The following is a 49,591-nucleotide window of genomic DNA, read 5'->3' as shown; positions in this document are numbered from 1 at the left end:
GTTTGGCGTTACCGCTGCGCTGATGGCGGTCGAAGTGCTGCTGCTCAGGCGGCGTATGGCGGCATTGGCTCAAACTGACGGAGAACAGGCATGAAACCTCGCCACAAACGTTTTGCAATGATCGCCGCCGGTCTGGCGGCATTGGGGATTGCCGCCGTGCTGGTGCTCAACGCGTTCCGCAGCAATCTGGTGTTTTTTTTCACGCCCACCCAGGTGGCGCAGGGCGAAGCCCCGGTGGCGGTCAGTTTCCGTATCGGCGGGCTGGTCGAGAAGGGTAGCGTCAAGCGCGAAAGCGGCGGCGTGAACGTGCATTTCGTGGTGACCGACACCGCGAAGAATATCAACGTCGTCTATTCCGGCATCCTGCCCGACCTGTTCAAGGAAGGCAAAGGCGTGGTCGCCCAGGGTAAGCTGGGCGCGGATGGCGTGTTTCATGCCGACCAGGTGCTGGCCAAGCACGACGAGAACTACATGCCGCCCGAGGCTGCCGAAGCGCTTAAAAAGGCGGGCAAGCTCAATGAAGAGACAGGCAAGACGCTGGTCGTTCCTCAAGGCAGCAAATCATGAAGAACATCGTCAAATACATGCTGCCGCTGGCCGTCTTTCTGGCCCTGGCGGGTTTTCTCGCGGTCGGGCTGCACCTCAATCCGCGCGATGTGCCGTCTCCGCTGATCGACAAGCCGGCGCCGGCATTCTTGCTGCCCGAGCTGGGCGCCGCCGGCGCGAAATTTGCCGCGGCGGATATGAAGGGCAAGGTATGGCTGCTTAATGTGTGGGCCTCGTGGTGCGTGGCCTGCCGCGAGGAGCATCCGGTACTGATGGAACTGGCACGCGACAGCCATCTGGAGCTGTACGGACTGGACTACAAGGATACCGAAGCCGATGCGCAGAACTGGCTGAAACAGGGCGGCAACCCCTATAAGGCCGTGGCGGTGGATGCGGACGGCAATGTCGGCATCGATTATGGCGTCTACGGCGTGCCGGAGACTTACGTCATCGACCGCGCCGGGGTGATCCGGTTCAAGCAGACCGGACCCATCACCCGGGAAGTGTGGGAGCAGAAGATTGCGCCGCTAATGAAAACGCTGTAATCCCGGCCCTTTAATTTCCCGGGTTGATATAATTACAGGACTTTAATGTCTTAAATGAGAGTGTCGGCCCATGTCACAGCACTACCTTAACGTCCTTTTCGCTCCCAAATCCATCGCAGTATTCGGCGCCAGCGACCGTACCGATTCGGTCGGCGGCGTGGTGTTCGAGAATCTGCGCACGGCAGGCTTTGCCGGACCCGTGTTCGCGATCAACCCCAAGCGCGACACGGTACAGGGCGTACCGGCGTATCCCTCGCTGGAAAAGGTGGGCCAGGCCGTCGATCTGGCCGTGATCTGCACGCCCGCCGCCACGGTGCCCGGCATTATCGAAACCTGTGGCAAGCTGGGCGTGCGCGGCGCGGTGATTCTTACCGCAGGCTTCAGCGAAGGCGGCGCGGAAGGCCAAGCGCTGGAAAAACGCCTGCTGGAGACCGCTACGCGCTATGGGCTGCGCTTTATCGGCCCCAACTGCCTGGGCACCATGCGTCCTTCCATCGGTTTCAACGCCACCTTCAACCGCGGCATGGCGAAATCCGGCAATCTCGCGCTGGTGTCGCAATCCGGTGCCTTGTGTACCGCAATTCTGGACTGGGCGCAGGTCAGCGATGTCGGGTTCTCCAGCGTCATTTCGATGGGCGCTTCGGCCGACGTGGATTTCGGCGAGATTCTCGATTTTCTCGTACACGACCCACAAACCGAAAGCATCCTGCTGTATATCGAAGGCATCCGCCAATCGCGCAGTTTCATGAGCGCGTTGCGCGCCGCGGCCAGGGTCAAGCCGGTGATCGCGGTCAAGGTCGGGCGCCATGCCAGCGGTATGAAGGCGGCGCAGTCGCATACCGGCGCGCTGGTGGGCGGCGACGACGTGTTCGATGCCGCGTTAAAGCGCGCGGGTGTGGTGCGCGTACAATCGGTGACGCAGTTATTCGCGCTGGCCAAGGCGCTGTCGTCGCGCTACCGCCGTTGCGGCAATCGCCTTGCGGTGGTTACCAATGCCGGCGGTCCGGGCGTGATTGCGACCGACCGCGCCGCGGACTTGGGCCTCACGCTGGCCGAACTTTCCGCTGAAACCATGGCCGGCCTCAACAAGGCTTTGCCGGCCACCTGGTCGCATTCCAATCCGGTCGATATCATCGGCGATGCCACCGCGGAGCGCTACGAAACGGCGATCACTGCCTGCATGCAGGATGATGGCGTGGACGGCGTGCTGGTCATCCTGACCCCGCAGGCGATGACCAACCCGACCGGCGTCGCACAGAAAGTGATTGCGCTGGCCAATGACCACGCCAAGCCGCTCTTGACTTGCTGGATGGGCGAAGCCCAGGTGCGCGAGGCACGCCGCATGTTCACCGAAGCCAGGATTCCGCATTACCGCACGCCGGAACTGGCGGTGGAAACATTCTCCTTTATCGCCGATTTCTACCATAACCAGCAGATGCTGCTGCAAGCGCCGGGCCCGCTGTCGCACCATGAGGAGCCCGACGTCGAGGGTGCCCGCATGCTGATCGAAAGCGTGCTGGCAGAGCGCCGCACGGTGCTATCGGAGATGGAATCCAAGGCATTGCTGTCGGCATTCCGCATTCCGGTAGCGCGGACCATGGTGGCGCATTCGCCCAACGAGGCGCTGCTGATCGCCGAGCAGCTGGGCTTCCCGGTGGCGATGAAAATCAATTCGCCGGATATTACCCACAAGACCGATGCCGGCGGCGTCAGGCTCAACCTGGGCAGCGCCCAGGCATTGCGCGCCGCGTATCACGAGATTATCGAGCAGGTGCAGAAAAGCTGTCCCAAGGCCAGGATCGAAGGCATCTCCATCGAGCCGATGGTGGTCAAGCCCAACGGTCGGGAGTTGATGGTCGGCATCGTAGCCGATCCGGTATTCGGCCCGGTCATTACTTTCGGCGCCGGCGGCACCGCGGTGGAAGTGCTGGCCGACCGGGCCGTGGCGCTGCCGCCGCTCAACCAGCACCTGGTTGACAACCTGATTTCCGGCACGCGCGTTTCCAGATTGCTGAAAGCTTTCCGCAACATGCCGCCAGCCAATATGGAGGCGCTGGAAAGCCTGCTGCTGCGTATCTCCGAAATGGTATGCGAACTGCCGTGGATCAGGGAAATGGACATCAACCCCTTGATTGTGGATGAAAACGGCGCATTGGCGGCCGATGCGCGGGTTATTGTCGGGCTATGCCCGGCCTCCGCCGACCGCTACGCCCATATGGCGATCTATCCTTATCCGACGCATCTGGTTGCGCAATGGCAATTGGCGGACGGTACCGGCATTACTATCCGGCCGATTCGTTCGGAAGATGCCGAGATATTGCAAGGTTTCATGCGTGCGATGTCCGATGAAAGCCGTTATTTCCGCTTCATGGATATGGTACGGGAGCTCAACCCGACCATGCTGTCGCGTTTCACGCAGATCGATTATGACCGCGAAATGGCGCTGATTGCCACCACCGAGGAAGAAGGCCGCGAAATCCAGATCGGAGTCGCCCGCTATATCATCAACCCCGACGGCGAGAGCTGCGAATTTGCTACCGCCGTGGCCGATGCCTGGCAGGGCCGCGGTATCGGCCAGAAGCTGATGCGCTCGCTGATAGAAGTCGCGCGCGCCAAAGGGCTGAGAGTCATGGAAAGCGAAGTCCTGTCGCGCAATGCCGGCATGCTGGAACTCGCCGAAGCGCTGGGGTTCGAAATCTCGCAGCTGGAGGGAGACGACGGCGTCAGAAAGGTGAAAAAGCAGCTGTAACCGCGACGGCCGCTAGATTTCCAGGGGCCGCCATTCGGTGCCCATCAAGCCTTGCAGCGGCTTGAAATCGGCCTTGTAGGCCATCTTGCGCGATTCCTCAATCCAGTAGCCGAGATAAAGGTAGGGCAAGCCGCGCTGCCGGCACCAGTCGGCGAGCCACAGCACGTTGAAAATGCCGAAACTGGCGCCTGCCACTGAGCAGTCGTAAAACGCATAAACGGCGGAAAGGCCGTCCGTCAGCCGGTCCACGATGCTGACCATGCGTAGCGCGCCATCTTCGCGGAATTCCACCATCGCCGAATCCACGCCGCTTTGCATCAGAAAACTGCGGTACTGGTCCACGCTGTCGGTATCCATGCCGCCGCCGGCATGGCGGGTCTTCTGGTAGCGGGCATACAGCAGAAAATGTTCTTCGCTGAATACCAGCGGCGTCATTTCGGCTGTCAGGTGCTGATGATGCCTCCAGGCACGGCGCTGGCTGCGGCTGGGGGAGAACTCGGCCACCTGCAGCCGTACCGGCACGCAAGCCTGGCAGCCTTCGCAATGGGGGCGGTAGGTATACAGGCCGCTGCGGCGAAAGCCGTGCTTGATCAGTTCGCTATAGGTGAGAGCGTCGATGAAATGCGCGGGTGCCGCCACCAGTGACCGCGCCTGGCGCTCCGGCAGGTAGCCGCAGGGATAATTGGTGGTGACGTAAAATTTGATCCGGGTGAACGGCAAGTCACTCAATAGCGTCATTGAATTCCCATTTCCTCGTCGCATGCGGATAGTTGATCAATTGCTTGAGCAGCGTCGCGAATTCATGACGGGGGATATCGCGCCCGCCCAGGCTGGCCAGGTGCGGTGTATGCATCTGGCAGTCGATCATGCCGTAGCCGCGCATTTGCAGCCAGCGCGACAGATGTACGAAAGTGATCTTGGAGGCATCGGTTACGCGGTGAAACATGGATTCGCCGTAGAATATTTTGCCTATCGCCACGCCGTACAACCCGCCCACCAGTTCGCCGTTCATCCAGGTTTCCACTGAGTGCGCATAGCCCAAATCGTGCAGGGCGCAATAAGCCTCGATGATTTCCGGCGTAATCCAGGTTCCGCGCTGTTGCTCCCGCGGGACGCTGCCGCAAGCCTGCATTACTTCGCGGAACGCGGTATCGGTGCGTACTTCGTAATCCCGACGTCGAAGCCGCTTGGCCAGCGAGCGCGAAACCTTCAACTCGTCCGGAAACAGCACCATGCGGGGATCCGGGCTCCACCACAGAATGGGCTGGTCATAGCTGAACCACGGAAAAATCCCGTGACGGTAAGCATCCAGCAACCTCTGTACCGATAAATCCCCGCCGACGGCAATCAGCCCGTTGGGTTCCCGCATCGCCACTTCCAGCGGCGGAAAGGCGGATTCGGATTCAAGCCATGGAATCATCAAGCTGCGGCCTTGCCATTGAGACAACGATTAATCATAAATATTCCTGTCACTCACTTCCAGACTGCCGGCTTCCAGTTCTTCTTCGTAGTGAACGAACGACAGGCGCAAGCGCTCCGTCCAGCCGTCCCCCAATTTAACGCCGATTTCGGCCATTTTCTGTTCGATCTGCTCGGTGGTGACCTGCAGCAAATCGTAGGTGATCTCCAGCGTGTCTGGCCCGGTTTTGAGTGCCTTGATTCCCCGCAGCGCGCACAGCGATTCCGCAAGCATCGCGGTCTGGTCGGTATCCAGCGCCGTTGCCAGGCGCAGGCTGCGGCGCTTGAGTATCTGCCTGCCTTCCTGTCGTGGCGCCTTGTGGCCGGGCTGGCCTACGTACAGGTGAGGGTGAGCCAGAAAGCGCTCCAGGCATTGCCGGGAGCAGAAAGCATAAGGTATTTTCAGGTAATCGATCGCATGCTGATGCGGCGGCACCTCTACTCCGCACACCGGATCCTTCACCAGATTTCGGGATTTCTCCATGATTCCTCCATGCGGAAATCTCCTGATGCGTTACGGGCTGGCGATCAGCCTGCCGCGGTACATACCCATCTGGCAGGTGAATTCATGGGTACCTGCCGGCAGCGGGCCGAGGCTGACGGTTTGCGGCTTGCCCAGCGGCAGGTCGGCGCTGACGCCGAGGTCGCCAAACAGTACTTTTTCCGCACATGGCGTCGCATCCCGCCGCGTGAAACGCAGAGTCACGGCCTGCCCGGCCGGTACCTCGATGGCGGCGGGCAGGTAAGCGCCGTCCTGCACCAGGATGTCGATGGGCTGGCGGCTTTCCGCCCGCGTGGCTTGCGGCGCGGAAAACCAGAACCACCGCGCAATCAGCATGATCGCGAGAATGCCGGCGATGGTAACGATAAGTTCGCTCATGGCCTGAACCAGCGCAAGCGTCCGGCGTTGCTGACCACCGTCACCGAGGACATTGCCATCGCCGCGCCCGCGATCATCGGGTTGAGCAGCATGCCGAACAACGGATAGAGCAGGCCCGCGGCGATTGGGATGCCGAGGCTGTTATAAATGAAGGCGCCGAACAGATTCTGCTTGATGTTGCGCACCGTGGCGCGCGAGATGGCGATCGCATTCGCCACACCGTGCAGCGAGCCGGACATCAGCGTGATGTCTGCCGATTCGATCGCGACATCGGTGCCGGTGCCGATTGCGAACCCGACATCGGCGCGCGCCAGCGCCGGGGCATCGTTGATGCCGTCGCCGACCATGCCGACGATCTCGCCGCGCGCCATCAGTTCGGCGACTTTTCTGTCCTTGTCCTGCGGCAGCACTTCGGCGAACACTTCGGCAATGCCGACGCCGGCCGCAACGGCGTTGGCCGTGGCGGTGTTGTCGCCGGTGAGCATCACCACCTTGAGCCCCAGGCTTTTCAGTTTATCGATGGCAGCCTGCGAATCCGGCTTGACCGGATCGGCCACGGCGACAATGCCGGCGAATTTTCCGTCCACGGCGAGAAACATCGGCGTCTCGGCCTGCTGCGCCAGCTGCTCGGCCCGTGCCTGCAGCGCCTCGCAATCGATGCCGTGATCCTGCATGAATTTGTAATTGCCGAGGCGCACATGCCGCCCCTCGACGCTGCCGTGTACGCCGTGCCCGGCGACAGCCTGAAAGCCTTCGGCCGGGGCGAGTTCAAGGGCGCGGCTTCTGGCCGCATCGATCACCGCTTCTGCCAGCGGATGCTCGGAGCCCGTTTCCAGGCTGGCCGCCAGTTTCAGCACGGCATTTTCTTCCCAGCCCGGCACGGTGACGACGGCGGTGACCGCCGGTCTGCCCTGTGTCACGGTGCCGGTCTTGTCCAGTACCACGGCGGTGAGCTTGCCTGCCTGTTGCAGCGCATCGCCGTTGCGTATCAGGATGCCGTGCTCGGCGGCCTTGCCCACGCCCACCATTACCGACATCGGCGTCGCCAGGCCCAGTGCGCAAGGGCAGGCGATCACCAGCACGGCGACCGCGGCGACCATCGCGAAGTTGAGGCGGGGAGCGGGCCCGAAGTCGAACCAGACCACAAAGGCAACGACGGCGATGATCAGCACCGTCGGCACGAAATAAGCCGCGATCACGTCGGCCAGCCGGCCGATCGCAGGTTTGGCGCCCTGCGCCTGTTTCACCATGTCGACGATGCGCGACAGCGCGGTGTCGCGGCCGACCCTTGTTGCGCGGAACAGGAAGCTGCCTGATTTATTGATGGTGCCGCCGGCAACTTCGTCGCCGACGGTTTTTTCCAGCGGCATCGGCTCGCCGGTCAGCATCGATTCGTCGATGCTGGAATGGCCGTCGATGATGACGCCGTCCACCGCTATCTTCTCGCCCGGACGCACGCGCAGGATGTCGTCGACATGCACCTCGGCCAGCGCTACGTCGATTTCCTGTCCGTCGCGTACCACCCGCGCGGTTTTCGGCTTGAGGCCGATCAGCCGTTTCACCGCTTCCGACGTCCTGCCGCGGGCGCGCATTTCCAGCGCCTGCCCCAGCACCACCAATCCGGTCACCACGGCGATCACATCCCAGAACGGCTCAGCAGTGCCGGCCGGAAACCATTGCGGCGCAGAAGTCACCGCCACCGAATAGCCCCAGGCCGCGCCCAAGCCAACTGCGATCAGCGTATCCATCGTGGCGTTGTGGTTGCGCAGCGATTTCCAGGCGCCCACGAAAAACTGCGGGCCGGAGTAGAGCATCACGGCGAGCGTCAGCAGCGCCAGCGCCGGCGATCCCCATTGCATCAGCCAATGCGGCATGGTGCCGCCCAGCATCGCCGGAAAACCGACGGCCAGCGCCAGTGCCGCCACGCCCAGCGCGAACCAGGATTTGTGCAGCAGTGTGCGGTAATGCGCCTGTTCGGCGGCGGCCTGCTGCCCGCCGTCATCGGTTTCGTCGATAGCCTCCCGGGCCTGGTAGCCGGCCTTGGCCACAGCGGCAATCAGCGCCGCGGGTTCGACCGTGCCGGATACCATTGCGCTGCGATCGGCAAAATTGACGCTGGCTGCCGTCACGCCGGGCAGGGCGCGCAGCGCGGTTTCGACCGTATTGACGCAGCCTGCGCAGCGCAGGCCGTCGACGGCGAGGTGTATGGGGCGGGATTGGTTCATGAATTAGGGGGTGTTAACAAGCCCTATTCAGCATAGTCCTGTCTCAGCGGGGAATCAATATGCCGACGTCGGAAGCGATCCAGCTGGGGTCGGGGCGGTAGCTTGCAATCCACTGCGGCACCGCCTCGGCCGGCATCGGCTTGGCGATGCCGTAACCCTGCGCCAGTTCGCAGTTCATTGCCAGCAGTTTGATGCCATGCTCTATGGTTTCCACGCCTTCGGCGATCACCTTGCGGCGGAACTCCCGGCTCAGGCTGATAACGCCGGCGACGATGGTCATGTCGTCCGGGTCGCGTAGCATGTCGCGCACGAAAGACTGGTCGATTTTCAGAATGTCCGCCGGCAGGCGGCGCAGATAGGTCAACGACGAATAGCCGGCGCCGAAATCGTCCAGCGCAAAGGTGACGCCCAGCACATGGCACTCGTCGATCAGCGCGCTGATGCTGGCGAAATCCTCCAGCGCGGCGGATTCGGTAATTTCCAGTTCCAGCAGCGCGGGAGGTACCTCGGGGTATGCCTCGAACATTTCCGCAAGGCGTGGCGTGAAATCCGGCTGCATCAGGTGGCGGGCGGTGATGTTGACGCTGACCGCGATGGAGAGCCCGGCCAGCTGCCATTCGCGTATTTGCCGCAGTGTCTCGAGGATCACCCATTCACCCACCTCGATCGACAAGTCGCTGCCCTCCAGCGCCGGCAGGAACTCGTTGGGATAGCGCAGCCCCAGTTCCGGGTGCTGCCAGCGGATCAGCGCCTCCAGGCCTATCACTTCTCCCTGGCGCATGTTCACCTTGGGCTGGTAATGCAGCCGGAACTCGCCGTTATCCAGCGCCTGCTTCATTGCGGCCAGCGCTTCATGCTGGGCGCGGGTCTGGCGGTCGTGTTCCGGGTTGAACAGGTGGTAGCGGTTCTTGCCGCCCAGCTTGGCCAGATACATGGCCTGGTCGGCGTGGCGCAGCAGGATGTCGGGGTTGGCTTCGTCCGGCGGCGAAAGCGTGAAGCCGGCACTGGCGGAAATGCTGATGGCGTTGTCGTCGATGAGGTAGGGCGCGGAGATGATGTCGAGCAGACGCGTCAGCGTCTGGCAGCATTCTTCGACCGATTGCAGGCCGCACAGCAGCAGCGCGAATTCGTCGCCGCCCAGGCGGGCTATTGTGTCGCCGGCGCGCAGGCTGTTGCGCACACGCAGCGCCAGTTGCACCAATAACTTGTCGCCGGCTTCGTGTCCCAGGCTGTCGTTGATCGGCTTGAAGCCGTCCAGATCGATGTAGCACACCGCCAGCACGCCGTTGATGCGCTCGTTTTGCGCCAGCGACTGCTGCAGGCGGTCGGAAAACAGCACGCGGTTGGGAAGCTGGGTTAAGGCGTCATGATAAGCCATGCGCTCGAGTTTCTGCTGCTGTTCCATCGCGTGCGTGATATCGGAGAACACGCCGACGAAACGAGCGATCCGCTGCTGATCGTCGCGCACCGCGAACAGGTCCAGCCAAGCGGCAAACACGGTTTCGTGCTTGCTTGACAGCCAGGTCTCGTCGTGCCACGCGGCTGTTGTTTCCAGTGTGTTCCAGGCCTTGTTGAACGGCTCGGCATCGTACTTCGGCGCCAGCAGCCGGTGGGCGGTTTTGCCAATGATATCTGCGCGCGTATATCCGGTGATATCGATAAACGCCGGGTTGACTTCGATGACGTTGGCTTCGAGATCGGTGATGAAAATGGCGTCGTGCGCGTGCTCGAACACGCTGGCCAACAGGCTCAGGCGTTCGGTGTTGAGATGCAGCGTCTCGACCATATCGCGCAGGTTGCGGCGCATTTTGAGCATGTTCGCCATCAGCGAGCCATCTTTTGCCTGCAAGCCGTCCTCGCTCAGTTCGCCGGCGGAAATGCGGCGTACCAGTTCGCTGGCCGCGGCCGGATCGCCGCCCAGGGGGTGCAACACGAAACGCCGCAGCAGATAGATCACCATCGCGATCAGCAGCACGCCCAGCCCGACGAAGATGAACAATATGCCGGCGGACCGAGCTAGGCTGACGGTTCTGGCTTCGCTTAACGGATAGGCCATGACCACTTCGAAGCCCCATTCCGGAATTTGCTGCCTGACGCTGGCCCAACCGTTTGCGTTTTGCAGCACCGCGTGTGCTATTGCGAGTGGCACGTGCGCCGACAGGAAACGTATGTGCTGGTTGGCATCCAGCACCGCGGCGAAGCCGGATTGCAGCAAGCGGGTTTTTTCCACCGCTTCGCGCAATATCTGGGTATCCACCTGCCGACCTACATACCAGATGCCGATGATATCGCCCGCGGCGTTGCGCATCGGCTCGTAACCGGTAATGTACGGCGTGCCCAGGATATCCACCACGCCATAAAACGGCTGGCCGGCGCGGATCGCCGCGATGGCTTTGCCGCCCGGGTCGAGCACGGTGCCAACTGCGCGCGAGCCGTCCCGCTTATGGACATTCGTCGCAACGCGGACGAAATCGCTGCCGGATTTTACGAATAGCGTGGCGGTGCCGCCTATCACGGAAGCCACATGGTCGACCAGTTCGAAGCGGTTCGCCTGCGGCTGCCCGCCGAGCAACAGGTTGGGGAGCGTTCTCCCGCCAACGACGGCAACGCCGCCCAGTGCCGGAGAGCCCAGTTGCTTGCCGTTGACATCCTTGAGCAGACGCATCGCCGCAACCACCTGTTCCATCATCAGGTTCTCGCTGACGGTGAGCAAACGGGTCAGGGATTCGGCCTGGGTATGCGCATTTTCATCCAGGCTGCGCATTTCCTGGGTGAACTGGCGTTGTGCGAGAAATAGTGGCCCGAAGAGGGCCAGAAGTACGATAGGGATCAGAAACCGCTGCAGTGTGGAGAGGAGTTTCAAGCCTGTTTTCTTAATTGGTAGGGCTGATCGAAATGTCCCGGAAGGAATAGTCTAGGGATTTCTGTTGATGTAGTCTACAGAGCTTCTCGGGTATTGTTCGTCAAGATGATGGTTTTGCTTAGATAGTTTGCCGCGGCAAGAGTACAATGCGCGCCATGCAAGCTGTCCAATCCATTTTCTCCTATCGCCCCTACTGGGCCAAACGTTTCGGCACTGCGCCGTTCCTGCCGATGAGCCGCGCCGAAATGGACGCGCTCGGCTGGGATTCGTGCGACATCATTCTGGTTACCGGCGACGCTTACATCGACCATCCCAGCTTCGGCATGGCGCTGGTGGGACGCCTGCTGGAATCGCAGGGCTTCCGCGTCGGCATCATCAGCCAGCCGGATTGGCAGTCGGCGAACCCGTTCAAGGTGCTGGGCCGGCCCAACCTGTATTTCGGCGTGACCGCCGGCAATATGGATTCGATGGTCAACCGCTATACCGCCGACCGCAAAATCCGCTCCGATGATGCCTATACGCCGGACGCCGCCGCCGGCAAGCGCCCGGACCGTGCGGTGCTAGTGTATTCGCAGCGCTGCCGCGAAGCCTACCCCGACGTGCCGCTGGTGATCGGCAGCATCGAGGCGTCCTTGCGCCGAATCGCGCATTACGACTACTGGTCGGACAAGGTGCGGCGCTCCATCCTGATCGATTCCAAGGCCGACATCCTGCTTTACGGCAACGCCGAGCGCGCGCTGCTGGAACTGACCCATCGCCTGGCCAAGGGCGAAAACATAGCTGACATCACCGATCTGCGCGGCACGGCCTTCCTGCGCAAAGCCTTGCCGGAGGGCTGGGTGGAGGTCGACTCGACCGAGATGGACAGGCCAGGCCGTGTCGATGCGCATCCCGATCCCTATGCGATGGAGCCGGCACTGGAGACAACCGGGAAATCCTGCGCGGCGGCTGCCGGCGAGGCCGCTGCCAATGACGCCAAAACCAACGTCATCCAGTTCCAGCGCAAGCCCAAAGCCGACCGTGCCCATACCGTGGTGCGCCTGCCGTCGTATGAGGAAGTTTCCAGCAACCCGGTGCTGTATGCCCATGCCTCGCGCGTGCTGCATCTGGAATCCAACCCCGGCAACGCGCGGGCATTGGTGCAACGGCACGGCGACCGCGACGTCTGGCTCAACCCGCCGCCGATTCCGCTCTCCACCAGGGAAATGGATCATGTCTACGACCTGCCGTATGCGCGCGGGCCGCATCCCGGCTACGGCCGCGCCAAATTGCCGGCGTGGGAAATGATCCGGTTCTCGGTCAACATCATGCGCGGCTGCTTCGGCGGCTGCACCTTCTGCTCGATTACCGAGCACGAAGGCCGCATCATCCAGAGCCGTTCGGAAGAGTCCATCCTGCACGAGATCGAGGAAATCCGCGACAAGGTGGACGGCTTCACCGGCATCGTGTCCGACCTGGGCGGGCCCACCGCCAACATGTACCGCATGGCCTGCAAGAGCGGGAAGATCGAGCAGTCCTGCCGCAAACTGTCGTGCGTCTATCCGGATATCTGCGATAACCTCAATACCGACCATTCGGCGCTGATCCAGCTCTACCGCAAGGCGCGCGCCATTCCCGGGGTCAAGAAAATTCTGGTCGGTTCCGGGCTGCGCTACGATCTCGCGGTGCGTTCGCCGGAATATGTGAAGGAACTGGTGCAGCACCACGTCGGCGGCTATCTCAAGATCGCCCCCGAGCACAGCGAAGAAAACGTGCTGTCGAAGATGATGAAGCCCGGCATGGGCGCCTACGACAAGTTCAAGGCGATGTTCGAGAAGTTCTCGAAAGAAGCCGGCAAGGAGCAGTACCTGATCCCGTACTTCATCGCCGCGCATCCCGGCACCACCGACGAGGACATGCTCAATCTCGCGCTGTGGCTAAGGCGGAACAATTTCCGTCTGGACCAGGTGCAGACCTTCACACCCACGCCGATGGCGATGGCGACCGCGATGTACCATTCGGGCAAGAACCCGCTGCGCAAGGTCACCCAGAGCAGCGAGCAGGTCGCGATCCCCAAGGCCGGCGGCAAGCGCAGGCTGCACAAGGCATTCCTGCGCTACCACGATCCCAACAACTGGCCGCTGCTGCGCGAAGCCTTGAAGGAAATGGGGCGGGCGGATCTGATCGGCAACGGCAAAAAGCACCTGGTGCCGAGTTTCCAACCCGCCGGAACTGCTATGCCATCGAATAAAAGGCATGCGGGAGAGGTCAGGGCACGTGTCGGTGGTTTTAAGAAACCCGCCCCAAGGCATTATTGAACGGGTAACAGCGTGGGATGCCTGCCCTGCCTGGCGATCGATTTCAGCCGCTGCTACCCAGTACCGCCTGCGCTGCGATCCAGTAGCGTTTTCTCTCCGCGAGTCCCGTGCGCCCGCCGTTGATGCGGATCGAAATATTCTCGAAGTCTTTTTCGTCATCGTCGCCGGGCTGGTGATCGGCGATGGTGTTGAGGCCCAGGCGCTGCCAGTAATGGGCCGCGGTCAAGGCCGCTACTTGCGGTGTGGCAACGAGGTCCGGCTGCTCCAGCAGCGGCAGTCCGAGGGCTGCGGCGGCAATGCGGTAGTTCTCCTTGCAGGTGAGCTGGAACAGGCCGCGGCCGCGGTATCGCCAGCCATCGTCACTTGCTGCGTCGCCGTTGCCGCCGCGTCCCGCGTAAACCCGGTTGGCGAGTTTCTGCGGATTGCGCGCATAGGGCTGGGCGGCATCCGGCGTGGGGAAGCGCTTGGGCCAGACCGCCATAAGCCGCTGGGCGCTGTAGTTGAGGTTTTCTTCCAGACGGGTCGTCTCCGCCGATTCATGGGCGACCTGGGCAAGGAATGCCGCCATGCGCTGCGGGGTGTCGATGGCAAAGCGGGCCATGGCAGCGGTCAGGGGCTCGACCCAGGTTCCGGCATCGCAACCTGGCATGATGGTCTTGAGCTGTTGGGTGTTAAGGGTCATAGCGCCTGGTTCCAGCGGGAAACGACGAAGCGGAGATAGCCGTCGATGCCGGGGGTGGTTTTGCCATAGATAGGTAGCCGGATTTCTGCGCGGCCATCGGTCAGCGGCCGGATTTCCACGGGAGTAGCGGCTTTGCCGGGGTTCTGGCTTTGCCAGTCGTAGAACACCTGCCATTTGTCGCCCGCGGTCTGGGGCGGTATCAGTTCCACCGCAGCGGTGTCGTGGAACAGATAGCCGCCTTCATAGTGCTCGTCAGGCAGAAAACGCCGTTCCACTTCGTAGTCGGGCGTACGTACGCCCAGGGTCAGGCTGTAGGCGAGGGAAGGGCGATCCATGTCCACGCGCCAGCGGGTGTCGAGGAATATGCTGGATAGATAGAGGCTGCGATGGCGCGCGTTGGCGGGTAAGTGGAGCCAGTCCTTGAGGCTGAGGCAGGCGGCGGAATCTTCTTCTGCGGTGCGCCGCGTCAGGTACCAGCGTTTGCCGCGGGGCGCGGCCAGTATCTCGAAGATATACAGGGCGTCAGCTTCGCGCCCGGCGTCAACCGCCTGTTGTACGGCTTGCGGCAGGCTGAGTTGGACAACCTCGACCCAGCAATCCACCCGCAGGTCGCCGAAGAGGAAGCGCACCAGATTCTGGTAAGACTCCTCGTTGTTAACGATGCCGAAATAGCCCGAGTGGGAGCGGTAGGCGTAGGCGGTGGCGCTGGGGGCGGAAACATTACCCTGGGCATCTAAGCCCCAAACCGAGGCATTGGCGATCTTGACCAGGCCATCGCTGCCGTGACCGGCGAAAGTGCGCGAAGCGCCGGCGGCAACCTCGTAGTCGGAGCGGTTGCTGCCGATCATGCAAAAGAAACGGGAGGATGGGAAGGCTGCTTCCGGTAGCCAGTCTACCCGCTGCGTCTGCCCGAAACGCTCTTTGAGATCGAGGTAATCGGCCATGCGCTCCCGATTGAAGTTGTTCATGTCGTCCAGGCTGATCCAGCCGGGCACGTTTATTCCCGCCATTTCGATGCCATTGTGAGGGGTGGCGTAGGTGAACACCTTGTCTACCAGTTTGCGGGCGCCGGTGGTATCCAGCGCCGGATTTTGCAGGAAGGCGCGGCAGACCAGTCCGCCCATGGAGTGGGCGACGAGGTAGCAGCGGAAGTCGTCGGGCTGGAGTGCATTGCGAGGGTCGGTGCAGACCAGGTCGCGCACCCGCTGAACGAGGCGGCCGAGACCCTGTGCGAAGGTCTCAATGCTGGGTGTCTTGCCGTTTCCCAACAGTTGCGACGCCTGTTCGTAATAGCGATAGATGATGACGGAACGGGTGGGAATGGTGCCGCCCCAGTCCGGGTCCATGATGTCCAGCCCGTTCTCGAAGACATCGCGATAGCCGAAATCGGAATTGAGCCGGATCACCGGAGATTCAAAAATGAACTTGCGGGCAGGCTTGTGCCTATCGGGCGTGGCGCGAAAGACCGTGGAGCCGAGGTTGAAGCCGCAAAACGGGTCGGCGGTGGTTTCGTCGATCTCGCTCTGGCTCATGGCATAACCGCGAACGTAGATGATGGGATAGTAAGGCGCGACGGTGTTTGGCATCGGTATCTCCTTCAAGGACGATTCAGGGGCCGCATGGCACGCCGGCCATCTGTTCTTCCGTAAGCCGGTTCTCCATGGCCGGTGAATTTTCAATGGTCTTGCCGGATGATGGCCTGATATATCATGCTATGGAAGTTGTGGTGTTGCAACTATCTGATCGGATAGGTTTTTGTCGATGCGGGCTACAGCTTGAGGCGACAGGTATGCCGCCGCCCCCTATTCCCCGATATGCTTGGCCAGCAGCTTCAGCAAGCCCTGGATATCCCACAGCACCCACAGGTCGGCGATCTTGCCGTCCCTGAACGTGAACACCGCCGCGCCGGCCCATTCCAGTTTGGCGTAGGTGGGCTCGTAGCCCAGGAATTCGCCGTGATGGATGCCTGAGTAGTGGATGCTGGCGAAGGTTTTGTCGCCTTCCTGGATCATGTCGACGATATCGCAGCGGTAGTTGCCGATCGCTTCCCGTACGAAATCCAGGTAAGTCGCGAAATCGGCATGGCCGTATTGCATCTTGCCCAGCGAGCCGCGAAAGGCGAAATCGTCGCACAGCAGATCCGGAATAATGGTCTGGTCGTCGTTGTTCCAGATCGCTTCGTAAAACCGCCGTACGGTTTCCTTATGGTCGCTCATACTGCATCTCTCCGTGCCGCAAAATTTTTTTTCTTGTCGAGTGTAATTTTCAACATAATAAACCGACAAAGACAATAGGAATATAAAAAGGAGCGCATCATTATTATTTCTCGTCCATCTGATATTGCCCCGTCTGAAATCACGCCCAGGGAAGCCTACGCCGAGCGCCGCCGGTTTTTGCAAACGGCCGGCCTGGGATTGATTGCAAGCGCGGGCCTGGCCTCCGGCCTGGTTCAGGCAGCCAACGTCCAGCCGCAGGCGCGGCGCAAGCTCGCACCCATCGTCAAAGGCCCTTATGCCACCGACGAGAAGCCGACCCCCTATGCGGATGTCACCACCTATAACAATTTCTACGAATTCGGCACCGACAAAAGCGATCCCTCGCGCAATGCCGGCACTATTCGTACCAGGCCGTGGACGGTAAGCGTAGAGGGCGACGTGAAGCGGGCTAAACGTATTTCTTTAGACGACCTGCTCAAGCTGGCACCGCTGGAAGAGCGCATCTACCGCATGCGCTGCGTCGAGGGCTGGTCCATGGTGATCCCGTGGGTGGGCTTCCCGCTGGCGCGGCTGATCGAATGGGCGGAGCCCACCGGCAACGCCAGGTATGTCGAATTCATTTCCCTTGCCGACCCCGACCAGATGCCCGGCGTGCGCGTGCCGGTGCTTGACTGGCCCTACACCGAAGGCTTGCGCCTGGATGAGGCGCGCCATCCGCTGGCGATACTCGCCGTCGGCCTCTACGGCGAGACGCTGCCGGACCAGAACGGCGCGCCGCTGCGTTTGGTCGTGCCGTGGAAATACGGCTTCAAGGGCATCAAATCCATCGTCTCGCTGCGCTTCACCGAAAAAATGCCGGTCAGCAGCTGGATGCGCGCAAACTCGCGTGAATACGGCTTCTATTCCAACGTCAACCCCGAGGTTGACCACCCGCGCTGGAGCCAGGCCACCGAGCGCCGCATAGGCGAGGGCGGCCTGTTCAACCGCCGCCGCAAGACGCTGATGTTCAACGGCTATGCCGATCAGGTTGGGCAGCTTTATGCCGGCATGGATTTGAGGAAATATTTCTGATGGAACTGCCGACCCGATTGCCGCCCGATAGGTTAATCACGGTCAAGCGCACGATCTTCGTGCTGGCGCTGCTGCCCTTGCTGCGGTTGGTGGTCCTAGGCTTTAACGAGGATCTCGGCGCCAACCCGGTGGAGTTCGTCATCCGTTCCAACGGCACCTGGACGCTGACCTTTTTGCTGATCACGCTGGGCATCACGCCGCTGCGCAAGATCACCGGCATGAACTGGCTGCTCAGCCTGCGCCGGATGCTCGGCCTGTACGCGTTTTTCTATGCCGTGCTGCATTTTCTGTCCTACGTCTGGCTGGACCAGTGGTTCGACTGGGGAGCAATCGTCAAGGATGTCGCCAAGCACCGCTACGTGCTGGTCGGCTTCGCCGCCTTCCTGTGCCTGATCCCGCTTGCCGCGACTTCCACTAATGCAATGATGCGCCGCCTGGGCAGAAACTGGCAAACGCTGCACCGCTTGGTATATCTGATCGGTGTGCTCGGCGCGACGCACTACTGGTGGCTGGTGAAAAAAGATCTCACCCAGCCGCTGATCTATGGCGCCGTGCTGATTTTGCTGCTGGGCTACCGCCTGCTGACAAAAGTGCAACGCACGAGCATCGCCTGATTTTCGCCGAAGCCCGTATCAACCGGTTGACAAGGGCGGGGCGCATCAGGATAATGGCGCGCCTCGGGGGATTAGCTCAGCTGGTAGAGCAGCGGACTCTTAATCCGTTTGTCGACAGTTCGATCCTGTCATCCCCCACCAGTATTTAAGCGGCCCACAGCGATGTGGGCCGTTTTCATTTCTATGTTAGTAGCCGCATAGTAGCCTAGAGCTCTCTGTCGCAATGCTGAAACCATATCTATTAAGGGAATAGTCCGTAATATCAGTGACCTCTGCATCGGAATGCCTGTTAAACTCCCCTTCACCACGGAGTTCTGTAAATAACTGGCTCCGATACCCCACCATCGGAATGCCTGATAGACTCATGGGCTTGCCCGGTGTGTGCTGCCAAGATGTTCCGATAGCCTCGGGATCGAAGCCAGACCAGCGGTGGCCGATTTCCCAAATGTTTAGATAGTCTTTTCCTTCGAGAAACATTGGATCAGGACGCTGCTAAAGCTGCATTAATACGCTCCAGGAGTTTCGGAGTCACTTTGTCCTGGCGTTCGACCTTGCTGATGTAGGCTTGCGTGACGCCCATGCGTTCGGCCAATTCGTTTTGGGTGATATGGGCTTTCATGCGGGCGAGGGCGATGGGGTTGTCTACGTAGTCTTCAAGTACGAAGGGAATATATTCGTTGTCGTCATCCGTGGCGGCCTCAATACCTGCCAGTTCGTCCTCGATTTCTTCTCTCAAGGCGGTATAGACGGACATGGGTAACAAGACGTACTCGTCTTTGCCATCAATGGATTTGATTATTTGTAGAGTCATTTGTACGCATCTCCACGCGGTTTAATCTTTTCAATTGCAATCACCTTAACCGCATCTTGCCGGTCATAGATAATGCGCCAATTGCCAACACGCAGCCGGTAGTAGGGTTCGCCTTCCAGCTTTTTGGTGTCCAGTTCAGGATGGTCTGGATCGTGGCCGAGTAGTTCTATTTTCTCGGTGATCCTGAACCGCTCCGGCCTCGACAAGCTTTGCAGTTTCTTTGCCGCTTGCCGTTTGATGGTGAGCGTGTAGGGCATGGTTATATTATGAGGTTATATTTGGTTATATTCAAGGTTATTTTGTGTGTCGAGCGGGATCGTCTCTGTTGATGGCTCTTGTTCTGCACACTCTAGCAGAAAGTCAGTAACGCGCTGCATGGTCTCTCTGAGGCGCTCGACGTCGCTGATGATGTAGCCCGCAGTGACATCGTTTGTCATTTTGTGATTCACCAGCCGTTTGAGGGCATAGGCTGAAATGTCCAGGCTCTCGGCAATGGTGATAAAAGTACGGCGTAAGTCGTGCAGGGTAAGAGTAACCCCGGATTCATTGATGACTCGCTGTTCTGCTTTTCAGGGGCGTTGAGATAACCTTTTACCCTATCACCGGGAAATACGAACCGGCTTGCATTGCTGATTTCCTGATGGCGTCTGGTGAGCAGTTCAAATAGAAAGTCGGATAGGGGGAGTACGTGCGGCTGGCGATTTTTGGGGTCGGGGATGGTGAGCGTCTTGGCTTTGAGGTCGACGTTTTCCCATGACAGACTGGCGGCTTCTTCGCGGCGTAATCCGGTGAACAGTGCAAGAAGCAGAAAGTCCCGGATCATTTCCCGATTGCGGCCAACGGGATCATTGACCAGATTGTTGACGGCCGCGAACCATGCGCCTAGCTCATGTGCCTTGATGACGCTATGCCGACGATCCACTCGATACCAGGAGCGAGTTTGCGATAGTAGCCAAGAGTTCTCTACCACAACGCTAAAACTGTTTACTGCCCGTTTTTTCTGCTGGTCTAGGATTCGCCCCTGGCCACCTCACTAAATCAAAAGGCCATTACTAACGTGTAACGGCCCTTTCATTTTGGTGCATCTTTCAGCTTGTTAGCGTCCAGAGCGCAAATCCCAATCTATTGATGACTTGAATCCTAATGTTCAGCGAGTCATCCAGCCGTATATCTGGGCCGATCTTAAGTCGTTCTTAAGGTTGGATGATTAAGCTGCGCCTTGAGATGTGGTGCGCGGTGAGCATGGCTTCAATATTTATGGAGCGGCAAAGCCCAGTTGTATCCCCCGCAAGATGCAGTGTTGCAGTGCAACTTCAATTATCGGAGAACTGCAGGGCGGGGTGCATGTGTATCCGAAACCGAAGCTTTCGAATTCGTAACAGAAGGGTGAGACATGAGGTGTCATTGGTTGGCTTTATCACTGCTGATATTGCCGGTGATCGCAGCGGGAGAAGAGCTGGAGCGTCTTGAGATCGATTCTCAGCTGACGCTTGCCCATGCGGTAAAGCAGGCGTTCGCCCGCAGCCCGCAGCAGCAGGTGCTCAAGGCCGGAAAAATTTCCATCGAGGCAAAATCGGTGCAGGCGGATAGTCTATTGCCCGGCGCGCCCGCAGTATCGATGCGGCATCAGAACGATGCGATCGGCAGCGGCCGCAATCTGCGCGAATGGGAAGCCACGCTGGAACTGCCGGTATGGATGCCGGGTCAGCGCGCAGCGCGCCGGATGGTCGCGCGCGAGGCGATGGACGGATTGGGAGCCAGCCAGGGCGGCCTGATGTTCGGCCTGGCCGGACAGGTACGTGATGCGATATGGGACGTGGCCATGAATACCAATGCCGTCGGGCTGGCCGAACAGCGTGTGAAAAATGCCGAGGCCTTGCAGCGCGATGTGTCGCGGCGCTGGCTGGCAGGCGAATTGGCCAGGACCGATGCCATGCTGGCGCAAAACGAGACCTTGCAGGCGCAAACCGCGCAGTTGCAAGCCCAGGCCGAACTGAAACATGCCGAACACCGCTACTGGATGCTGACCGGGCTCAAGGCGTTGCCCGCCAAGGCGGAAGAGCCGCTCTCAACGCAGGCCGGCATCGATGACAGCCATCCGCTGCTATCGGAGGTGGCCGCCAAAGTCGCGCTGGCGCAAGGCGAGCGCGAACTGGTGCGGGTGGAGAAACGCGAGAACCCGCAAGTTCTGATCAACGCTCGCCATGAGCGCGGCGCCTTCGATGCCGACTACAACAGCAGCGTCGGCCTGGCGGTCCGTATTCCGCTGGATGCGCAGGTGCGTTCGGCACCGCTGTTGGCCGGGGCGGAAATGGGGCTGGCGCAGGCGATGAGCGAGCGCGATCAACGCATGCTGACGCTACAGGCCGCACTGCATGAGGCCGAGCATAATCTGGAGGTAACCCGGGCTAGTGTACAGCTTGTCGAGGAACAAAACCGTCTGGCGCAAGAAAACTTGCGTCTGGCGAAAAAAGCCTTCGATCTTGGTGAATCCGATCTGGTCAGTCTGCTGCGCGTGCAGGCTACGGCGCAAGACGCCGAACGCGCATTGCGCAGCAGCCGCATACAGGTGCAATGGAATATCGCTCGTTTCAACCAGGCCATGGGAGTTTTGCCTTGAAAAAAAATTGGATATGGATATGGTTGGTCTTGCCGCTTGCAGCCAACGCGGCCAACGACATTGTTGTTACATCGCGGCAGATGCAGACGCTGGGCGTCAGCGTTTCGCCGCTGACGATAGCCGGCCCGGTGATGAGCAACCGCCTGCCGGGCGAGGTGGTCGTGCCGGTGGGACAGGAGCGCATAGTCAGCGCACCGCAGAGCGGCCTGATCGACTCGTTGCGGGTGGTTGCCGGGCAAACGGTAAAGCGCGGACAGGCGCTTGCTCACCTTACCAGCCCGGAACTGGTAGCCATGCAGCGAGACTATCTGCAATCGCGCACCCGGCAGCGGCTGGCAACCAACATGATGGAGCGCGACCGCGAGCTATTCAAGGACGGCATCATCGCCGAACGCCGCCTGCTGACGACGCAGAGCGCCCATGAAGAGCAGACCGTACTGCTGGCGCAGCGGCGCCAGGCATTAAAAATGGCAGGGCTGGGCGAGGAGTCCCTTAATCGCCTGGAAAACACAGGCAAGATGGCCGGCGGCTTGACGATTGCCGCGCCTATCGATGGCGTGGTGCTGGAGCAGATGGCGACTGTCGGCCAGCGCGTTGACGCCAGCGCGCCGATCTACCGTATCGGGCGGCTCAAGCCGCTGTGGCTGGAAATCCATGCGCCGATAGACATCCTGCATTTCGCCAAGAACGGTATGCGCATAGTCATTCCGCAATACCAGGCTGAAGGCAGCATCATCACCATTCTGCGCAGCATCAATAAAAACGACCAGACAGTGCATCTGCGCGCCGAAATAACCAGCGGCGCCGAAAAGTTATCGCCAGGCCAATACGTCGAGGCGGAACTGGCGGCGGAAGCAGGTAGCCGACAGTTCTCGGTATCCAAGGCTGCGGTGGTGCGCAGCGGGCAGAAGAGCTATCTGTTCGTGCGCACCGCGCAAGGATTCAGGGCATTGCCGGTAACCGTGATCAGCGAACAGACCGAGCATGCGGTGGTGAGCGGCGAACTCGACGGCAGCGAGAAAGTGGCGGTGACCGGCACGGCGGCGATCAAGGCCGCCTGGGCCGGGATCGGCGGTGAATGACCATGCTCTCGAGACTGATCCAGTTCGCCCTGACCCAGCGCATGTTGATGCTGGTGCTGACCTTGCTGCTGCTGGGCGCTGGCGGTTATGCTTTCCGCGAACTGCCCATTGACGCCTTTCCGGACGTTTCTTCCACCCAGGTCAAGATCATCATTAAAGCCCCCGGCATGACGCCGGAGGAGGTGGAAGCCAGGATTACCGCCCCCGTGGAGGTGGAGATGCTCGGCATTCCTAACCAGACCATGCTGCGCGCGGTGGCCAAATATGCGCTTACCGATATTACCGTGGACTTTGCCGACGGCACTGACATTTACTGGGCTCGTCAGCAAGTTGCAGAGCGGTTGAATGCAATCTGGTCCAATTTGCCGGCGGATGCTTCCGGCGGCATCGCACCGATGACAACGCCGTTGGGCGAGATGTTCATGTTTACCGTGGAAAGTGAAATGCTCAGCCTGGAACAACGCCGCAGTCTGCTGGACTGGGTGATTCGCCCAGCGTTGCGGACCGTGCCGGGAGTTGCCGACGTCAATTCGCTGGGAGGCATGGTGCGCAGCTTCGAGGTGGTGCCTGACAACGCCCGTATGTATGCGCGCGGCGTGTCGCTTTCGGAATTGCAGCAGGCTTTGGAGCTCAATAATCGCAATGACGGGGCCGGCCGTCTGGGAGATGGCGAGGAAGCGTTGCTGGTGCGTTCGGAGGGCCGCTTCAAATCGCTGGATGATGTGCGCGATTCCGTCGTCAAGAGCGAGCAGGGCATGCCGATACACATCGGCGACGTGGCGCAGGTAAGAATAGGCGCGATGACCCGCTATGGCGCTGTTACTCGCAACGGCACTGGCGAAGCGGTCGAGGGCCTGGTACTGGGGCTACGCGGCGCGAATGCCAGGCAAGTGGTCAATGGAGTGCGCGCCAGGCTGAAGGAAATACAGCCCGGGCTGCCGAAGGGAACCGCGATTGAAGTGTTCTACGACAGGGGAAGCCTGGTGGAACGTGCGGTCAGCACTGTTTCGCATGCGCTGTTTGAGGCCATCGTGCTGGTCGTCGTTTTGCTGGTGCTGTTTCTCGGCAACCTGCGCGCGGCGCTCACGGTAGCGCTGTCGCTACCGCTGGCGGCGCTGGCGACGTTTATCCTCATGCGCCAGTTCGGCATGTCGGCTAACCTGATGAGCCTGGGTGGGCTTTCTATCGCCATTGGCATGCTGGTGGATGCGGCTGTGGTGGTGGTGGAGAATATCGTTTCCCATCTGGCTCACGGCGAACACTCCAGACTGCCGCGCCTGCATCTTATTTATCGCGCAGTGCGCGAAGTGAGCATATCGGTAACCGCCGGCATCCTCGTCATCATCACCGTATTCCTGCCGCTGCTGACTTTGCAGGGCCTGGAGGGAAAACTGTTCAGCCCGGTCGCACTGACTATCGTGTTCGCGTTGTCCGGCTCGCTGATTCTTTCGCTGACCGTAATCCCGGTACTGGCGTCTTTCCTGTTGGGTCAAGTGAGCCATGAAGAGCCTTGGGTGGTGCGCAAGGCGTTGCAGCTCTATCAATCGGCATTGCTGTGGGCGCTTGACCATGTGCGCGCCATCGTAGTGGGGGCGCTGCTCGCCTTGGCCGCCACGGTGGTGGTCTATCTGCAAATCGGCAAAACTTTCATGCCCACCATGGACGAGGGCGACATGATCGTCGGCGTTGAAAAGCTTCCTTCCATTAACCTCGACCAGACGGCATTGCTGGATATGAGCATACAGCGCGCCATCATGGAACATGTGCCAGAGGTGCGCGGCGTCTATTCGCGCGTGGGGTCCGACGAGCTGGGGCTGGACCCGATGGGGCTCAACCAGACCGACAATTTTTTGTTGCTTAAACCACGCGATCAATGGAAAGTACGGGATAAAGCGGCGCTTACCGATAAACTGCGCGATACGCTGAGCCAGATCCCAGGCATCGCCTACAGTTTTACCCAACCCATTGAAATGCGCGTCAATGAGATGATTCTCGGCGTACGGGGCGACCTCGCGGTGAAGATATTCGGCAGCGACATGGAAGCGCTGGACCGCAAGGCCCAGCAGGTGGTGAAAATCCTGGAAGGTATTCCCGGTAGCCAGGATGTCTACACCCCGCAAAACGGGGGCGTGCAGTATCTGCGCGTGAATATCGACCGGCTGGCGGCTGGCCGGCTCGGCTTCAACATCAGCGAGGTGGAAAGCATTCTGCGCGCGCAGCTGGAAGGCAAGGTGCTGGGCATGGTGCAGGAAGGCCAGCGCCGCACGCCGGTATTGCTGCGCGGAGGAGAAGCGCTGCGCGCGTCACCGGCTGATTTTTCCAAGCTGATGCTCACTTTGCCCAACGGCACCAATATTCCGTTGTCCGCCATTGCCAGGCTGGAGCGCATTGAAGGCCCGGTCAAGATTGACCGCGAGCGCGGCGCGCGCATGGTGGTGGTGGTCGCCAATGTGAAAGGGCGCGACCTGGTCAGCTTTGTGGAAGAAGCCAAGCGCAAGGTGATGGCCGCGGTAGAAATGCCGGAAGGTTATTCAATGAAGTGGGGCGGCCAGTTTGAAAACCAGCAGCGCGCTGCAGCACGATTATCCGTGGTTGTGCCCATCGCCATCGGCATGATTTTCTTATTGCTGTTCGCTACTTTCCGTTCGGTGCGCCAATCGGTGCTCATCCTCTCCAACATTCCGCTGGCGATGATAGGCGGCGTGCTCGCGCTGTGGATTTCCGGCGAATATCTATCGGTGCCGGCGTCGGTGGGATTCATCGCGCTGCTCGGCATCGCCGTGCTGAACGGGGTCGTCATGGTGACCTATTTCAATCAATTGCTGGCGCACGGCATGGCGATCGGCGAAGTCGTGGTGGAAGGCGCCAAGCGGCGCCTGCGGCCGGTGCTGATGACTGCGAGCATCGCTGCTTTCGGTTTGCTGCCGCTACTGTTCGCCACAGGTCCGGGCTCTGAGATCCAGCGTCCATTGGCTATTGTGGTGATCGGCGGCCTGGTCAGTTCGACGCTGCTGACACTTATCCTGCTCCCTATTCTGTATCGTCGCTTCGGCGCGGAGAATGTGCAATGAACCAATGTCTATTGATCATTTTCGCTGTCCCGGCCATTGAGGAATCACTGGTGGACTGGCTGCTGGAAAACATTGTCATCAGCGGTTTCAGCACCATGCATGGGTTCGGCCATGGTACCCGCCACTCCGGCCTGACGTTGCTTGAGCAGGTGACCGGGCGCCAGCATCGAACCCAGTTCATCATCGAGATCAGCCACGCTGCTTCAGCGGTGCTGATCTCGGATTTGCGCAATAAATTTTCGGGAGCCGGCCTGCACTATATGCTGATGCCGCTGATGGAAGCCGGGAAGCTTTGACGACGATCGTTTAAGGTCACTCTACCACTTGCAGCATTGGATTGAACGCCTTGGACAGCAGCATCACGCGGCTACCGACCCTGAGCTTGGCCGCTTCGTCGGCGGTGGCGATGATGCGCACGATCTGGTTGCCGACCAGCACCGATACCGCAAATACCACGTCTGCGGGTTCGATCGCCAGCACTTCACCGGCGAAGTGAAATTTGCCGCTGGACTGGCTGCTGCCGAATACAGTGGCGGGTTCGCCTTCGCGCACCGTACGGCCGTTTTCGATCACTACCACGCGCCGCGACAGTTTGTAGACCTCGCTCACGTCGTGGCTCACCAGCAGCGTGGTGAGGCCGAAATGGCGCTGCAGGCGCAGGATTTCGTCCTGCAGGCGCTGGCGGATTTCATGGTCCAGCGCGGACAGCGGTTCGTCCAGCAGCAGCAGGCGCGGCTCGGAGGCCAGTGCACGGGCGAGCGCCACGCGCTGTTTCTGCCCGCCGGACAAGGCATCCGGTTTGCGGTGTTGCAGTTCGCCCAGTTCCATCAGGTCCAGCAATGCATCCACGCGTTTTTTGTCCGCTCCTTTCCGCAAGGCGAATTCCAGATTGCCGCGCACCGTCATGTTGGGAAACAGCGCGTAATCCTGGAACACATAGCCTACGCGCCGCTGTTGCGGCGCAAGATTGATGCGGGCGGCGGTATCCAACCAGGTTTCGCCGTTGACGACCAGGCTCCCCTGTTCCGGCAGATCCAGCCCGGCGAGACAGCGCAGCAGCGTGGTCTTGCCCACGCCCGACGGGCCGAACAAGGCGACGAACTCGCCTTCGCCGACCTCAAGGCTGACATCCAGCACAAACTCGCCTTGCGCGCCATGCAGACGTTTTTTGATACGGGCGCGGATCATATCGGCGCCTTGCGGTTGAACACGTACACCACCAGCAGGATGAGGAAGGAAAGGCAGAACAACACCCCGGCGTAGAAATTGGCCGCGGCATAGTTGAGCGCCTCGACTTCGTCGTAAATGGCAATCGACGCCACGCGGGTTTGATCGGGCAGGTTTCCGCCTATCATCAGTACCACGCCGAACTCGCCCACGGTATGGGCAAAAGCCAGCACCGTGCCGGACAAGAGTGCGGGCTTGATATTGGGCAGCAGCACGCGCAGGAAAGTCTCCAATTTAGACTTGCCCAGCACATGCGCGGCCTCGGCAAGGGAGGATGGAAGGTTCTGGAAACCGGATTGCACCGGGTGCACCAGAAAAGGAAAACTGAAAATCACCGAAGCCACCACCAGCCCCTCGAAGCTGAATGCCAGCCTGAGACCGGCCACACGGTCCAGCCACTGCCCGAACCAGTGCTCCGGGCTGAAGGCCAGCAGCAGGTAGAAGCCCAGCACGGAAGGCGGCAGCACCAAAGGCATGCTGACCAATGCCTCGACCACGGGTTTGAATCGGGTCCGGGTATGCGCCAGCCACCAGGCAAACGGCACGCCGATGCAGAACAGGATAGCCGTCGTCACCGACGCCAGCTTGAAAGTGATCAGCAATGGTTGCCAATCAAGCGTCATGGGACAGCACCATTTCATTAGCCTTGACCAATGCCTCCGCCGTGTCGCCGACAGCCAGTTGCAGGCGATCCACGCCGCGCGTGGTGATGACGCAGATCAAGGGCTCGCCGCGATAATCCAGCCCCACCGCGCTCAGGATCGCGCCGCGCTCGATGCTGCGCACCGTCACCGGAAACCGGTTGCGCAGGCTGATGAGGCCGGTGAGATTTTTCGCCAGCGAGACCTCGGTTTCCTTAAACAGCAGCGTCACCGGATGGCCCACTCGCAGGTAGCTCGCCGTGTCCGGAGTTTCCAGCAGCGTTGCGGTAAACATGTCGCCGCCGACCGCCACATCCACCAGCGACATGTGGCTGTTGCAATCGACGCTAACGATTTGTCCTTGCAGCTTGTTCAAGGCAGTTTGTATCCATGTTTGGCGAAAATCTCGCGCGCTTTGGATGAAAGCACAAAGCCGTAGAACTTGCGCGCGGCTTCGCCATTCACCTCCGACCCGTGCTTGAGGATCACGACCCCCTGCGCGATCGGCTCGTAGCTTTCCGCCGGCACTTCTATCCACTTGCCCTTGCCCGCCGTTTCTGGAGCCACGACGATAGATTTTGCGCTGAAGCCCACATCCGCCGCCTTGCTGTCCACATACTGGCTGACTTGGGTGATATTTTCGCCATACACCAGCTTGGGTTCGACAGCCGCACGCACCTTGTAATAATCCAGCACCTTGAGTGCCTGCCGCCCGAACGGCGCGACCTTGGGATTGGCGATGGCAACCTTGCCCACGCTTGCATCTGCGAGCCCGGCCACGCCCTTACCCAAATCGACATCCTTTTGTGTCCACAACACCAGCAGGCCGTAGGCGTAAGGTTTGGGCGGCGTAACGGCGTAGCCGTCCTTATAAAGACCTTCCGGGAACTCCATGTCCGCCGACATGAATACGTCGAACGGTGCGCCGCTCCTGACCTGTGTTGCGATCTTGCCGGAGGAGTTGAGCACGCTCTGTGTCTCGATACCGGTTTCTTTCTTGAACTCGGCAGCGAGGTCGTCAAACACGTATTTGAGATTAGCCGCGATCGCTACGGTCAAGGGTTCCGCGCTGGCAACAAGTGCATGTGCCAGCAACAGGAGGATAAGAAAACACTGTTTCAGGAATTTCATGTTGGCTCCTATAAGATCATTATCGATGGGCTAATTCAAGTGCATCAGAAGTCGAACTGCGCCCGCATCGTCAGCGCGTCTTCGTTGTCAAAAGTCTTGCCGCTAACGGTGACCGGCATCTCTAAGCTGGTATGCACGTAGTTGGCGATCAGGCGCACGTTGGGGTTAAGTATCCAGTTGGCGCCCAACGCCCAGGCATCGACTCCGGAGGCTGGCATACCAGGCTGACATGTCACGGCTGAAGTTGGTGCCGTCAAAATTGGCCCGGATGTATTCGCCCTGGAGCTTGATCGGACCGTTGGCCAGAGCAAGTTCAGCCCCGCCGCGGGTACGGTCGACGGGGTTGGTGAATTTGTTGGCAGAGGTATCGGTGGTTTCGAAGAACTTGTAACCGCGCGCTTCCGTCTGCATTACGGGAATAGCTGAACCGCCTTCCTGCTTGCCGTAGGAATAGAAGCCCCCCACATGCACCACCGCATCCTTCCAGCCGGCGAATTCGGCTATATTGCCGGTGAGGCGAGCCATCAAGTCCTTGTTGTCGTGTTTGGCATCGCTTTCGTCGGCGTTGTTGCCGTTGATCCAGGCGGCGCTGTAATAGATGCCGTTCATCGGCGTGCCATGCACCATAACGCCACGGTCAAAGGTACCGCCGAGCAGGGCATCGGCCAGCGAGCGTTCCTGGAAGTCGGTGAAATTGGTGCTCATGCTGCGTTCAAGTCCGTAGAATGGCTTGAACTGGCCGAAGCGTATCTTGACTTGCTTGAATTTGTCGATATCGAAATAGGCATGGGTGAGCGTCGTGCTGGTACCGGAGTATTCGCCTTCCACCCGCGCGGAATAGTCCTTGTAAAAGGTCATGGCAGCGCCCAGCCGTGCGCGGCGCACGCTAAAGGTGTCGGCGGCGCTTTCGTCCGGGTGGAACACGCGGGCATCGGCCTGCACACGGCCGTTGATGGCGAGTTGCCAGTTGCCGCTGCCGTCTCCTAATTTCATGCCATCCTTGAAAGATGCGAAGACCGGCTGCCCTTCTGCCTTGCCTCCGGCACCCTGCAAGGCTTTCAGTTCCTCGGCCATCGCTTTCATCTGCCATTGCTGCTCTTCCAGCATTTTCTGCAACTGCATGATCCTGTCGTTAGTATTGTCGTCCGCATAGGCGACATTGACGCACAAAGCAAGCAGCACACCACTTTTCAGCGTCCATCCCCGTTTCATTTAAAGGCTCCTTTTCAAAAAACATCAATCGCAATAAAGTTAACTACATAACGACAGGCAAAAAAACACCGCCTTAATCGGTGACTCCCAGAATGACACTGCTGGCCTTGAACACGGCGCAGACTTCAAGCCCTTCTTTCAGGCTCAAGCTGTTTACACTTTCATTAGTGATAATCACGCTGACGGTGTTGCCGCCGTCCAATTGCAGCACCACCTCGGTATTCACATTACCCAGCGTGATGCGCGTGATCCTGCCGATGAGCTTGTTGCGAGCGCTGACCTTGTTTGCGGCATCCGGCAAGGCGAGGATGATCCAGCTGGCCTTGACCAGCGCCCAGGCATCGCTGCCGATCTTGAGATTCAGGCTCTCCAGCCCGTCATGCGTGACGACGGAATGTATCCTGTCGCCGCCGGTCAACGTCAGTTCCACTTCCACATTCACCGGCCCCAGCTTGATGGCGCTCACCTTGCCGAAAAACTGATTTCTTGCACTGGTTTTCACGGACAGCCTCCTGATCATATGATAAACATTGTCGAAATCGGCGATGCCCGCGCTGGCGGCTTCCAGAAAGCGCTTTTGCTCGCGCAGCAGGGCCCGGTAGGCATCCACGATGCGGACACCCAAGCTAGTCAACTGCGTCCCGCCGCCGCCCTTGCCGCCTGTCATGGTCGCCATCAGCGGCTCGCCCAACATGCCGTTCATCGCATCCACCGCATCCCACGCACCCTTGTAACTCAACCCTGCCGCCTTGGCCGCCTGCGTGATCGAACCGCATTCGCCGATGTGCTCCAGCAATGCTATGCGCTTGTCGCTCAACAGGTTTTGCTCGTCGCGTCCCAGCGCTAGCGTGCCTACTACTTTCAAGTCGTTACGGTTCGCCATCGGTTTGTTCCAGTTATCGCAATAAAATGTAGTATATAGCGATACGCTGGAAGTTGAGCAGGTTCCGTGCCATAAGCGAGTTGCACTTTTATATTCAATTAGATTGAAATAAGTTAACGCACAGGCCTGGTGTTGGCGAGACGGATTGTAGCGTTTGCGACAATCGGTGATCGGCCTTGCAAAAGTGCTGCTAACCTCGTTTAATTACTCCATTGAACTATCTTCGCCGTCGCGATGAACCCGCAAAAAGTCGACAGAGCCAAAGTTGCCTGCCTGGAAGACCTGCCCAACGTCGGCATGGCCATGGCCGCGGATTTGCGCCTGATCGGCATCCATGTGCCGGAGCAACTGGTCGGCAGGGAAGCGTTCGAGTTGTATGATGCGCTGTGCATGGCGACGGCCATGCGGCATGATCCCTGCGTGATCGATGTGTTTATGTCGATTGTCAGTTTCATGAACGGCGGGCCTGCGCGGCCATGGTGGTCGTTTACCGAGGAACGCAAGCGTTTTTTCAAGCCCTGACTTTTAGCGTCCATTTTTACGGGAGCATTTATGGATACCCTGCTGATCACAGGCGCCAATCGCGGTCTCGGGCTGGAATTCGTTAAACAATACGCCGCCGCCGGATGGCGCGTGCTGGCTTGCTGCCGAGATCCCGGCCAAGCCCGGGCATTGGGCAAAATCGCAGCCGATTCCCAAGGCCGGGTAATGTCGCATGCGCTGGACATGGCCGATTTTCACGCCATCGACACATTGGCGGAAGAATTGCGCGACATCCCGATAGACCTCATCATCAACAATGCCGGCATCTACCCGGACCGGAACAGCGGCTTCGGGCGTACCGATTACGACGTCTGGGCAAGCGCTTTCCGCGTCAACGCGATGGCGCCGCTCAAGATGGCGGAGGCGTTCATCGGCCACCTGGAACGCGCTAAGGGCAAATCTATCGCCACCGTCGGCAGCAAGATGGGCAGCGTCGCTGACAACACCAGCGGCGGTTGCTACCTGTATCGCTCCAGCAAGGCCGCGGTGAACATCGTCGTCAAAAGCCTGGCGATCGACTTGGCCGGGCGCGGCATCAAGGCGGTGGTGCTGCATCCCGGCTGGGTACAAACCGACATGGGCGGTCCCAATGCGCTGATCACCGCGGAACAGAGCGTGGCCGGCATGTGCAATGTGCTGACGCGGCTGACCGTGGCGGATTCCGGGCGCTTCATCGCCTATGATGGCAAGGATGTGCCCTGGTAATTTATCGCGCTGAAAATAAGAACGCGGCCTGAATTATCGGCCGCGTTCTTATCAGGCTTGCTTCTGCTAGCACATTTGCGCGTCTATTCTCGGTTATTTTTAATTCACGTAACAACCGGCGCCGCCGGTATCGCTTTTACCCTCGCTAGTTCCGCCGTCCGGATGGCCGGTTTCCAGCGGTAGGCCCGGATCTTTTGGCACCAGTATCGGCTGTATGTTGAGGCTGCTGACAAAACCGAACTGGCCGGCGCTGAAGTTCAGTTCGCCGGCATTATTGCGGGCGTTGATGACGCCATTGATCACATTCAGGTGCAGGCCGTCCTGCAGCCTGCCGCCGCAATCGCCCTGGCACATCAGAAGGCGGAAGTGGGTGCCGCGGATGCCAATGGTGGCGGTGGCGGTGTTGAGGCGATAAGCGTCGCGATTGCCGCGCTTGCCAACCAGGCCTGTGATCGTGCGCAGGCCGCCCTTGATCAGGCTGAATACGAAATTGTCTTTGTCGGGCGCGTTTTCATCAAAACCATAAGCGTCGATTTTGAGTTTTGAACTGGGGCTGATGGTGACTTCGCCGCCGTCTGAAAACTTGATGCGCGCATAACTGTCTTTTTCGGTGGAAAGGACATCGCCGGCATCCACCTCGGATTTTTGCGAGAGGATTTTTACCGTTCCGTCGGGCTTCTGAACCGAAAGCGTGCCGCTCAGGTTGGCCACTGTCGCGGCCGCGCCCAGCGCCTCGAACGATAACAAGGCGGCCAGCAGGGCAATGATACGTAGTGTTTTTAGCATGTCCATTCTTCCTGCAAATTGATTAGCTGCACTGTTGCGGCTTGTCTTTTTTATCCTTGGATTCTTTGTCTTTGCTGTTCTCTTCGGAGTTGCCATTGCCATTGTCGTTCTCGCCATTGCCGAAGAAATCGTCTCCCTTCGGGGCATCCACCAGCAAAGTATGTTCAATAAGCGAGGTGGTATTGGTCGACGTCAGCAAGTCCTTGTTGGTGCGGCTGAGCACGCCATTTATGACGCTGGGTCCGCCGTAGGTGACGAAGAAGTTGCCATTCAGTACAGGGGGTGCCCCGGCAACATGGATGTACGAGCCACTGGGGCCGCTGAATGCACTTGCCACGCCGTCCACCAGCCAGCCGTCGCTCGCCAGTAGCGGGAATTTGAAACGGAGCGTGAGCGGGGACGACACATTGATATGGCTATTGTTGTCCAGATGAAGATGCCCGTCGACCGTAAGCAGCATTTCGTGTTGCGCGGAAAGATCGGAGCTATTCAGTCTGAGGTCTCCCAGCACGATGCCGAGCATGCAGCCTCCCAATCCCAGGCAACCGGTTCCGGCAAGATTGGCATTTGCCGACATGGAAGAATTGGTGAGGATAATATCCTTGCCGGAGAAGCCTACGCCATCATAGGCGTTGATACTGGAGTTCTTTAAGGTGACTGTGGCGGTCTTGACGAAACCGAGGAAAGCCGCGGTGTGAGTCTTAATGAATTCCGGATCAAAGTTGAGGCCGATGGCGCCGCTGGATGCATAGACGCTGGCGCTGTCCAGCATCAGGTTCTGGCTGACCAGCAGGGCGCCTTCGGCAGCACCCTTCGCTCCTCCTCCGACGTTAATGGTGGAATTCTGCAGCAGCAAGCTGTTCCAGCCATCCAGCTCTACCCCGCCGTAAGCTTTGAAGGAGGAGCCGCTAGCCGACACGGACATGGCATCTATATTGATCCAGCTTTGATTGATACCGCCTACTGCATTGGTGGACGTCGCATTCAGGGTGGCATTCGTCAGCTTGACGGAAGCGGTCCCCGAAATAAAACTGACGGCTGGGATACTAGGAGCGGCACTGACAGTGATGCCGGGAGCAGGATGGAAAGTGTCCCCGATATCAATGTTTGCCTGGCCGCCTAAACCTGCGGACGATGCAGCGGCAGTGATGGAGCCTTCTACGACAATCGTACCCAAACTATCGATGGCTATGCCTGCGCTACCACTACAAGATATGCTGGTGACAGTACAAGCGCCGGCAGCGCTGGGATTGGTATTGGAACCGCTGGCGGATATCGAGGTATTGCCGATGAGGCTGGTGCTGTTGACACCGAACAGATTGATCCAGGCGCTGCCATTATTACCTGTATTGGCAGTGGCATTAGCCATAATGGAGGCTCCTGTGGTGCTGAAATTCCTGGAGGCATAGCCCCCAATCCAGGCGTCCCCGTTGCTCATCGTGGCCCACAGGCTGTTACCGATGTTGGTGCTGTACCCGTTAATCGAAATGTCGTTGCCGCTGAAAAGCCATATCCAATTGGCTTTAATACCGGCATTTGTCATGGCGATATCTTTGCCGGCGTAAGCGTAAGTCGAGCCGCCACCGTATGAGGCGACATCGATGTAGGAACCGGAGTTGAAAGTGATATTTCTCTGTGCGCTCATGAAGACGTCGAACCGACCGGCCGTAGGCGACGTATTTTTGATCTGGCCATTGGCTGTGAAGATGATGTCCCGATCGGCGTTGAGGCTGAACGACGCCAGGCTGGAGCCGGAATGGCCAATGAAGGCGTCGACGGTAATATCGCCAAGGCCGGGTCTTCCGGTAATGCTGCCATAAGAAACAGTCGATGAAGGACTGCTGGTGCTGATGGAGACACTTGTTCCCGAGTTGAGCGCCGTGCTGATATACGAGGCCTCGATAGTGCCTATGGTGTAATCATAAGGGTCCAGCAGCCAGGTGCCGGGGAGGCCATGAGGATCGAGAGCCTGGGCGCTGATGGAAATATTGTTAATGTCGAGGGTGTGGCCGGAGGTTTCGATAAATCCGCCATTTTTGCCTGAGGCATCGAAGCTGCCTGCATAGGCGCCGGTACCGTCGGCGAATGCCTGGATGCGCCCGCCGTTCGCCGCACTGTCGCCTTTGGCTTCGACCACGCTCGTCGTCGCAGTCTGGATATTTCCCGCCGATTTGAAATAGATTTTCCCTGAAGCATCCTGCACTGCCGCATTGGCCGACACCTTGCCCGAGTTCAGCACCGAGAAAATATTACCGTTGCTCGCCACGGTAACGTCCTGGCTCTTGGCCGAAACCAGCACGCGCACGTCGGGGGTGTCGGGGTCGACCAGTTCCACCGAGTTGCCCGCCGCAAGAACAACTTTGCCGCTGGGGGTAGTGATGATGCCGCTATTTTCGACATTGGGCGCCAGCAGATACACAAAGCCGCCTGCGGGAGTCTTGATTTCGCCGACGTTTTTAACGTCCCCCGGCACTGCACGATCCGCGTTGAAGCGCAGGCGCCCGTTGAGGAAATCCGCATCGGTCATGTTGAGCGTGGAAGCGACCAGCCCGTTGACGTCAATGCGCGAGCCGGCGCCGAACATGATGCCGTTGGGGTTGATGAGGAATACCTTGCCGTTGGATTGCAAGGCGCCGAGGATGCTGGAAGGGTCGCGGCCGGTAACGCGATTCAATACGGCGGAAGCTGCCGACTGTTGCATGAAGCGCACGGTTTCATTGGTATTGATGCTGAAATTTGCCCAGTTGATGATGGCGTTCGGCGTATTGGTCACCGTCATCGTGCTGCCGGATGTGGTGATGCTGGCGCTGCCGCTGGCTACTGCGGCCCCGGTTGGGGCGGCCTGTGCGGTATTGCCGGCGAAGCAGGAAATCACCGCTATCCCGATCAGCTTGCGCTTGAAACTGGTGTTTATGTTTTTCGAGCCCATCATGGTCTCCAGTGGAATGCTTTACCGCTTGAATAATCCGTTTACCAAATCCAGCCCAGGCTGATGTGGCCGAAGGTATCGCCCCGTTCGCGGCTGCCGCCGGTATTGTCTTTTGTAATGTCGCCATCGAGAACGTAGGCATAGTCAAAGCGGGCAACAATATCTTTGCCGTAGTTATAGCGTAAGCCGGCGCCCACGCTGGCAATGGTTTTATTCGAGCCGGTCGCTGTCGGCGTGCCGTCGACGCCGTGGTTGTTGTTGACGTGTCCCTTGTCGAAGAAGACCACGCCGCGCAGGCCGACCTTGTCGCTGATCTTGTTGCCGAAATCCGGGCTGATGGCTTCGATGCTGAAGCGGTAACCCTTGTCGCCTGAAATCACGCTTTCGTGCCAGCCGCGTACCGAGTCCATGCCGCCTATGCGGAACTGTTCGCCGGGGATGAGATGGTCGCCGGTAAGTTGGCCGTTGAGTGCGAGGTGGTATTGCCAAGTTTTGGCGAAAGGATGCGTGTAATCGAAACCGAAGTTGTATTTGGAATAGTCGTCTTCGGCAAGATATGGGGCCCCGGCATAGATATTGGATCCGCCGTGGGCGATCATGTCGGGGAACAGGTTCCAGCTGCCGCCCAGGCTGAAGGATAGTTGCTGATTCTCCTGCTGCCATAGACCGGCATAGATCAGGCTCCACGGCGTGGCGCTGACATGGGGCGTCAGGCCGGTGCCCGCGCCGTTGTTGAGCACGTCGCTGCGGTATGCATGATAGTCGAAAGCGGCGGTGAGCTTGTGCTCGTAGTCCTCGATCTTGGCGAAATTATGGTTGTAATGCGCGCCCATTACCACGCCCTTACCGCTGACGGTAATCGCGCCGCTGGCGATAGTGCCAGTATTGACGTCCGAGTAGCCGGCGATCAGGTCCAGGCTGTCGCCCCATTCGTAAAACGGAATGGTGTAGGCGCCGCCGATAATGTTGACTCTGTGTTCCGCGTTGAAATAGGCGTCGGGAAAGTGCAGGTTGGTAATGTACTGCACCGTGATGCGGTGATCGCGGTTGAACAGGTTGTAGTTCTGATAGCCGAAGCCGACGCGGCTGTGGCCGGTTTCGCGGCTGCCGGTATTATCCAGCGTGAGAAAGGCCTTCCACGGTTTTTCATCGATGACCTTGACGGTGGCGTCGATGGCGGTTTCGTCTTTGTCGTTATCCTTGAACAGAATTGCGGTTTGCTTGCTGGGGTTTTCGTTGGCGATCTTGAGGCTTTTCTGCACCAGCTTGATATTGGGAAGGGTGCCTGGCTTGACGGAAGGCAGGGCGCGCAGGACATTGTCCTTGTCATAGAACTGATTTCCTTCCACGCTGAGGCTGGCGATGCGCTGCTCGACGACGCGCAGACGCACTACGCCCTGGTTGAGTTCCTGCTCGGGCAGCAGTACCTGCACGGAGTTGTAGCCCAGCTTCTGGTAAGCGTTCTGCAAGGCGTCGAGTGCGCGCTGGACATCGCCGAAGTCGCGTGATTTGCCGGTAAATGGGGCAACCAGCTTGCTGACTTCATTCTGCGGCAACAGGCTGTTGCCCTCAACCTTGAAGGCTTGGATGTCGAATTTTGGAGATGGCGGTGCCACCAGGGGTTGATCGTCCGCCATGGCGGCTGTTGCAATGAATAAGCCAGCCAGAATCCCGGCTGTGGCGAGCGCGCGCAAGCAACGGCTAGACATGATCTCGAATTCCCCCTATTTTTATCACTGAATCATGAATTAAATTTTTGCCAAAGTCAATCATGGATTTAAATATCGTCTATAAAAATAGATTATTGGATACAATTAATTACATGATTAACTTGGAGTCATTTGTTATCGATGGGGAAAATGTGCCTGTTGCAGGCCGATAATTTTCCATGCGCTTGACCGGGAAGACAAGGACGGCAAGCAAGACGCGGTCAGCTGGCAGAGAATGGTTTGCTGGTATGATGTATTCGATTTATTTCTATTTTCGCCGGTTTTTTTTGAAAACGCATGAGCCAGATTAGTTTTGCATGGGAACTTGGCACCAATGCCGGCCATGTGGCGCAGATAGCTTTCCCCGCCGAAGGTTTGCTGGCACAGGGCCACCGGGTGGCTTGCGCATTGCGCGACCTGAACGCGGCGAGTGGCTTGCCTGCCGAGTGCTCTCTTTTGCAAGCCCCGGTCTGGCTGCCCGAAGTAAAGGGCTTGCCCGATCCGCCCTTGAATTATGCCGAAATCCTGCTGCGATTCGGCTATCACGACCCCGCCTGCCTTAACCGGATGATCAGTGCATGGCGATCCTTATTCCAATCCATGCGAACGGATGTGATCGTCGCCAACCACGGACCGACCGCGCTGGTGGCGGCGCGCTCGCTGAATATCCCGGCCGTGGTTTTGGGGGAAGGCTTCACCATCCCGCCGGTATGCGCGCCCATGCCCAATATGCGGCCATGGGCGCAGGTGCCGGCAGAGCGGCTGGCCAGTTCCGAAAAGCTGGTGACAGGCAGCATCAATGCGGTTCTTCAAAAATATGCGAGCCGGCCTATCGCAAATCTGGCCGATATTTTTGCCGGCCCCAGGCTGCTGTGTACTTTTCCCGAATTGGATCACTACCGGGAACGCGGCGATCGTTATTACGGCCCTATCGTGCGCAATGAAATCGGCCTGGAAACGGAGTGGCCAGAAGGCAAAGGCAGCCGGGTGCTGGTATACATGCAGCCGGGCCATCGTGATTTGCTGCGGATGCTGGAAATCCTGTCTGCGCTGGATTGCGTGGTGCTGGCAGTGGTGCCGGGGCTGGGCGAGGATGCGCGCAAACGCTTGGAGTCTACGAACTTGCGGATTTCAGCGGACCCTTTGAAGCTGGAGCCGCTGCTTGAAACATGCGACCTGGCGGTCAGCTATGCGGGGCATGGCCTGGTATCCGTCTGCCTGATGGCGGGCGTTCCGCTGTTTTTGTTGCCCACCCAGCTTGAACAATACCTGCTTGCGCTGCGGGTGCAGAATATGGGCGCCGGCATCGCGATCAACCCGGAAGGCGCCCAGCCTTCTTATGTCAATAGCATCAGGCAAATGCTGGCAAGCGACGATTACAAGGCGCGGGCGCGGGAGTTCGCGGACAGACATGCCGGTTTCGATCGGCAGGCCCAGCGCGACGCCCTGTGCACAGCCATTGAGAACGCCATTGAAGGCGCGCCCCGTGGCGGATAAGCCGGGCAATCTGTTCGAGTCCGTAGAGCCGCACGCCCCGCTGGCGGAGCGCTTGCGGCCAAAGACGCTGGACGAAGTCGTCGGGCAGTCGCATCTGCTGGGGCCGGGCAAACCGCTGCGCATGGCGTTCGAGTCCGGGCGGCTGCCGTCGATGATATTGTGGGGGCCGCCGGGCGTCGGCAAGACCACGCTGGCGCGGATGATGGCGCATACGGTGGATGCCGAGTTCATCCCGCTGTCCGCCGTGCTGTCAGGCGTCAAGGACATCCGCGAGGCGGTGGAGCGTGCCCGGCATACCCTGCAGCAGTCCGGGCGCCGCACCATCCTGTTCGTGGACGAGGTCCACCGCTTCAACAAGGCGCAGCAGGACGCATTCCTGCCGTTCGTCGAAAGCGGGTTGCTGACGTTTATCGGCGCCACGACCGAGAACCCGTCGTTCGAAGTCAACAGCGCACTGCTCTCCCGCGCGCAGGTGTTCGTACTGAGCGCGCTTTCCGAGCAGGAGCTGGGCATACTGTTCGAGCGCGCCCTGGAACTGGAATCGGATGGGCTGACGGCCGCCCCCGATGTTTGCGAGCAGATTCTGGCGTATGCCGACGGGGACGCGCGCCGCTTGTTCAATTTCGTCGAGCAGCTGTTCAATGCCGCGCATGCGGCCAGCGTCAACGATATCGATGCCGAATTCCTCAACAGCACGCTGGCCTCCAAGCTGCGCCGCTTCGACAAGGGCGGTGAGGCGTTCTACGACCAGATCTCGGCGCTGCACAAGTCGGTGCGCGGTTCCAACCCGGATGCTGCGCTCTACTGGTTTTTGCGCATGCTGGACGGCGGAGCAGATCCACTATACCTGGGGCGCCGCATCGTGCGTATGGCGACAGAAGATATCGGACTGGCCGACCCGCGCGCGCAGACGATGGCGTTGGAGGCCTGTCAAATCTACGAGCGCCTGGGCCCGCCCGAAGGCGAACTGGCGCTGTCCAACGCGGTGATCTATCTCGCGGTCGCAGCCAAGAGCAACGCCGCCTATATGGCCTATAACAAGATGAAGGCTTTTGTCGGGCAGGACAAATCGCGCTCCGTGCCGCTGCATTTGAGAAACGCGCCCACCAAGCTGATGAAGGAGCTGGGCTACGGCAAGACGTATCGTTATGCCCATGACGAACCGGAGGCCTATGCCGCCGGCGAGCAGTATTTTCCCGACGATATGCAGCCGATGCGCTGCTACGAACCCACGCCGCGAGGTCTGGAAGGTAAAATAGGCGAAAAGCTGGCGCATTTGCGCGAGCTGGATAGAAAAGCCAAAAGATAACCACGGAGTCTGAATTGCTCGATATTCAATTACTGAGAAACGATCTCGACGGCGTCGCCGAACGCCTGGCAATGCGCGGCTACGCCCTGGATGCGGCGCAATTTTCTGCGCTGGAAGCCGAACGCAAGGCGGTGCAGACCCACACCCAGGAGTTGCAGGCCAAGCGCAACGCGACCTCCAGGCAGATCGGCATCGCCAAATCGAAAGGCGAGGATGTTTCCGCCATCCTGGCCGAAGTCGCGACCTTGGGCGACGAGTTGAAGGCCGCCGAGGAAAAGCTGGCGGTGGTTCAGGCGCAGATGCAGGATTTCCTGCTGACTATCCCCAACCTGCCGCATGAAAGCGTGCCGCTGGGCGAATCCGAAGCCGACAACGTGGAAGTGCGCCGCATCGGCGCTCCGCGCAGCTTCGATTTCGAGGTTAAGGATCACGTGGACGTAGGCGCACCGCTGGGGCTGGATTTCGACATCGGCGCCAAGCTTGCCGGCGCGCGCTTCACCTTCATGAAAGGCCAGATTGCCAGATTGCACCGGGCGCTTGCCCAGTTCATGCTGGACATGCAGACCGAAAAGCATGGCTATATCGAGTGCTATACGCCCTATTTAGTGAACGAGGAAACACTAATTGGTACAGGGCAGTTACCTAAGTTCGAGAATGATCTTTTTATGGTGACTCGTGCAGAGTTACTATATTCAGAAATCTTTGCAGATGGTTTTACCAAAGAAGATATAAGAAATAATTTTTATAAAATTAGTAAAAGCTATCTTATCCCTACTTCCGAAGTCACGCTCACCAACACCGTGCGCGATGAAATCGTGGCGGCGGAAGATCTGCCGATCAAGCTCACCGCGCACACGCCTTGTTTCCGTTCCGAAGCCGGTTCCTACGGCCGCGACACGCGCGGCATGATACGCCAGCACCAGTTCGACAAGGTGGAGATGGTGCAGATCGTCCATCCCGAGAAAAGCTACGACGCGCTGGAGGAAATGCTCGGCCATGCCGAGGCGATACTGAAAAAACTCGAATTGCCGTACCGCGTGATGGCCCTGTGCACCCGCGACATGGGGTTCGGCGCGGCCAAGACCTACGATCTTGAGGTGTGGCTGCCGGCGCAGAACGCTTACCGTGAAATCTCTTCGGTTTCCAATTGCGAGGCGTTCCAGGCGCGCCGCATGCAGGCGCGTTTCCGCGGCGACAAGAAGCCGGAACTGGTGCATACGCTGAACGGTTCCGGCCTGGCGGTAGGGCGCACGCTGGTGGCGGTGCTCGAAAACTATCAGAATGCCGACGGCAGCGTCACCGTGCCGGCGGCATTGCGGCCTTATATGGGCGGCGCAGAAAAACTCATCGCGGCCTAGCAATGGCGGTCAACGTTACCAGGCTGCTTGGGGTTACCGGGGTCGACCCCGCCGAACACGGCAAGGCGCGGGTGTGGGCGCAGCGCCTGGAATGGCCGATCCTGCTGGTCGCGCTGTGGATTCCCGTGCAATGGTATCTGGAAGAAACCGGTGCGGTGAGCCTTGCGGTGTCGCGCTATTTCGATTGGGGCATCTGGGCGGTGTTTCTGTTCGAGACCGTGCTGCTGACGTCGCTGGTGCGCGACAAGAAACGCTATCTCGTCAACAACTGGATGAACCTGGTGATTATTCTCGGCGGTTTGCCGATCGAGTGGCAATTCACGCCGCTGATAGGCGCATTGCGCAATCTGCGGCTGCTGCTGATGATGTTCATCCTGATGCGGATTTCGCGGCGGCTACGCGAATTCCTGGCGCGCGGCCGGGTGGGGACGATACTCGCCATCGCCGCGATCGTGGTGGTGCTGTCGGGCATCATCGTCACTCGCCTGGACCCCTCGATGGGAACGGTATGGGACGGCATGTGGTATGCGTGGGTGACCATGTCTCATACCGGCTACGGCGATATCGTGCCGAAAGCGCCGGCCGCGCGTATATTCGGCGGCCTGCTGATCCTGCTCGGCATCGTGCTGGTGACGGTGCTTACCGCGAGCCTGTCGGTATTCCTGATCGGCTCGGAAGTGGACAAGGTGGAAAAAGAGGAACTGAAGGCCGATGCCATCCTCAAGAACATCCTCGACCGTCTGGATCGCATCGAGCGCAAGCTGGAACAGCACAAGCCGGAATGACGCAGGCCATAACGTTCAGGGAAAGGCCGTCATCCTGGCCTGGTACCACGCCACATTGAATGCCGGCAGCACCGGCGTGTGCTTCTGTTCGTACTTCTCCAGTATCTTGTAGTAAGTGCGTACCGACTCCACGAACACCACCGGCGCACCGCCGCGCGCAAAGCCGAATTTCAGCGAGGAATAATATTCCGCCTTGTTCAGCAACGGCAGCGTTTTCTTGACGTCGGCCCAGGCGTCGGGATTGAGCTTGAGGCGCTGAGCCAGCACCCGCGCGTCCTCCAGATGGGCTACGCCGATGTTGTAGGCGGCCAGCGCGAGCCAGGTACGGTCCGGCTCCGGGATGCGCAGCGGGATGTTGTCCTTCATCAGCAGCAGATAGCGCGCGCCCGCCGGAATGCTTTGCTTGGGGTCCAGCCGATCGCTGACGCCCAGCCGGTCGGCGGTATCTTCGGTCAGCATCATCAGGCCGCGCACATTGGTGGGCGAGGTGTTGAAGGTATCCCAGTGCGATTCCTGGTAGCTAATCGCCGCCAGCAACCGCCAATCGACGTTGCTCATTTCCTGCGCCTGCCTGAACAAGGAGACATAGCGCGGCAGGACGGTACGGGCGCGGATGAGAAAGTTGGTTACATCCATCGCGTTCAGCCGTTCGGAATGGCCGTAATAGCGATCGAGCAAATTGCGCAGCGTGCCGTCTTTCCGGATGCGCGCAAAAAATGTCTGGGCCTTTTGATATAGCCACTCCTCGCCGCTCTTGGGGAAAGCCCAGGCGAGCTCTTCCGGCAAGCCGAAGTCGAAACCGACCTCAAGATTGGGGTAATAATTCTGCACCATCGCCACCAGTTGGGAAGTGGCGATGGTAGCATCCAGCGTGCCGTCAGCTACCTTTTCCAGCAGTTCGTCGGTGCCGGCGCCGCGGATTTCGTTCCAGCGCAATCCTGGCAGCTGGGCGGCAATTTCTGCGAGATGTTCGGCTTCGCTGCTGCCTGAAGGAACTTCGAAGCGCTTGCCGACCAGATCGCTGACTTTTTCCAAACCGTCGGTTTTCTCGCGATTGACGACGACCTGAGGCTGCACGCGTTGGTAGGCGGGGCCGAAGCGTACCAGATGGCTGCGCAGCCGGGTCATGCCGAGTCCGGCTGCCGCCAGGTGCGCCTTGCCCTTGAGCAGGGCCGGAACCACTTCATCCACGCCCCCCACCACGAGGAATTTCACTTTCACATCCGGCCCGAGCTCCTGTGCGAACATCCGTACCAGATCGTATTCAAGCCCGGCAAATTCATTGTTGCCGTTCACATAATAAGTAGCGGGGTTGTTGTAGGTGACTATCACCAGTTCGCGGCTCTGCTGCACCGGCGGAAGCGGCTTGCTAGCTTGCTTGCAGCCGGCCAGCAGCGAGCCGAAAACGAGAACGAGCAGAATGCGTATCATCCCGAGAGTTTCCCCAAGTTGGCGAGCTTTGTCCAGCAGAGGCAGGTGCGGGGCGCCAAGGGTCGTGCTAAAATGCGGCCCGCAGCGGAGAGGTGGCAGAGTGGTCGAATGCGCCGGACTCGAAATCCGGTATACGGTAACCCCGTATCGTGGGTTCAAATCCCACCCTCTCCGCCAAAGAAGCGGCTTGCAGCGATGTCGGCCGTTTTTCATTTTACAGGCTAGCCCTACTGGCCGCAAAACCAAGATGCGCGGCAGCACTCGCCAAGCTATCCGGTGCAAGGTGAGCATATCTGTAGTCAACTGCCATGCGGCCTGACTTCGTTATAGTCTTGCCTCCATTCCGCGATCGTGCTCCTGGCCTGTGACAGCGTTTCAAACCAGTGTGCGTTGAGACACTCATCCCGGATTTGCCCTCTCTATATAGCCGTTCTGCATCGGCCTTCCGGGCTCGATCAGGATGTGGCGAATGCCATGACTCAGAACCCATGCCGTGAAGGCCCGGTAAATTCTGGGCCATTGTCCTTCATAGCCGACTGTTCCTGCGTTCTGTGTGCCACCTGCTTTTCAGGCGGTAACTTGCTTTCCATTTTTAGCTGGTAAAGCAGTTTCCGGTTGTCACGTCCTTTCCCGTACCTCATCTTCACTTTCTCCGTATTTAATTGATTTATAAAATATTTCTCTCCACACCGGTAGGTGGCACGGAAGTTGTAATAACCATGAGAAATTCATGGCGGACGCATGTCCACCGGAATCACAATTATGGTGATGAGAGGAGAGGCTGCAATGTCGATCGAAACATTTTATGAGGTGATGCGGCGACAGGGGATCACGCGTCGCAGTTTCCTGAAGTTCTGCAGCTTGACCGCTGCTTCATTGGGCTTGGGGCCGACCTTTGCCCCCAGAATCGCCCAGGCAATGGAAAGCAAGCCGCGCACACCGGTGATCTGGCTGCACGGTCTGGAATGCACCTGCTGTTCCGAGTCGTTCATCCGCTCGGCGCATCCGCTGGCCAAGGACGTGGTGCTGTCCATGCTTTCCCTGGATTACGACGATACGCTGATGGCGGCTGCCGGGCATCAGGCCGAGGCTGTCATCGACGAGATCAAGAAAAAGTACAAAGGCAACTACATCCTGGCGGTAGAAGGCAATCCGCCGCTGAATGAAGACGGCATGTACTGCATCCACGGCGGCCGCCCGTTCGTGGAAGTGCTGAAGGAAACCGCCGCCGATGCCAAGGCCATCATCTCCTGGGGCGCCTGCGCTTCCTGGGGCTGCGTGCAGGCGGCCAAGCCCAATCCGACGCAGGCCACGCCGGTGCACAAGGTCATCACCGATAAACCCATCATCAAGGTGCCGGGCTGTCCCCCGATTGCTGAAGTCATGACGGGCGTGGTGACCTACATGCTGACTTTCGACCGCATTCCCGAACTGGATCGCCAGGGTCGCCCCAAGATGTTCTACGGCCAGCGCATTCACGACAAGTGCTATCGCCGTCCGCACTTCGACGGCGGCCAGTTTGTCGAGGAGTGGGACGACGAGGCCGCGCGCAAGGGTTTCTGCCTGTACAAGATGGGCTGCAAGGGGCCAACCACCTACAACGCCTGTTCCACCACGCGCTGGAACGGTGGCGTGTCTTTCCCTATTCAATCGGGCCACGGCTGTATCGGCTGTTCGGAAGAAGGCTTCTGGGACAAGGGCGGGTTCTACAACCGCGTGACCAATATCAATCAGTTCGGCATTGAAGCCAATGCCGACAAGGTGGGCGGTACGGTAGCCGGCATTGCCGGCGTCGCGGTGACAGCCCATGCCGCAGCCAGTGCGCTGAGCCGCGCTCGTGGCGGCAAGAACGATCAGGACCAGGGTGATCAGAACAAGGGAGGTAAATAATCATGGCAGCCTATGAAACCCAGGGCTTCAAGATGGACAACAGCGGCAAGCGCGTGGTCGTTGACCCGGTGTGCCGCATCGAAGGCCACCTGCGCGTCGAGGTCAACCTCGATGCCAAGAACGTCATCACCAACGCCGTTTCCACCGGCACCATGTGGCGCGGGCTGGAAGTGATCCTGAAAGGCCGCGACCCGCGCGATGCATGGGCCTTCACCGAGCGCATCTGCGGTGTCTGCACCGGCACCCACGCGCTGACTTCGGTGCGCGCGGTGGAAGACGCGCTGGGCATCATGATTCCGGAAAACGCCAACACCATCCGCAACATCATGCAGTTGAACCTGTACGTGCACGACCATCTGGTGCACTTCTATCACCTGCACGCGCTGGACTGGGTGGATGTGGTGAGCGCGCTGTCGGCCGACCCCAAGAAGACCTCGGAACTGGCGCAGAGCATTTCCGACTGGCCGCTGTCGTCACCCGGCTATTTCCGCGACGTGCAGAATCGCCTGAAGAAATTCGTCGAGTCCGGCCAGCTGGGGCCGTTCATGAACGGCTACTGGGGCAACCCGGCCTACAAGCTGCCGCCGGAAGCCAACCTGATGGCGGTCACGCACTACCTGGAAGCGCTGGATTTCCAGAAGGAAATCGTCAAGGTGCACACCATTTTCGGCGGCAAGAATCCGCACCCGAACTGGCTGGTGGGCGGCGTGCCGTGCGCCATCAACGTAAACGACGTTGGCGCGGTGGGCGCGATCAACATGGAGCGCCTCAACCTGGTGAAGAGCATCATCGACCGCTCCAGGGAATTCGTGGAAAAGGTCTACATCCCCGACCTGCTGGCCATTGCCTCGTTCTACAAGGGATGGCTGTACGGCGGCGGCCTGTCGGGCAAGAACATGTTGTCCTATGGCGACATCCCGCAGAGAGCTAACGACTATACCGCGGCCAACCTGTTGTTCCCGCGTGGCGCCATTATCAACGGCGATCTTTCCAAGGTGCACGAGGTCGATCTGAGAGATCCGGAACAGGTGCAGGAATTCGTCACCCATTCCTGGTACAAGTACCCGGACGAAACCAAGGGTCTGCATCCGTGGGACGGTATCACCGAGCCGTACTATCACCCGGAAGGCCCAAATTTCAAGGGTACGCGCACCAAGATCGAAGCGCTGGACGAATCGGCCAAGTACTCCTGGATCAAGGCGCCGCGCTGGCGCGGCAACGCCATGGAAGTCGGGCCGCTGTCACGCATGGTGCTGGGCTATGTGCAGCCCAAGCAGTTCCCGTTCATCAAGGACACCATCGACAGCGTGCTGCACAAGCTGGACGTGCCGGTGACGGCGCTGTTCTCCACGCTGGGACGTACCGCCGCACGCGGCATTGAGACGCTGTACTGTGCACAGTTGCAATCGGAGCAGTTCGACAAGCTGATGGCTAACCTCAAGGCCGGCGATACCGCTACCGCCAACGTCGAGAAATGGGACCCGGCCAACTGGCCCAAGGAGGCCAAGGGCGTCGGTTTCACCGAAGCGCCGCGCGGCGCGCTGGGGCACTGGGTGAAGATCAAGGATACCCGGATCGACAACTACCAGTGCGTGGTGCCCACTACCTGGAACGGCGGCCCGCGCGACCCCAAGGGCCAGATCGGTGCTTTTGAAGCCAGCCTGATGAACACCCCGCTGGCCAAGGCGGACCAGCCGCTGGAAATTCTGCGCACCCTGCACAGCTTCGACCCCTGCCTGGCATGTTCCACCCATGTCATGAGCCCGGACGGGGAAGAACTGAGCAAGGTCACGGTACGCTAACGCGGGACAAGGAGACTGCCATGTCTGTCGAACTGGATATCAACAGCGAAGAAGAAGCCACCGCCGCAGGGAAAACGGTATATGTCTACGAAGCCCCGGTGCGGCTATGGCACTGGCTGAACGCGCTCAGCATCGTGGTGCTGGCAGTGACCGGCTATCTCATCGCCAGCCCCTTGCCCAGCGTGTCCGGCGAGGCGAGCGATAACTTCCTGATGGGATACATCCGCTTTACCCACTTTGCCGCCGCCTACATTTTCGCCATCGGTTTCCTGGCGCGCCTGTACTGGGCGCTGGTGGGCAACCACCATGCGCAACAGCTATTCAGGCTGCCGGTTACCGACGGAAAATGGTGGGCCGGGATGCTGCACGAATTGCGCTGGTATTTGTTCCTGGCGAAGCAGCCGAAAAAATACGCCGGGCACAATCCGCTGGCGCATTTCATCATGTTCCTCTCCATCACGGTGGGCGGCGTATTCATGATCGCCACCGGCTTCGCCCTGTACGGCGAAGGCGCGCAGGAAGGCCACTGGGCGCATAGCCTGTTCACCAGCTGGGTGATCCCGCTGTTCGGCCAGAGCCAGGATGTGCATAGCTGGCATCATCTGGTGGCGTGGGGGATCGTGGCGTTCGCCATCGTCCATGTCTATGCGGCATTGCGCGAGGAAGTGATGTCGCGCCAGACCATGATCAGCGCCATGATCAGCGGTTCGCGCACGTTCAGGAAATAGCGGTGTCGGGAGCGCGCCATGACGCGGGTAAACGCCCGCGTTTTTTTTGGTCGGCGCGGCGTACGCCGACCCACCCCGGCAATTTCCTCGAAACCCGCTACCTGCGCCCCGGCGGAATTTCCCAGGAAAAACTGGCGAAAGCGCTGGGCATCTCGCGCCGGCGAGTCAACGAACTGGTGTGCGGCAAGCGTTCCATCACGCCCGATACGGCGGTGCGGCTGGCGCACTTCTTCGGCACCGACGTCGCCTTCTGGCTGCAACTGCAGTTCGCTTGGGATCTGCACCAGGCACGGCGGCTGTATTATGAGAGAGGTAATGCGGAACGCGCCGGCCCGGATGGTGTGCTCTCCGAAGGGGGATAGCAGGTAACGGGTGGCGGGTTCGAGCCCGTAAAGTGCCAGGTAATCTATGTTGGACTTTTTCGCTTGACACCAGACTTTATAAGTATATATTTATATAATATATTTTCAGGGGTCAAGAATGAAAACTGCCAAATTATTCCGCAACGGGCAAAGCCAGGCTGTACGGCTGCCCAAGGAATTCCGTTTCGAGGGCGAGGAGGTCTTTATCAAAAAGGCCGGGAACACTGTCGTCCTGATCCCTACCGCCCACTCCTGGGATGCACTACTGGGCAGCCTGAGCAAATTCAGCGCCGACTACATGGATGACCGCAACCAGCCGGAGCAACAAGTGCGCGAGGACTTGTTTGCATGAAGCTGATGCTGGACACCAACACCTGCATCGCCATCATCAAGCGCAAGCCGGTTCAGGTTCTGCAAAAGTTCAATGAGTATCAAGTCGGCGACATCGGCGTTTCTTCCGTCACGCTGGCGGAATTGCGCTACGGCGTTGCCAAAAGCCAGCATCAGGCAAAAAATCAAGCCGCGCTGGATGAGTTCATGCTACCGCTCGAAGTCGCCCCGTTCGACGAGTCGGCAACGGCGGCCTATGGTGCAGTGCGGGCCTTGCTGGAAAAGCAGGGCACCCCCATTGGCCCGCTGGACACCATGATAGGTGCGCATGCCTTGAGTCTTGGTGTGACGCTGGTCACGAACAATATGAGGGAGTTTAACCGCGTAGGTGGACTGGTCGTTGTTGACTGGGTTAATAACCACTAGGGTGTATCAATTGAGTCTGACCCTATATAATTTGTATTGGGTCTTAGGAAGCTAAAGCGGATTTATTCGTAAGAGTTTGAGTACTTCAAGGTAAAGATTATCACGGCGATGGTTGAATCGAAATTCAGTCTCTTTCAGGTGCAGGTAAAACGTGTGCTTAGCCACGCCGTTAAACTT

The 49,591-nt window shown here is 59.3% G+C and carries 45 protein-coding genes, 2 tRNA genes and 2 pseudogenes; 24 read left to right on the top strand and 25 right to left on the bottom strand.

The window, feature by feature from the left end; all coding sequences use genetic code 11:
- Window positions 1–90: 90 nt before the first annotated feature.
- The 3 genes from ccmE (at window position 91) to VGK14_RS10150 (ending at window position 3,840) form a co-directional block, all read left to right on the top strand.
- The gene (gene ccmE / locus VGK14_RS10160; protein WP_331508959.1) at window positions 91–567 is read left to right on the top strand and encodes a cytochrome c maturation protein CcmE; all 477 of its coding nucleotides are present in this window, start codon (window positions 91–93) and stop codon (window positions 565–567) included.
- Window positions 568–572: 5 nt separating this feature from the next.
- Window positions 573–1,091: a DsbE family thiol:disulfide interchange protein gene (locus tag VGK14_RS10155; protein WP_331508962.1), complete on the top strand. Its 519-nt coding sequence runs from the start codon at window positions 573–575 to the stop codon at window positions 1,089–1,091.
- A 70-nt stretch (window positions 1,092–1,161) separates the two neighbouring features.
- Window positions 1,162–3,840 carry a bifunctional acetate--CoA ligase family protein/GNAT family N-acetyltransferase gene (locus tag VGK14_RS10150; RefSeq protein WP_331508958.1) on the top strand — a complete coding sequence of 893 codons (2,679 nt, stop codon included), beginning with the start codon at window positions 1,162–1,164 and terminating at the stop codon, window positions 3,838–3,840.
- A 12-nt stretch (window positions 3,841–3,852) separates the two neighbouring features.
- Here VGK14_RS10150 and VGK14_RS10145 read toward each other — a convergent pair whose 3' ends face one another.
- Genes VGK14_RS10145 through VGK14_RS10120 form a run of 6 tightly spaced genes read right to left on the bottom strand, consistent with a single transcriptional unit; the run spans window position 3,853 to window position 11,266 of the window.
- The gene (locus VGK14_RS10145; protein WP_331508957.1) at window positions 3,853–4,578 is read right to left on the bottom strand and encodes an arginyltransferase; all 726 of its coding nucleotides are present in this window, start codon (window positions 4,576–4,578) and stop codon (window positions 3,853–3,855) included.
- On the bottom strand, window positions 4,562–5,260 hold the full coding sequence (gene aat / locus VGK14_RS10140; RefSeq protein WP_331508956.1) for a leucyl/phenylalanyl-tRNA--protein transferase: 699 nt from the start codon (window positions 5,258–5,260) through the stop codon (window positions 4,562–4,564). The genes VGK14_RS10145 and aat overlap by 17 nt, the downstream gene beginning before the upstream one ends.
- A 30-nt stretch (window positions 5,261–5,290) precedes the next feature.
- Window positions 5,291–5,782 (bottom strand): YHS domain-containing protein, encoded by a 492-nt coding sequence (locus VGK14_RS10135; RefSeq protein WP_331508955.1) that lies wholly within the window; start codon window positions 5,780–5,782, stop codon window positions 5,291–5,293.
- A gap of 30 nt (window positions 5,783–5,812) precedes the next feature.
- On the bottom strand, window positions 5,813–6,178 hold the full coding sequence (locus VGK14_RS10130) for a cupredoxin domain-containing protein (protein ID WP_331508954.1): 366 nt from the start codon (window positions 6,176–6,178) through the stop codon (window positions 5,813–5,815).
- Window positions 6,175–8,403 (bottom strand): heavy metal translocating P-type ATPase, encoded by a 2,229-nt coding sequence (locus VGK14_RS10125; protein ID WP_331508953.1) that lies wholly within the window; start codon window positions 8,401–8,403, stop codon window positions 6,175–6,177. Before VGK14_RS10125 ends, VGK14_RS10130 begins: the two co-directional genes overlap by 4 nt.
- 43 nt (window positions 8,404–8,446) lie before the next feature.
- Window positions 8,447–11,266 carry a bifunctional diguanylate cyclase/phosphodiesterase gene (locus VGK14_RS10120; RefSeq protein WP_331508951.1) on the bottom strand — a complete coding sequence of 940 codons (2,820 nt, stop codon included), beginning with the start codon at window positions 11,264–11,266 and terminating at the stop codon, window positions 8,447–8,449.
- Between the two features lie 155 nt (window positions 11,267–11,421).
- Between VGK14_RS10120 and VGK14_RS10115 the strand changes: the two genes are divergently transcribed.
- Window positions 11,422–13,563: a YgiQ family radical SAM protein gene (locus tag VGK14_RS10115; RefSeq protein WP_331508950.1), complete on the top strand. Its 2,142-nt coding sequence runs from the start codon at window positions 11,422–11,424 to the stop codon at window positions 13,561–13,563.
- 43 nt (window positions 13,564–13,606) lie between these two features.
- On the opposite strand, the gene VGK14_RS10110 is transcribed toward VGK14_RS10115, so the two are convergent.
- The 3 genes from VGK14_RS10110 to VGK14_RS10100 form a co-directional block, all read right to left on the bottom strand.
- Window positions 13,607–14,245, bottom strand: coding sequence for a glycoside hydrolase family 19 protein (locus VGK14_RS10110; RefSeq protein WP_331508948.1), 639 nt, complete (start codon window positions 14,243–14,245; stop codon window positions 13,607–13,609).
- Window positions 14,242–15,831: a hypothetical protein gene (locus tag VGK14_RS10105; RefSeq protein ID WP_331508947.1), complete on the bottom strand. Its 1,590-nt coding sequence runs from the start codon at window positions 15,829–15,831 to the stop codon at window positions 14,242–14,244. Before VGK14_RS10105 ends, VGK14_RS10110 begins: the two co-directional genes overlap by 4 nt.
- A gap of 216 nt (window positions 15,832–16,047) precedes the next feature.
- Window positions 16,048–16,461, bottom strand: coding sequence for an ester cyclase (locus VGK14_RS10100; protein ID WP_331508946.1), 414 nt, complete (start codon window positions 16,459–16,461; stop codon window positions 16,048–16,050).
- A gap of 99 nt (window positions 16,462–16,560) precedes the next feature.
- Here VGK14_RS10100 and msrP point away from each other — a divergent pair, with 99 nt between their 5' ends.
- The 3 genes from msrP to VGK14_RS10085 all read left to right on the top strand — a co-directional run bounded on the left by msrP (window position 16,561) and on the right by VGK14_RS10085 (window position 18,287).
- A complete protein-coding gene (msrP, locus tag VGK14_RS10095; protein WP_331508961.1) occupies window positions 16,561–17,532 on the top strand; it encodes a protein-methionine-sulfoxide reductase catalytic subunit MsrP in 972 nt (323 codons plus the stop codon).
- Entirely contained in the window at window positions 17,532–18,146 is a 615-nt protein-coding gene (locus tag VGK14_RS10090; RefSeq protein WP_331508945.1) for a protein-methionine-sulfoxide reductase heme-binding subunit MsrQ, read from the top strand. Before msrP ends, VGK14_RS10090 begins: the two co-directional genes overlap by 1 nt.
- Before the next feature lie 65 nt (window positions 18,147–18,211).
- Window positions 18,212–18,287 (top strand) — tRNA-Lys (locus VGK14_RS10085).
- A 340-nt stretch (window positions 18,288–18,627) separates the two neighbouring features.
- Here the strand turns inward: VGK14_RS10085 and VGK14_RS10080 are convergent.
- The 3 genes from VGK14_RS10080 to VGK14_RS10070 all read right to left on the bottom strand — a co-directional run bounded on the left by VGK14_RS10080 (window position 18,628) and on the right by VGK14_RS10070 (window position 19,879).
- Window positions 18,628–18,957 carry a helix-turn-helix transcriptional regulator gene (locus VGK14_RS10080; protein ID WP_331508944.1) on the bottom strand — a complete coding sequence of 110 codons (330 nt, stop codon included), beginning with the start codon at window positions 18,955–18,957 and terminating at the stop codon, window positions 18,628–18,630.
- The gene (locus tag VGK14_RS10075; protein ID WP_331508943.1) at window positions 18,954–19,214 is read right to left on the bottom strand and encodes a type II toxin-antitoxin system RelE/ParE family toxin; all 261 of its coding nucleotides are present in this window, start codon (window positions 19,212–19,214) and stop codon (window positions 18,954–18,956) included. The genes VGK14_RS10080 and VGK14_RS10075 overlap by 4 nt, the downstream gene beginning before the upstream one ends.
- Window positions 19,215–19,402: 188 nt before the next feature.
- Complete coding sequence (locus VGK14_RS10070) at window positions 19,403–19,879, bottom strand: tyrosine-type recombinase/integrase (RefSeq protein WP_331508942.1); 477 nt, start codon at window positions 19,877–19,879, stop codon at window positions 19,403–19,405.
- A gap of 486 nt (window positions 19,880–20,365) precedes the next feature.
- Between VGK14_RS10070 and VGK14_RS10065 the strand changes: the two genes are divergently transcribed.
- The 4 genes from VGK14_RS10065 to VGK14_RS10050 are packed head-to-tail and all read left to right on the top strand — an operon-like array spanning window position 20,366 to window position 26,026.
- Window positions 20,366–21,577, top strand: a complete 1,212-nt coding sequence (locus VGK14_RS10065) for a TolC family protein (protein WP_331508941.1) — start codon at window positions 20,366–20,368, stop codon at window positions 21,575–21,577.
- Entirely contained in the window at window positions 21,574–22,659 is a 1,086-nt protein-coding gene (locus VGK14_RS10060; protein WP_331508940.1) for an efflux RND transporter periplasmic adaptor subunit, read from the top strand. The genes VGK14_RS10065 and VGK14_RS10060 overlap by 4 nt, the downstream gene beginning before the upstream one ends.
- Window positions 22,660–22,661: 2 nt before the next feature.
- Window positions 22,662–25,730 carry a CusA/CzcA family heavy metal efflux RND transporter gene (locus VGK14_RS10055; RefSeq protein WP_331508939.1) on the top strand — a complete coding sequence of 1,023 codons (3,069 nt, stop codon included), beginning with the start codon at window positions 22,662–22,664 and terminating at the stop codon, window positions 25,728–25,730.
- Entirely contained in the window at window positions 25,727–26,026 is a 300-nt protein-coding gene (locus VGK14_RS10050; protein WP_331508938.1) for a DUF3240 family protein, read from the top strand. The genes VGK14_RS10055 and VGK14_RS10050 overlap by 4 nt, the downstream gene beginning before the upstream one ends.
- A gap of 16 nt (window positions 26,027–26,042) precedes the next feature.
- On the opposite strand, the gene VGK14_RS10045 is transcribed toward VGK14_RS10050, so the two are convergent.
- The 7 genes from VGK14_RS10045 to VGK14_RS10015 form a co-directional block, all read right to left on the bottom strand.
- Entirely contained in the window at window positions 26,043–26,918 is an 876-nt protein-coding gene (locus VGK14_RS10045; RefSeq protein WP_331508936.1) for an ATP-binding cassette domain-containing protein, read from the bottom strand.
- Window positions 26,915–27,580, bottom strand: a complete 666-nt coding sequence (gene modB, locus VGK14_RS10040; RefSeq protein WP_331508935.1) for a molybdate ABC transporter permease subunit — start codon at window positions 27,578–27,580, stop codon at window positions 26,915–26,917. The genes VGK14_RS10045 and modB overlap by 4 nt, the downstream gene beginning before the upstream one ends.
- The gene (locus VGK14_RS10035; RefSeq protein WP_331508934.1) at window positions 27,570–27,974 is read right to left on the bottom strand and encodes a TOBE domain-containing protein; all 405 of its coding nucleotides are present in this window, start codon (window positions 27,972–27,974) and stop codon (window positions 27,570–27,572) included. Before VGK14_RS10035 ends, modB begins: the two co-directional genes overlap by 11 nt.
- Window positions 27,971–28,729: a molybdate ABC transporter substrate-binding protein gene (modA, locus tag VGK14_RS10030; RefSeq protein WP_331508933.1), complete on the bottom strand. Its 759-nt coding sequence runs from the start codon at window positions 28,727–28,729 to the stop codon at window positions 27,971–27,973. The genes VGK14_RS10035 and modA overlap by 4 nt, the downstream gene beginning before the upstream one ends.
- Before the next feature lie 44 nt (window positions 28,730–28,773).
- Window positions 28,774–28,947: a porin gene (locus VGK14_RS10025; RefSeq protein WP_331508932.1), complete on the bottom strand. Its 174-nt coding sequence runs from the start codon at window positions 28,945–28,947 to the stop codon at window positions 28,774–28,776.
- Window positions 28,895–29,941 (bottom strand): porin, encoded by a 1,047-nt coding sequence (locus tag VGK14_RS10020; protein ID WP_331508931.1) that lies wholly within the window; start codon window positions 29,939–29,941, stop codon window positions 28,895–28,897. The genes VGK14_RS10025 and VGK14_RS10020 overlap by 53 nt, the downstream gene beginning before the upstream one ends.
- A gap of 73 nt (window positions 29,942–30,014) precedes the next feature.
- Window positions 30,015–30,824, bottom strand: coding sequence for a TOBE domain-containing protein (locus VGK14_RS10015; RefSeq protein WP_331508930.1), 810 nt, complete (start codon window positions 30,822–30,824; stop codon window positions 30,015–30,017).
- A 234-nt stretch (window positions 30,825–31,058) separates the two neighbouring features.
- Here VGK14_RS10015 and VGK14_RS10010 point away from each other — a divergent pair, with 234 nt between their 5' ends.
- Together VGK14_RS10010 and VGK14_RS10005 are read left to right on the top strand one after the other, a co-directional pair.
- Entirely contained in the window at window positions 31,059–31,346 is a 288-nt protein-coding gene (locus VGK14_RS10010; RefSeq protein ID WP_331508929.1) for a helix-hairpin-helix domain-containing protein, read from the top strand.
- A gap of 30 nt (window positions 31,347–31,376) precedes the next feature.
- The gene (locus VGK14_RS10005) at window positions 31,377–32,072 is read left to right on the top strand and encodes an SDR family oxidoreductase (protein ID WP_331508928.1); all 696 of its coding nucleotides are present in this window, start codon (window positions 31,377–31,379) and stop codon (window positions 32,070–32,072) included.
- A gap of 99 nt (window positions 32,073–32,171) precedes the next feature.
- On the opposite strand, the gene VGK14_RS10000 is transcribed toward VGK14_RS10005, so the two are convergent.
- From VGK14_RS10000 to VGK14_RS09990, 3 genes are read right to left on the bottom strand one after another with little or no spacing between them, the layout of a single operon-like run.
- The gene (locus tag VGK14_RS10000; protein WP_331508927.1) at window positions 32,172–32,858 is read right to left on the bottom strand and encodes a FecR family protein; all 687 of its coding nucleotides are present in this window, start codon (window positions 32,856–32,858) and stop codon (window positions 32,172–32,174) included.
- 22 nt (window positions 32,859–32,880) lie between these two features.
- Window positions 32,881–35,787: a filamentous hemagglutinin N-terminal domain-containing protein gene (locus VGK14_RS09995; protein ID WP_331508960.1), complete on the bottom strand. Its 2,907-nt coding sequence runs from the start codon at window positions 35,785–35,787 to the stop codon at window positions 32,881–32,883.
- 41 nt (window positions 35,788–35,828) lie between these two features.
- Window positions 35,829–37,496, bottom strand: coding sequence for a ShlB/FhaC/HecB family hemolysin secretion/activation protein (locus VGK14_RS09990; protein WP_331508926.1), 1,668 nt, complete (start codon window positions 37,494–37,496; stop codon window positions 35,829–35,831).
- 297 nt (window positions 37,497–37,793) lie between these two features.
- Here VGK14_RS09990 and VGK14_RS09985 point away from each other — a divergent pair, with 297 nt between their 5' ends.
- Genes VGK14_RS09985 through VGK14_RS09970 form a run of 4 tightly spaced genes read left to right on the top strand, consistent with a single transcriptional unit; the run spans window position 37,794 to window position 42,445 of the window.
- Complete coding sequence (locus tag VGK14_RS09985; protein ID WP_331508924.1) at window positions 37,794–38,993, top strand: glycosyltransferase; 1,200 nt, start codon at window positions 37,794–37,796, stop codon at window positions 38,991–38,993.
- Window positions 38,983–40,302, top strand: coding sequence for a replication-associated recombination protein A (locus VGK14_RS09980; protein WP_331508923.1), 1,320 nt, complete (start codon window positions 38,983–38,985; stop codon window positions 40,300–40,302). Before VGK14_RS09985 ends, VGK14_RS09980 begins: the two co-directional genes overlap by 11 nt.
- A 14-nt stretch (window positions 40,303–40,316) precedes the next feature.
- Window positions 40,317–41,660, top strand: coding sequence for a serine--tRNA ligase (gene serS, locus VGK14_RS09975; protein WP_331508922.1), 1,344 nt, complete (start codon window positions 40,317–40,319; stop codon window positions 41,658–41,660).
- Window positions 41,661–41,662: 2 nt separating this feature from the next.
- Window positions 41,663–42,445: a potassium channel family protein gene (locus tag VGK14_RS09970; RefSeq protein ID WP_331508921.1), complete on the top strand. Its 783-nt coding sequence runs from the start codon at window positions 41,663–41,665 to the stop codon at window positions 42,443–42,445.
- 15 nt (window positions 42,446–42,460) lie between these two features.
- Here the strand turns inward: VGK14_RS09970 and mltF are convergent, their stop codons facing one another.
- Complete coding sequence (mltF, locus tag VGK14_RS09965; RefSeq protein ID WP_331508920.1) at window positions 42,461–43,876, bottom strand: membrane-bound lytic murein transglycosylase MltF; 1,416 nt, start codon at window positions 43,874–43,876, stop codon at window positions 42,461–42,463.
- An 86-nt stretch (window positions 43,877–43,962) separates the two neighbouring features.
- Between mltF and VGK14_RS09960 the strand changes: the two genes are divergently transcribed.
- Window positions 43,963–44,053: transfer RNA gene (locus VGK14_RS09960), tRNA-Ser, on the top strand.
- A gap of 122 nt (window positions 44,054–44,175) precedes the next feature.
- On the opposite strand, the pseudogene VGK14_RS09955 reads toward VGK14_RS09960, so the two are convergent.
- Window positions 44,176–44,293, bottom strand: a pseudogene (locus VGK14_RS09955) (integrase core domain-containing protein); the annotation flags it as partial.
- Between the two features lie 369 nt (window positions 44,294–44,662).
- Between VGK14_RS09955 and VGK14_RS09950 the strand changes: the two are divergent.
- The 6 genes from VGK14_RS09950 to vapC all read left to right on the top strand — a co-directional run bounded on the left by VGK14_RS09950 (window position 44,663) and on the right by vapC (window position 49,414).
- Complete coding sequence (locus VGK14_RS09950) at window positions 44,663–45,766, top strand: hydrogenase small subunit (protein ID WP_331508919.1); 1,104 nt, start codon at window positions 44,663–44,665, stop codon at window positions 45,764–45,766.
- Between the two features lie 2 nt (window positions 45,767–45,768).
- Entirely contained in the window at window positions 45,769–47,568 is a 1,800-nt protein-coding gene (locus VGK14_RS09945) for a nickel-dependent hydrogenase large subunit (protein WP_331508918.1), read from the top strand.
- A gap of 20 nt (window positions 47,569–47,588) precedes the next feature.
- Complete coding sequence (gene cybH / locus VGK14_RS09940; protein WP_331508917.1) at window positions 47,589–48,296, top strand: Ni/Fe-hydrogenase, b-type cytochrome subunit; 708 nt, start codon at window positions 47,589–47,591, stop codon at window positions 48,294–48,296.
- A 2-nt stretch (window positions 48,297–48,298) separates the two neighbouring features.
- Window positions 48,299–48,658, top strand: coding sequence for a HigA family addiction module antitoxin (locus VGK14_RS09935; RefSeq protein ID WP_331508916.1), 360 nt, complete (start codon window positions 48,299–48,301; stop codon window positions 48,656–48,658).
- A 118-nt stretch (window positions 48,659–48,776) separates the two neighbouring features.
- Complete coding sequence (gene vapB / locus VGK14_RS09930) at window positions 48,777–49,010, top strand: type II toxin-antitoxin system antitoxin VapB (protein WP_331508915.1); 234 nt, start codon at window positions 48,777–48,779, stop codon at window positions 49,008–49,010.
- Window positions 49,007–49,414: a type II toxin-antitoxin system tRNA(fMet)-specific endonuclease VapC gene (gene vapC, locus VGK14_RS09925; RefSeq protein ID WP_331508914.1), complete on the top strand. Its 408-nt coding sequence runs from the start codon at window positions 49,007–49,009 to the stop codon at window positions 49,412–49,414. The genes vapB and vapC overlap by 4 nt, the downstream gene beginning before the upstream one ends.
- Window positions 49,415–49,465: 51 nt before the next feature.
- Here vapC and VGK14_RS09920 read toward each other — a convergent pair.
- Window positions 49,466–49,591 (bottom strand): annotated as a pseudogene (locus VGK14_RS09920) (IS1595 family transposase); the annotation flags it as partial.

Origin of the sequence: Novimethylophilus sp. (assembly GCF_036504375.1) — a bacterium.
Lineage (GTDB): Bacteria > Pseudomonadota > Gammaproteobacteria > Burkholderiales > Methylophilaceae > Novimethylophilus.
Note: the sequence above shows the minus strand (reverse complement) of the source record. Positions and strands in the feature narration are given on the sequence as shown.

Bases quoted from the DNA above. Each gene is read 5' to 3' on its own strand.
- ccmE (WP_331508959.1), top strand. From the start codon at position 91: ATGAAACCTCGCCACAAACGTTTTGCAATGATCGCCGCCGGTCTGGCG.
- VGK14_RS10150 (WP_331508958.1), top strand. From the start codon at position 1,162: ATGTCACAGCACTACCTTAACGTCCTTTTCGCTCCCAAATCCATCGCA.
- VGK14_RS10145 (WP_331508957.1), bottom strand. From the start codon at position 4,578: ATGACGCTATTGAGTGACTTGCCGTTCACCCGGATCAAATTTTACGTC.
- aat (WP_331508956.1), bottom strand. From the start codon at position 5,260: ATGATTCCATGGCTTGAATCCGAATCCGCCTTTCCGCCGCTGGAAGTG.
- VGK14_RS10135 (WP_331508955.1), bottom strand. From the start codon at position 5,782: ATGGAGAAATCCCGAAATCTGGTGAAGGATCCGGTGTGCGGAGTAGAG.
- VGK14_RS10130 (WP_331508954.1), bottom strand. From the start codon at position 6,178: ATGAGCGAACTTATCGTTACCATCGCCGGCATTCTCGCGATCATGCTG.
- VGK14_RS10125 (WP_331508953.1), bottom strand. From the start codon at position 8,403: ATGAACCAATCCCGCCCCATACACCTCGCCGTCGACGGCCTGCGCTGC.
- VGK14_RS10115 (WP_331508950.1), top strand. From the start codon at position 11,422: ATGCAAGCTGTCCAATCCATTTTCTCCTATCGCCCCTACTGGGCCAAA.
- VGK14_RS10110 (WP_331508948.1), bottom strand. From the start codon at position 14,245: ATGACCCTTAACACCCAACAGCTCAAGACCATCATGCCAGGTTGCGAT.
- VGK14_RS10105 (WP_331508947.1), bottom strand. From the start codon at position 15,831: ATGCCAAACACCGTCGCGCCTTACTATCCCATCATCTACGTTCGCGGT.
- VGK14_RS10100 (WP_331508946.1), bottom strand. From the start codon at position 16,461: ATGAGCGACCATAAGGAAACCGTACGGCGGTTTTACGAAGCGATCTGG.
- VGK14_RS10090 (WP_331508945.1), top strand. From the start codon at position 17,532: ATGGAACTGCCGACCCGATTGCCGCCCGATAGGTTAATCACGGTCAAG.
- VGK14_RS10080 (WP_331508944.1), bottom strand. From the start codon at position 18,957: ATGACTCTACAAATAATCAAATCCATTGATGGCAAAGACGAGTACGTC.
- VGK14_RS10075 (WP_331508943.1), bottom strand. From the start codon at position 19,214: ATGCCCTACACGCTCACCATCAAACGGCAAGCGGCAAAGAAACTGCAA.
- VGK14_RS10055 (WP_331508939.1), top strand. From the start codon at position 22,662: ATGCTCTCGAGACTGATCCAGTTCGCCCTGACCCAGCGCATGTTGATG.
- VGK14_RS10050 (WP_331508938.1), top strand. From the start codon at position 25,727: ATGAACCAATGTCTATTGATCATTTTCGCTGTCCCGGCCATTGAGGAA.
- VGK14_RS10045 (WP_331508936.1), bottom strand. From the start codon at position 26,918: ATGATCCGCGCCCGTATCAAAAAACGTCTGCATGGCGCGCAAGGCGAG.
- modB (WP_331508935.1), bottom strand. From the start codon at position 27,580: ATGACGCTTGATTGGCAACCATTGCTGATCACTTTCAAGCTGGCGTCG.
- modA (WP_331508933.1), bottom strand. From the start codon at position 28,729: ATGAAATTCCTGAAACAGTGTTTTCTTATCCTCCTGTTGCTGGCACAT.
- VGK14_RS10025 (WP_331508932.1), bottom strand. From the start codon at position 28,947: ATGCCAGCCTCCGGAGTCGATGCCTGGGCGTTGGGCGCCAACTGGATA.
- VGK14_RS10020 (WP_331508931.1), bottom strand. From the start codon at position 29,941: ATGAAACGGGGATGGACGCTGAAAAGTGGTGTGCTGCTTGCTTTGTGC.
- VGK14_RS10015 (WP_331508930.1), bottom strand. From the start codon at position 30,824: ATGGCGAACCGTAACGACTTGAAAGTAGTAGGCACGCTAGCGCTGGGA.
- VGK14_RS10010 (WP_331508929.1), top strand. From the start codon at position 31,059: ATGAACCCGCAAAAAGTCGACAGAGCCAAAGTTGCCTGCCTGGAAGAC.
- VGK14_RS10005 (WP_331508928.1), top strand. From the start codon at position 31,377: ATGGATACCCTGCTGATCACAGGCGCCAATCGCGGTCTCGGGCTGGAA.
- VGK14_RS10000 (WP_331508927.1), bottom strand. From the start codon at position 32,858: ATGCTAAAAACACTACGTATCATTGCCCTGCTGGCCGCCTTGTTATCG.
- VGK14_RS09995 (WP_331508960.1), bottom strand. From the start codon at position 35,787: ATGGGCTCGAAAAACATAAACACCAGTTTCAAGCGCAAGCTGATCGGG.
- VGK14_RS09990 (WP_331508926.1), bottom strand. From the start codon at position 37,496: ATGTCTAGCCGTTGCTTGCGCGCGCTCGCCACAGCCGGGATTCTGGCT.
- VGK14_RS09985 (WP_331508924.1), top strand. From the start codon at position 37,794: ATGAGCCAGATTAGTTTTGCATGGGAACTTGGCACCAATGCCGGCCAT.
- VGK14_RS09970 (WP_331508921.1), top strand. From the start codon at position 41,663: ATGGCGGTCAACGTTACCAGGCTGCTTGGGGTTACCGGGGTCGACCCC.
- mltF (WP_331508920.1), bottom strand. From the start codon at position 43,876: ATGATACGCATTCTGCTCGTTCTCGTTTTCGGCTCGCTGCTGGCCGGC.
- VGK14_RS09950 (WP_331508919.1), top strand. From the start codon at position 44,663: ATGTCGATCGAAACATTTTATGAGGTGATGCGGCGACAGGGGATCACG.
- VGK14_RS09945 (WP_331508918.1), top strand. From the start codon at position 45,769: ATGGCAGCCTATGAAACCCAGGGCTTCAAGATGGACAACAGCGGCAAG.
- cybH (WP_331508917.1), top strand. From the start codon at position 47,589: ATGTCTGTCGAACTGGATATCAACAGCGAAGAAGAAGCCACCGCCGCA.
- vapB (WP_331508915.1), top strand. From the start codon at position 48,777: ATGAAAACTGCCAAATTATTCCGCAACGGGCAAAGCCAGGCTGTACGG.
- vapC (WP_331508914.1), top strand. From the start codon at position 49,007: ATGAAGCTGATGCTGGACACCAACACCTGCATCGCCATCATCAAGCGC.